Raw genomic sequence first — 55,720 nt, 5'->3', positions numbered from 1 at the left:
ATACGCGCGGTCCGCAGGAGCGGCACCTGTGCCAGCTCGACTACATCCTCTTGTCGCCATCGCTGGCACGGAGCAATGTGCAGGCGAGGCCCGACATCGTGCGCCGCGGCCAGCCCTGGCGCACCGTCTTTCCGCCCGGCCAGGAGGTCGAACGTTATCCGCGCGCCGGCTGGGACAGGCCCAAGGCCTCCGACCATTGCCCCGTCGCCGTCACCCTCGATATCGCCTGAGAGTGCTCGCCTTGGCCTTTGACATTCCGCGCAACGTGATCCTTCCGGTCGACGTCGTCGACGTGCGCCTCGTTGCCGAACCGCATCCCTTCGAACGCGACAATGCCGAGGCGATCGCGGCCAACTGGCACGACGAGAAGGCAGCGCGGCCGGCGTTGTTCGACGGCGTCGTGGTGTTGCTGTCGGAGCTTGCCTATCGCGACAACAGGCTCGTCGGGCGCTGTCATGCGGTGCGGTTTTCGACCTTCATGCTGTGGCGCAAGCTCAAGCCCGTCAGCAGCGCCGAACATGCCTTTGCCCATGCCATGCTGATCTCAAGCGACAATGCGCTGGTTGCGATCCGCATGGGCAGCCACACGGCCAATGCCGGAAAGGTCTATTTTGCCGCCGGCTCCTTCGAGCCCGAGGACTTTCGCGACGGTCTCGTCGACCTCGACTACAACATGCTGCGCGAGGTGCGCGAGGAAACCGGTCTGGACCTCGGCCGGGCGGAGCGTGAGGAGCGCTGCCATGCGCTGTCGGTCGAAAGCGGGACCGTCATCGTCCGCTGCTTCCGTGCGGCCGAGACGGCGGCTGAACTCGCCGAGCGCATCCGCGCCTTCGTCGCTACCGACCCGGATCCGGAGATCGAGGGACCTGTCATCATCCGCGGCATGCACGACCTGCCTGAAGGGCTGATGCCGCATATGCATTCGCTGGTGGAGTGGCATTTTTCTCAGCGCTGACCGATCGGTTGCCACGCCTCTCCTGCCTCTTGATTGCGCCCAAGCCCTGCTTCAGTCTCCTGCGCGAGGCAACAAGGGGGGACTGGCGTGACTGCGGTTTCATCACGAGCATTCTTCGGCATCGCCGCGGCAGGGCTACTTGCCCAAGCAATCGCGGCAGCCGCTCTCGACACCACACCCGCCGCCAAGGTGGTGGTGACGCCGCTTGCGTCCGTCACCGAGACCGCGAGCGGGCAGCCGATCGTGCTGCCGCAGAAGAACGTGCAGGTGCTGGTGTCGTCCTTCGAGATACCGCCAGGCGCCAAGCTTCCCGTTCATATGCACCCATCCGCCCGCTATGCCTATGTGCTGGAGGGGCAGTTGCAGGTGACCAATGTCGATACCGGCAAGAGCACGAGCTACAAGAAGGGCGACTTCATCGTCGAGATGATCGGAACCTGGCACCAGGGCGCCAATGTCGGTTCCGAGCCGGTCAAGCTGCTTGTCATCGACCAGGTCGAGAAGGGCACGTCCAACACGGTGCTGAAGCAGTAGCGTTATTCGTGGCGCAGGGCGTCGATCGGGTCGAGGCGGGCGCCGCGCAGCGCCGGGAAAAAGCCGAAGACCATGCCGATCAGCGCCGAGAAGCCGACGGCGAGCAGCACGACCGCCAGGCTCGGTGCGAAGGGTATCGACAGCGCCAGCGATGCGGCGCCGGCCAGCGCCAGGCCAATCGCTATGCCGATCAGGCCGCCGAGCAACGAGAGCACAGTGGCTTCGACCAGGAACTGGATGAGGATGTGTTTCTCATGCGCGCCGATGGCCAGGCGTATGCCGATCTCGCGCGTTCGCTCGGTGACCGACACCAGCATGATGTTCATGATGCCGATGCCGCCGACCAGCAGGCTGACGCCGGCGACGGCGCCGAGCATGCCGGTCATGGTGGTGGTGGCGCTGGCCATGGCGTCCGCAATCTGGGTCATGTCGCGGACGGAGAAGTCGTCCTCGCGGTCGGCGGTGACACGGCGCGTGTCGCGCAGGATGTCCTCGATGCGGGTTTGGACGACCGACGTCGGCGTGGTGTCGTCAGCGGCGATATAGATGGTCTCGATGTCGCGATTGCCGGCGATGCGGCGCTGGAACGCCGAAAGCGGCATCAAAACGACATTGTCCTGGTCCTGGCCAAAACCTGAATAACCCTTGGGCTCGAGCACGCCGACGACGCGGCAGCTCATGCGGCCGACGCGGATGGACGCGCCATCCGGTTCGCCGGCGCCGAAGAACTGCTGGCGCACGGTCTGGCCGATCAGGCAGACATTGACGCCGCCGCGTTGTTCCGACTCGCTGAATGGTCGTCCTGCCGCGACCTTCCAGTTGCGGGCATCGAGAAATGCATTGTCGGTCCCCGTCACCGAAGATGTCAGGCTTTCGGTGGCGAAGACGACGCGGACCTGCTTCTGCGAGGCGGGCGAGACGGCGCGCACGCCTTCGAGATGAGAGACAAGCGCTGCCACCTCCTTTTCGCCGAGCGGGCGGATCGTCTGCTGCGGCGCGGAGCCAGGGGCAGGAGGGCGGCCGGCGCGCACCACCAAAAGGTTGCTGCCGAGCTGGGAGATATCGGCCTTGACCTTTTCGGTGGTGCCGCTGCCGATGGTCAGCATGGCGATGACGGCGGCGACGCCGATGACGATGCCGAGCAACGTCAGGAAGGAGCGCAGCGCGTTGCGGCGGACGGAGCGAAGGGCGAGCCGGACGGTTTCCCAGATCATGCGCGAACGACCTCCGTCTTCAGCGTGTCCGAGGCGACATGCCCGTCGCGGAAGGCGATGTTGCGCCCGGCATAGGCGGCGATGTCGGCCTCGTGGGTGACCATGACGACGGTGAGGCCATGTTCGCGGTTGAGGCGCGTCAAAAGATCCATGATCTCGTGGCTGCGCGCCGTATCGAGATTGCCGGTGGGCTCGTCGGCGACGAGCAGCGTCGGGCGCGTGACGATGGCGCGGGCGATCGCAACGCGCTGCTGCTGGCCGCCGGACAGCTCGGCAGGGGTGTGATGTTCGCGGCCCTGCAGGCCGACTTCCGAAAGCGCCTGCATGGCGAGCTCGCGCCGCTCATGGGTAGGTACTCCGCGATAGATCAGCGGCAGCTCGACATTTTCGGCGGCGGTCGTGCGCGGCAACAGGTTGTAACCCTGGAAGACGAAGCCGATGTAGAGATTTCGCAGCACGGCGCGGCGGTTGCGGTCCAGCCGGCCCGCATCGACGCCCATGAAGCCGTATCGGCCGGCGCTTGGCGTATCCAGGCAACCGACAATGTTCATCGCCGTCGACTTGCCCGAGCCGGAAGGCCCCATGATGGCCACGAATTCGCCCTGGCGGATCGACAGGTCGATGCCGGCCAGCGCGTTGACCTCGGCTTCGCCGTGGCCATAGGTCTTCCAGACCTTGTCGAAGACGATGAACGGAGCGTCAGCCATGGCCGCGCTCAATTGGATCTGGCGGAAGACGACGCGGTGATGACCTGGTCGCCGGCATTGAGGCCGGAGACGATCTCGGTCCTGTCGCCGTCGGTGGCGCCGGTCTTGACCCTGGCGGCGACCGGCGCACCGTTCTTGAGTATGTAGATGGTGCGCGAGCCGTCAGTCGGCGTCGACGCGGGGCGGCTGCGATCTGCGGGGCCGCGCGTCGGCCGCCCCATGAACAGGTTCTGCAGGCTGAAGCCCTGGCTGCGCGCCGCCTGCGTGGGCCGGTAGCGGAAGGCCGTGGCCGGCACGGTCAGCACGCCCTTGGCCTCGCGGGTGATGATCGAGACCGTGGCGGTCATGCCGGGACGCAGCAGCAACTCGTCATTGGCGACCTCAAGCCAGGCATTGTAGGTGACCACGCCGTCGGTGGTGACCGAGGCATAGGCGATGTCGCGGATCGAGGCGTCGAAGCGGCGATCGGGAAAGGCGTCGACGGTGAAACGCGCGTTCTGATCCTGGGCGACCTTGCCGATATCGGCTTCGTCGACGGCGGCTTTCAGCTCCATCTTGGACAGATCGGCGGCGATCACGAACAGCACCGGCGCCTGCATCGAGGAGGCGACGGTCTGGCCGGGATTGACCGAGCGTGTGAGGACCACGCCGTCGATGGGCGCATAGATGGTGCTCTTGGCGAGATCGGCCTGCTGCAGCTTGAGATCGGCCTCTGCTATGGCGAGGTTGGCCTCGGCCATATCAAGCGCGCTCTGGGCGCGGTCGCGCTCGGCAGTGGCGGCCTCGAGCGCCTGGGTGGTGGTCATGCCGCGCTTGGCCAGTTCCTGTGCACGCACAAGTGCCTGGGCGTTCTGCGACAGCGTGGTGCGGGCGTCCTCGACCTTGGCCGCGGCGGCCTTGGCCGAAGCTTCGGCGCGCTCGATCTGGGCGCTCAGCCTCGTCGTGTCGAGGGCTGCAAGCACGTCACCCTTCTTTACCTGCTGATTCTCGACCACGGCGACGGACCGGACCACGCCCGACAGCTCGCTCGAAATGTCGACCTGGACCAGGGGCTGCAGGGTGCCTGTCGCCGATACTTCGACGGTCAGGTCGCCGATCTCGGCGGGCTGGGCGGTGTAGACGACACGTTCGGAGGGCGTGGCAAGAAGCGAGTATGCTGCATAGCTGCCGGCAACCAGCGCCAGGGCAAGCACGAGCCAGAGCCAGCCCTTGCGGCGACGGCGCGCGCGGCCCTTGCTGTCCAGCCCCAGCGCCTTCTCGATGGTCTCTGCGGTGGCGCCTTCTGGGCGATTGACAAGCTGATCCAACCCTGTCCCCAATTATCCCTCGAAATCCCTTCTGGTCCACAGATCGGCCGTAAGACCCCGGAATTCAAATTAATTTTAGTTCACATAGCCGGCGGCAGAAGGAGCAAACATGAGAAGCGGACGCAAGTATTTTATCTACGACGTCTTCACCGAAGACAGGCTTGCCGGCAATCCGCTTGCCGTCGTCGTCGAGGCCAATGGCCTGAACACGGCCTCGATGCAGGCGATCGCGCGTGAGTTCAATTTGTCGGAAACGGCCTTTGTGCTGCCGCCGAAAACGCCCACCCACAAGGCGAAGGTGCGCATCTTCACGCCAGATTACGAGATGCCGTTTGCCGGCCATCCGACGGTGGGCACGGCGATCGCCCTTACCGAGATGGCGCAAGACAGCGATCTGGCCGGCATTTTCGTGCTGGAGGAAAATATCGGCCTCGTGCGCTGTGCGGTGAACAAGATCGGAAACAGCCTGTTTGCCGAATTCGACCTGCCGAAACTTCCCGAGCCGTTGCCACTGGCCGCAAGCAGCGACGCGGTTGCCGCCGCCCTTGGCCTGTCCCCGCACGAGATCGGCTTCGAGAATCACCGCGTTTCGCTGTGGTCGGCCGGCGTGCCTTACATAACCGTGCCGGTGGCCGACACGAAGGTCGCGGCCAGGGTCCGGTTCGACAATGAGGCGTGGTTCACGTTTTCGCCCCGCAAGAGCGATTCCGCCGTCGCCAGCGCCTATGTCTACTGCCGTGAGACGGTGGGCCACGACAATGCCTTCCACGCCCGCATGATCGTTCCAGGCAGTCCATCCTACGAAGACCCGGCCACCGGATCGGCCGCGGCCGCCTTTGCCGGCGCCATCATGCAATTCGACAAACCAACTGACGGCGTGTCGCGATTCTGGATCGAACAGGGGATCGAGATGGGGCGTCCGTCGAAAATCAGGCTCGAATTGGATGTCGCAGGCGGAAATCTGGTTGCGGCGCGCATAGGCGGGCACGCTGTGCGGGTGGCTGAAGGGGCGATCTTCGCCTGACAGGCAGGAATTTTTGCCGACTTGAAGAAAAAGCTCCTGGAGGGGTGGACAGGCAAAAATGCGTTGGCTATATGCCGGCCACGGTCGCTGAAACGACTGTGTGGGTGCGTAGCTCAGTTGGTAGAGCAGCTGACTCTTAATCAGCGGGTCACAGGTTCGATCCCTGTCGCACCCACCACTTCTTCTCCAAACAATCAAATACTTCCGCTGATCTTTCGGTTCCGGTCATCCGGAGCGCGGAATGCGGTTTTCAGGCATTGTGCCTCATGTCGGCGATGCTGAGCCTGCGTAACCAGGCCGTGGCATCGATGATGCCGCCCCAGCCGAGCAGAGGCCTTGCCGGCATTTGAGGGGTGGACAGGCGAAAGTGTGTTGGCTATATGCCGGCCACGGTCGCTGAAACGACGGTGTGGGTGCGTAGCTCAGTTGGTAGAGCAGCTGACTCTTAATCAGCGGGTCACAGGTTCGATCCCTGTCGCACCCACCACTTCTTCCCCAAATAAATCAAATATTTCTGCTGATCTTCTGGTTCTGCATCTGCAGAACGCGAAGTGCGGTTTTCGTGCCTTAGGCACCATGTGAGGCGACGCGGACTTTGCGGAGCCGCGCAACCAGGCAGCGTCATCGATGCCGGCCGGCAGAGCGGGGGCTTTGCGGTTCGATCAGCCGCGCGTATTTTGGCTTGCTGAGAGAGCTCCTACCGGCACTGGCGCCTTCTGGCCGCGTCGATTGCCGCCTGCTGCTGGCGAAGGCGCTCGATCCGCGCGCTCTGGCGTTCCTCGATGAGCCCAACGGCCTTGGCGCCGCCGGGCGCCCAGACGGGCACGTTCCAATGGGCGACCTTGCCCCTGCTGATGGCGGTTGTCGAAATACCCTTTGCGGCATCGCCCATCGCCACATTGAGATCGGCGCAGGACATCGTGTCGTATCGGGACGCATCGTTCCGGGTGGAAGAGCCTGCCTGCGACGCGCAGCCCGCCGCCGAAAGCAGAACAAGGGACAGGATGGTTCCGAGGAAGCCTTGTGCCATCGCCTTCATGGCCCAAGCCTAACAAGGCTGGGCGGCAATTGGAACCGCCCGGCGGATTGGCACCTGCACCGCAACTGCCAGCGTGCCCGATGGTCGCGGATTTGGCGCTGCAGCGACGCTTGACCTGGATCAAGGATGCTGTGCCTTGATCGGTCATCCTATCATTGTCGCATGTGGCATGCTTACAGTTCGGGCCAGCCTGAATTTTTGCGATCAGGATTGAACCATTCGCCTCGTGGCAGGTTTCGGGGGACCGTCAGTGAAATTGGAGAACGATATGGTCGACGCCCCCAGTGCCTTCAGTCTGCCGCAGCGCATCATTCATTGGGGCATGGTCCTGCTCATCGGCTTCAATCTCCTGTTTGCCGACGGCATGAGCAGGTGGGGGCACCTGGTGCGGCGAGGGGAGACGCCGACGGCCGATCAGGTGGCGTCGGCGAACATCCACGCCTATGTCGGCATCGCTATCCTCGGGCTTGCCGCGCTGCGACTGATGTTGCGGCTGGTCCAGGGTGCGCCTGAGGAGCCGCCGGGCGAGCCGCCACTGCTCAAGCTTGCCTCAAAAGTCAGCCATGTCGCGTTCTACGCCCTGTTCTTCGCCATGCCGCTGTCGGGCATCGCCGCCTATTATTTCGGCGCGCAAGCGGTCGGGTCCATTCACTCAGGGCCGCTGAAGATGCTGATGTGGGTGCTGATCGGCATTCACGTTGCCGCGGCATTGCTGCACCAGTTCTACTGGCGGACCGACGTCATGAAGCGGATGACCACGGGGTGACCCGACAGATCGGGCCAGGGCCCGATTGCAGTCGTATGGCTGCCTGATTCATGCCGGATTGCCGATGCATGAAGTCAGTCGAAGGGACTCAACGATTCCACGTATTTAGGATGCGATGGATCGTTTTTGCCTGCCGCGCATTTTTACTCCGGTGGGCAATTCAATCTGTTTCGGAGTGACGGTGATGAAGAAATTGGTTTTGAGTCTTGCTCTTCTGGTGCCGCTTGCCGCCTGTTCCCAGACCGAGCAGGGTGCCGCCATCGGTGGCCTCGGCGGCGCTGCGATCGGCAGTGCTGTTGCTGCACCTGGTAACCGCGCCGAAGGCGCGCTTGTCGGCGGTGCCGTGGGCGCCGTTGCCGGCGCGCTGATCGGCCGTGCCAACGAACCAAACCAGTGCCGCTATCGCGATCGTTATGGCCAGATCTACCTCGCGGCGTGCCCGCGCGGCTATTGATCCCAGAGCAATCCGCTATCTGAACGTGTCCCGAAGATGCCGATGCATCTTCGGGATTTTTTTGCCTCCCAGGTGCGAGATGAAAAGCGGCCGATTTATCTCTCTGTTTTTGAACGATTTTGTAGTTCCGGTGAAGCTCCGGAGCGTGGTCGGCCCTGCCCACTGGGCCGGTTTTCCATAGCGGGTCGAGGGACAATTTGCTCATGGCAGCGCACCGGTGAGCAAGGCGTTTCACAATTTTGCCAAAATTAGCAATCGACAAAGTCTATTAATTTTATAGACTAACGGCATGATGGAGATTGCGATGGCACAGACCCAGTATCTCTCGAACGGCCGTTCCGCCCAGGTGGCGGTCGCCGCCGGCAAGCCGGTCAGCCTTGCACGGCTCGCTTCCTATCTCGTGTTCACGGTGTCGTTCTGCTTCACCGTGGCAATCGTGGTCGGCCTGGTCCACTAGAGCGGCCGTCATTTGCGCCCGCAGGTGGGTGCCAATGTTCTCAACCCAACCGATGAAGGTTTTTCGAGTAACGCGTGAACCGGCGCGGGCGGCGCCTCAACGATTCCAGACAAGATGAAGGAGTTTGCGATGCAGATCGACTTCACCCATTGCCCGGGCGGCGTTGCCGACAGCGAAGAACTTCACCCATCCTTCTTTTCGGACACAGCACTTGCTGTGCAGCGCCTCCGGCAGATCGAGGACGCCGGTTTCAGCCGCGTCCTGGTCGACGACATGGCTGGGTTGCTGGCCAACATGGATCTGGCGCTGCTCGCCTTGCGCGCCACTGGCTCGCTCGGGGTGCTGGTTTCGCACTGGCCGGGTATCGTAGCCCCGGTCGTTGCTGCCCGGCAGTTCGCCGCACTCGAACAATTGGGAGCGGGGAGGCTGTCGTTGCGCGTGCCCTCGCACCGCAACTGGCGTGAGGTACGCGAGGATGACGATCTCGTCGGCAATCTCGGCCGCACCGACGAATATCTCACGCTGCTCAAGCGGCTGTGGGCCAATGCAGCCCCATTCGATCATGAGGGCGCATTCTATCGCGTGGATGCCGGCTTCGTGCCGCTCAAGCCGGTTTCTGGCATTGAACTGCCGCTCCAGCTCGGCGGGCTGTCGGGCATCGCGCTCAAGGTCGCCGGCAGGCATGCAGACCGGTTCGAGCTTCCGGCGGACAGCCTGCGAGAGACCGTCCGCCTGATCGGTCGTGTGAAGGTCGCGGCGGAACCTTTTGGCCGCGCCGGCCGGATTCGTTTCTCGCTGCCTGTCCAGGCCGGCGAGGGAGGCGAAGACTGGCATCTCGGACGATCGCCGGAAGCCTGGATTGGACGGCTGGCCGCCTTCGTCGAGGCGGGAGTGACGGATTTCATCGTCCACGGCCTCGACGACGCCGATGCCATCGGCGCCTTCGGTCGCAAGGTCATCCCGCAACTGCGCAAGACCTTCAAGCGGCACGAGCACCGCCCACCGGCCTATCGCGGCCACCCGGTGCAGCTGCGCCGGGTTGTCTAGGCCGCGGGGGCGGCCGGTCATGATGAAACGTGATCCCGGGCCGCATCAGCGGGCACCGCACCTTCGGCCTTGTCCGCTTCGGTCACCGATGTCAGCCGCTTGAGGCAGCGGCCGGCCCAGCTGTTGAAGTCGTCCATGAAGGTGAACACCACCGGCACCACCACCAGGCTGAGCAGGGTCGAGGTGATCAGCCCGCCGATGACGGCGACCGCCATCGGCGCGCGGAAGCCGGCATCGGCACCGAAACCGATGGCCGCGGGCATCATGCCCGCGACCATGGCGATGGTCGTCATAACGATCGGCCGGGCGCGGGTGGCGCCCGCCTTGATCAGCGCTGCATGACGATCCAGCCCCTCGGCCTGGTTGTCGATGACGTTGTCGACGATCAGGATCGAGTTCTTGCAGACGATTCCCATCAGCATCAGGATGCCGATGGTCGACGACAGGTCGATTGCCGCGCCATAAAGCATCAGCGCGATCGCCGCGCCGCCCAGCGACAGTGGCAGGGCGACCAGGATGGTGACGGGCTGGAGGAAGTTCCGGAACAGCAGGATGAGCACCGCTATCACCATGGCGATGCCGGCCAGCAGCGCCATGGCGAAGCCCCTGAACATCTCGTACATTTCCTGGGAGGCGCCATATTTGACGTTGGTGACCGAGATCGGAAGGTTCTTCAGGGCCGGCAGGTTCTGGACCGCCGCCATGGCATCGCCGAGCGTGACGCCGTTGAGATTGGCCTCGACCGACAGCAGGCGCTTGCCGTTGAGGCGCTCGACATTGCCTTCCTCCGCACCGAAATGGATGTCAGCAACGGCCACGAGCGGAATGGTCTTGCCGCCAGTGGTCGCAATCGGCAATTGGCGCAGCACATCGAGATCGCCGCGCGCCGACCTGTCCAGCCGGACCCGGATCGGCACCAGCCGGTCGCCCAGATTGAACTGGGCCGAGTTGGCATCGGTCTCACCGAGCGTGGCGATACGCGCCACGGTGCCGACCGAACTCACCGACACGCCAAGACGCGCCGCCTCCTCGGTACGAGGCTGGATCAAGAGTTCGGGCGCCATGGGCGCGCGGTTGGTCATGACATTTGCCAGCTGCGGCAGGCCACGCATTTCGGTTTCCAGCCGGCCGGCGGCACGATCGAGCTCTTCAGGGTTGTTGCCGGCGAGATTGATGGAGACCTCCTTGCCGCCCTGGTCCGAACTGAAGACGTACTGGATGTCGGGGATTGCCGCGAATATCGGCAGGGTGGCGAGTTCGAACGACTTGCGGTCGAGTTCGCGCTCGGCGCGCGGCTTCAGCTTGATGAACAGCGACACCTTGTTGACGTCGTCGGTCACCACCAGCACGTTTTCGACGTCGGGGCGCTGCATCAGCCGCTTGACGATGCCGTCGGACACGCGCGCCGTCTCGTCGAGCTTCGAGCCCGGCGGCAGCGTGACCTGTGCCGTCGAGACGTTGCCGTCGGAGGCGGGCAGGAAGCCGGTCGGCAATTGCGTCAGCAGCAGGACCGATCCGGCGAAGAACAGCCCGGCAAGCGCGACCGTGGTCTTGCGGTGACCGAGCGTCCATTCGAGCAGGCTGAGATAGCCGCGCGACATGCGCGACGGTTCGACGGCGTGGCCGCCGCCGGATTTGGGCTGCAGCAGATATGCCGCCATCAAAGGGGTCAGCAGCCGGGCGACAAGCAGCGAAAACATCACCGCAATCGCAACCGTCACGCCGAACTGGCGGAAGTACTGGCCGACGGCGCCGCCGATGAAACTGACGGGCGCAAACACCGCCACGATCGTCAGGGTCGTCGCCACCACGGCAAGGCCGATGGCGTCGGCAGCCTCGATCGAGGCGACGTAGGGCCGCCGGCCCATGTCGATATGGCGCTCGATGTTTTCGATCTCGACGATGGCGTCGTCGACAAGGATGCCGATGACGAGGGTCAACGCCAGCAGGCTGACGCTGTTCAGGGTGAAACCCAGAAGGTCCATCACCGCGAAGGTGGGCAGGATCGAAAGCGGCATGGCGACTGCGGCGATCAGGGTCGCACGCCAGTTGCGCAGGAACAGGAACACGACCAGGACCGTCAGGAGCGCGCCTTCGACAAGGGCGGTCACTGCCGCGTCATAGCTCGCCACCGTGTATTCGACATTGTTGATGACGAGATCGAAGGTCACATCGGGATTGGCCTTGCGGATCTCCTGCAGGCGGGCCTCGACGGCTGCGGCGACGACAGTGTCGCTGTGGCCCTTTGCCCGCGTGATCGAGAAGCCGACCACCGCGTCGCCATTGAAGCGGGCAAAGCCGCGCGCCTCAGCCGGGCCGTCCTCGATGGTGGCGATGTCGCGCAGCTGGACCCAGCGATAGCCGGGCAGGGCGATCGACAGGGCGGCAAGCTGTTCGAGGGAACGCACGCTGCCCAAAGTCCGGATCGACTGCTCGCGGTCGCCGATCTCGCCGCGGCCGCTGGGCACATTGATGTTTGCTTCGCGCAGGGCCGTGTTGATCTGGTCGACAGGGACGCCATAGGCTTGCAGCTTGACGGGATCGAGCGAGACCGAGATTTCGCGGTTGATGCCACCGAAGCGCGCTGCCTTCTGCACGCCCGGCAGGGTCAGGAGCTCGCGATTGACGGTGTCCTCGACGAACCAGGAGAGGTCGAGGTTCGACATTCCAGGCGAACGCGCGACGTAATAGAGGATCGCGCCGCCTTCGACGTCGACGCGCGAGACGATCGGCTCCTGGATCGATTGCGGCAGGTCGCCCCGGACTTGCCCCACCGCCTCGCGCACATCGCTGGCGGCCCGGTCGGAATCGGTGCCGATCCTGAACTCGACGGTTGTGGTCGACACACCGTCCTTGATCGTCGAGCGCATGTTCTGCACGCCGGCAAGGCCCGATACCGCGGCCTCGATGCGGCGGGTGACCTGGTTTTCCATTTCCGCCGGCGCAGCGCTCGGCTGGGTTACCGCGACGGTGACGATCGGAAACGACAGGCTCGGATTGGCATTGACCGGCAGGCGCAGGTAAGACGCCATGCCAAGCAAGGTCAGCACGATGAAAAGGACGACAACAGGTACCGGCTTGCGGATCGCCCAGGCGGAGATGTTCTTGGTCACGGGCGGATGTTTCCGGTGGTGTTGTTGATTTCGACCGGGGCGACGGCGTCGCCCTCGCGCAGGGTCGGGCCTGCCTTGGCGACAACGACATCGCCTTCCTCGAGGCCGCCGACGATCTCAACGCGGCTGCTGTCGGCCAGGCCGGTTTCGACCGGCTGCAACGCCACCTTGCCGTCCTCGACCACGAACACGGCCTTGTCCTTGCCACGACCCGGGTAGAGCAGGGCGGAATGGTCGACGACGATCGCCTGGCGCTTGGCGACGACGATCCTGACATGGCCGAACGCGCCGGCAAAAAGCCTGGCATTGCCGTCGATGGCGATGCGCGCCGCGCCGAGGCGGCTGTCGCGATCGATCTTCGGCATGACCACCCTGACCTTGCCGGTCAGGGCGTCGCTCGTGCCGGCGAGCTCGATGCTGGCGGGCTGGCCCACGGCCAGAAGCGGCAACTGGCGCTCGGGTATGTCGGCTGCCATCTCGATGGCCCCGTCGCGGATGAGACGCAGCAGCGGTTCCGATCCCGTCAATGCGCCGGCGTTTGCCTGGCGCTCCGAGACGATGCCGCCGACCGGCGCCACGATGACGTTGCGGTCGCGCTGGCGGCGCGATTCCGCGAGCTGCGCCTCGGCCTGGCTGACCTCGGCACGCGCCAGTGTCACGCCCTCGCGCTCGACCGCCTCGTTGGAGAGCTTTTCGGCATAGGCCTGGCTGGAGATGATGCCTGCCGATTTCAAAGGTTCGGAGCGCTTCAGCGCCGCCGTCGCCTGTTCGGCCTTGGCCTTTTGTTGCGCCAGCGCTGCCGCCGCCCGCGCCAGGCGCCCTTCGGCCTCGCGCAACTGGTTGTCACGCATTTCCGGATCGAGCCGGACCAGAACCTGGCCGGCGGTCACGCGGTCGCCAACCTCGACTTCGACCTCGGCGATGCGCTGCTCTGCGGCCGGGGCTCCGACGGCGACCTCTTCGCGGGCCACCAGTACGCCGCTGAATATCTGGGTCCATTCGGTCATGGCGCGCGATACGGTCAAGGTCGACACCGTGCGTTTCGCCGCATCGGAACTTGCCGCAATCGAACCGGCGGCTTCGTTGCCGTGCGTCTTGCCGGGGCCGGCCATCAGGGCGAATGCGAGGCCGGCGGCAAGGCAGGCCGTGTAACGGAGGGGGCGGGTCATGCTTGCCTTTCCAAGGTCAGGTTTGTGGAAACTGCAGCGGCGTCCTGTCTTCCCCCCGGCAGGTTGCCGCGCAATCGCTCCATGGCCGTCATGCGGCCGATGGCGAGCCACATCGCAGGTGTCCATTGCAGGAGTCTGGCGGATTCGTTTGCCGGGCACGCTTTGCCGCCGATAGTGGGGCTTGTGCCATCAAGAGGCCCGAGCCGGATGGCTACGACCTCATCACCCGCGTGGGAGCGGACAAGCAGTCAACGGCACGCTGCCGCCGAGCTTCAAGATCGGGAGGAGGTGTCAGGCCCGGCGCGCGTTTTGACAGAGAGGGACAGCCAGACCAGGCAGATCAGGCGTGGTGCATGGCCTCTGCAACGACGTCGTCATTGGCGGCGTCGCGAACCTGAGCCAGGCTGCGGTTGTCCAGCACGCCGGCGATGGCCTGGCGGACCTCGAGCATCATGTGTCTGATCTGGCAGGTGGCCTCGTCGCAATCGTCGCAAGGCTGGTACTGGGTGCGGCTGGCGCAGGGGATGGGTGCCAGCGGCCCGTCGAGCACGCGCACGACATGGCCGATCTTGATCTCGGCGGCAGGCTTGGCGAGGCGGTAGCCGCCGTCCTTGCCTTTGCGGCTCTGCACGAAGCCGGCATTGCGCAGCTCGCCCAGGATCGCGTCGAGGAATTTCTTCGGGATGTTGTTGGCGGTGGCGATGTCGCCGACGAAAGCCAACTGGCCGGCAGGCAGTTGCGACAGATGCACGAGGGCCTTGAGGCCGTATTTGCCTTTTTTAGTCAGCATTGCCTGAACGCGTCATCGACTTCGGCTGCCAGTCGCAGCGAGTTGCACAGGGCCAAGGATGACGATTCGTCCCCATCGCATTCCGGCTTCCACCAGAGATAAATTCCACAGACTTGATATACAAGCCGAAAGGCGTTGAAACTCCGTAAGTTTTGCGGCTTTGGCGGGCAATCTGGCCCGGATTTGGCTTCGGGCACCGCTCAATGAGAAAAAGCCGGCGCTGGACCGGCTTTTCCAGATGTCAGATAGGCAGATCTCAGCGCGAGCCGTAGATCTGCTCCAGCACTCCGCCCTTGGCGAAATGCTCCTTCTGCACTTTGTCCCAGCCGCCGAAAACGTCCTCGACGGTGACTAGGCGAACCTCTGGGAACTGGTCCTTGAACTCGGCAGCGACAACAGCATCATGGACGCGGTTGCCGTGCTGGGCGGCGATGCGCTGGCCTTCCGTGGTGTAGAGGAAGTCGAGATAGGACTTTGCGAGGTCGCGCGAGCCGCGCTCATCTACCACCTTGTCGACGATGGCGACCGGGAATTCGGCCAGCAGGCTGACGGAGGGGATGACGCTCTGGAACTTGTCGGTGCCGTATTCCTTGGCGATGCCGCGGGTCTCGGCCTCGAAGGTGATCAAGACGTCGCCGATTTCACGCTCGACGAAGGTGGTGGTGGCGGCGCGGCCGCCGGTGTCGAACACCGGCACGTTGTCGAACAGCTTGGTCACGAACTCCTTGATCTTGGCTTCGTCGCCCTTGAACGCTTCCTTGGCGTAGGCGGTGGCGGCCAGATAGGTGTAGCGCGCATTGCCCGAGGTCCTGGGGTTCGGGAAGATGACCTTCACGTCGTCGCGGACGAGATCGGACCAGTCCCTGATGTTCTTGGGGTTGCCGGCGCGGACGAGGAAGGACGGCAGCGAATAGAAGGGCGAGGCCTGGTTTGGGAAATCCTTCTGCCAGTCTTTCGACACCAGTCCATTCTGCACCAGGAAGTCGACGTCGATGACCTGGTTGAAGGTGACGACGTCGGCCTGAAGACCCTCAACGATCGAGCGCGCCTGCTTGGAGGTGCCGGCATGCGACTGGTCGATGGTAACGCCAGGATGAGCGGCGACGAAGGCCTTGTTCTCATCGGCGAAGAGTTCACGCGCAACGTCATAGGAGGCGTTGAGGATCTTGTCGGCGGCCTGTGCGTGCAGCGGGCCACTGAGCATGGCGGCAATGGCCGCACCGACGAGCAGAAGGCATTTCATGGGGCAATCTCCTGAGACTTTGCGCAACTTCTAGAGTTGGCGGCAAAGTATCCGGGAGTGCTTGAGGCGGGGAGGCAGAGGCCGGTTGCCTCCGCCAAGCTATGTGGAATGCAATTCCAATTCTTTGGTCTCGGCAGAAATCAAGTTCTGCGAGGATGTAAATCGGGCAGCCTGGGCAGAAGTCGCCGACTATTTGTCGGTTACGCCTGCCTCAGCGAAGCTTGCCATGCGGGTGTGGCATTCCAGCGCCGAGCGTACCAGATTGACGGCGAGGCAGGCCCCGGAACCTTCACCCAGCCGCATGCCCATGTCGAGCAGCGGTGCGAGCTGCAAAGCTTCCAGCAATTGGCGATGGCCGGCCTCTGCGGACACATGAGCCGAGAGCGTGTGGGCGAGTCCATCGGCGTGAAGTTTTGCAAGTGGTGCTGCCGCCGCGGTGACGACAAAGCCATCGAGCAGCACGGGCACGTTGTGGTGGCGCGCGGCGAGCGTGGCGCCGAGGATGGCGGCGAGCTCGCGGCCGCCGAGATTGGCTGCGACGGCCAGCGGGTCGGCAAGGGATGCCGCGTGACGGGCGAGACCCGCATCGATGGCGGCGAACTTGCGGGAGAGGCCCTGGTCATCGACACCGGTGCCGCGGCCGGCCCAGTCGCGGCCGGTGCCGCCGAACAGGCCGGCGGCGATGGCTGCGGCCGGGGTGGTGTTGCCGATGCCCATCTCGCCGAAGCAGACGAGGTCGAGATCGGGTGTCACCGCATCATAGCCGGTCGAGACGGCGCCAAGGAAATCGGCCTCGTTCATCGCCGATGTCTGGGTGAAGTCGCCGGTGGGGCGCTCGAGCTCGAGCGGGATGACGGCGAGCTCGGCTCCGGCGAGACGGGCAAGCTGGTTGATGGCAGCACCGCCGGCGGCGAAATTGGCGACCATCTGCACCGTCACTTCGGAGGGGTAAGCCGACACGCCCTGTGCGGTTACGCCATGATTGCCGGCGAAGACGACGACCTTGACCTTGTCGAGCCTCGGCATCTTGCGGCCCTGCCAACGGCCGAGCCAGCCGGCGATCTCCTCCAGCTTGCCAAGGCTGCCGCGCGGCTTGGTCAGCGTGTCCTGGCGGCGGGCGACGGCGTCTGCGGCGGCATCGTTGCCTGCAGGCAGGTCGAGGCAGGCTGCGCGCAATTCATCGAGCGATTTGAAGGCCATGGCAGTGATTACTCCAAAACTGAATCAGGCGAGGATGGCGGATGCGGCGAAAAGCAAGGCGATCTCGGCCAACTGCTGCAGAGCGCCGATGGTGTCGCCGCTCTGGCCGCCGATCTGGGCGAGGCAGAGTTTTCTGAAGGCGAAGAAAAGGATGGCGAGGCACAAAGCTGCGACGACCGCGCCCTTGAGCCCGAGGAACAACAGGCCGAGCGCACCGATGGCAAGGGCAGCGATCACGGCACTGTCTGCAACCGTACCGACGCCTGCGGCAAGGCCGTCGACGCGCGCCTGCGGCAGGTGGCGCATGAAGGCGGGGATCAGCGCACGCGAGCCGACATGGGCGGCGACGAGGGCCACAAAGACCGGTGCCGGATCTTCGATTTCAACGATCGCGCTCCAGCGCGCCAGGACGGAAAGCATGAGTGCTGCCGCGCCATAGCTGCCGATGCGGCTGTCGCGCATGATCTCGAGCTTGCGTTCGCGCGTGCGCCCGCCGCCGAAACCGTCTGCGGTATCCGACAGGCCGTCCTCGTGCAGGCAGCCGGTGACCAGCATGGCGGCGGCGATTGCGAGTGCCGCGGCCGGTCCTTCGGCGAGGCCAAGGCCATGGCCTGCGGCGAAGACGAGCCAGGCCAGGAGCGCCACGACGAAGCCGACGAGCGGCGCCGTCCAGATGGCGTCGGCGAGCGAGCGATCCCTGACTTCGAAATGCGGCAGCGGCAGGCGCGTGAAAAAGACGAGGCCAAGGCGGATGTCGTCGAAGATCGTCGCCGGTGTCATCATCAGCCTCGCGCGATCGCGTGGAAGAAGGTGCCGGTGACATGGCCGCGCCGCCCGCCGAAGCCGCCGAGCGGATTGCCCTGGCCGTCGGCCAGTTGCCCGAGCGGCGTGTCGTCGCCACGCTCGACTGTCTGGGCGTAGTGAAACTCGTGCCCCCTGACGACGCTGCCTGTGTCCCCGAGCGGACAGGGGGCGGAGAGGGTGGCCTGGCGGTAGCCGAGATTCATCTTGCGCCTGGCGAAGCTGGTGGCGTGACCGAGCAACCCCAGCATTGCGTGGGTGATGCCGTCGGCATCCTCGATGGAGCGGCCGAGCACCATGAAGCCGCCGCACTCGCCATGGACGGGCTTTTTCTCTGCGAAGCGGCGTGTGCCTGACAGGAAGTTGCCGGCGGCGGCGAGGCGGCCGGCATGGAGCTCGGGATAGCCGCCTGGCAGCCAGCAGACGTCGCAGGAGGTGTCGGGCGCCTGGTCGGCCAGCGGGGAGAACGGCACCAGCTCCGCGCCCATGGCGCGCCAATGGGCGGCGAGATGCGGGTAGAGGAAGGTGAAGGCAGCGTCCTGGGCGAGCGCTATGCGCTGGCCGGGCGGCGGCAGGGCGAAGGATTGGTCGCCTGCGGCGGGCACAAGCGGCGTCGCCAGTGCGATGATCGCGTCGAGATCGAGCGAGCGCTCGACCATGTCGGCGAGCTTTTCGATGTGGGCGAAGAGGTCGGCATGCTCTTCGGCCTGGACGAGGCCGAGATGGCGTTCCGGTATCGACAAGGTCGGGTCGCGCAGGATCGCGCCGACGACGGGCAGGCCGAGCGCTTCGATGGCGTCGCCGGCAAGCTTGCGGTGACGGTCGCTGCCGAGCCTGTTGAGCACCACGCCTGCGATGCGGACGTCGGGATCGTAAGTGGCAAAACCCTTGGCGATGGCGGCGGAGGTTTGCGACTGGCCTGAGACGTCGAGCACGAGCAGCACCGGCAGGCCATAGAGCCGGGCGAGGTCGGCGGCCGCACCCGAGCGGCCCTTCTCAGAGGGGATGCCGTCGAACAGGCCCATGGCGCTTTCGAGGATCACCATTTCGGCGTCCGACGATGCATCTGCGGCGAGCGCGTTGAGCAGCGACGGCGCCATGGCCCAGCTGTCGAGATTGACGCCGGGCAAGCCGGTGGCGGCGGCATGGAAGCCGGGATCGATGTAGTCGGGGCCGGATTTTGCGCCGCGGACCTTGATGCCGCGGCGGGCAAGCGCCCGCAAAAGCCCGATGGTGACGCTGGTCTTGCCCGAACCCGAGCGCGGCGCGCCGATGATGAGCCCGCGCGCCGTCATTTCTGCCCGATCAGCTCGGCGCGCAGCGAGACGATGCCGCCGACGACGATCAGGGAAGGCGAGACGACCTTTTCGCGCTCGGCGGTGGCAACCAAGGTGCCGAGTGTGGCGGTGACCGTGCGCTCCTCAGGCGTCGAGGCGTTCTCGACAAAGGCTGCGGGCGTGTCGACCGAAAGGCCGCCGCGCATAAGCTCGCTCACCGTCTCGGCCATGTGGGTCAGGCCCATATAGATGACGATGGGCTGTCCGGTGCGGGCAAGGGCTGCCCAGTCGGGCCGGTCGTCGCTGACCGCCGCAAAGCCGGTGGCGAGGATGATGGCGCCGTTGACGCCGCGCATGGTGGCGGGAATGCCAGCGGAAGAGAGGCCGCCAAAGGCTGAAGTAATGCCCGACAGCACGCGCCAGGGGATGTTTTCGCGAGTCAGCACCAGCGCTTCCTCGGCGCCGCGGCCGAACACGAAGGGATGGCCGCCCTTGAGCCGCACGACCTTGCGGCCTTCGCGCGCCAGCTTGACCAGCAGCGCGTTGATGTCGCCCTGCGGGATCGACAACCTGCCGCCGCGCTTGCCGACGAAGAATTTTTCCGCCTGCTCGGCAACCGCGACGATTTCGGGCGCCACGAGCGCGTCATGCACCAGTGCATCGGCCTGGGCGAGGGCCGACAGAACGTCGAGCGTGAGCAGGCCGGGATCGCCGGGACCTGCGCCGGCAAGCCAGACATGGCCGGGTTCGAGCACCTGCTGCTTGTAGTTCAAGCGCGCGATAGCGTTTTCAAGTGTCATGCGTGTCGCTTTCGCCGATGACGCGCCGATCCGGCAAGCCTATAGATCGCGTCATGAATGAAGAAGATCGTCCGCTCAAGCGCGGCTGGACCACCGGCGCCTGCGCCACCGCCGCCACCAAGGCGGCGTGCCTGGCGTTGAAGACGGGTGCGTTTCCCGACCCGGTGGAGATCGTGCTGCCGGGCGGCCAGAACGTGGCCTTTGCGCTGGCCAGGAATGAGCGCGGCGACGGCTGGGCCATGGCCGGTATCGTCAAGGACGCCGGCGACGATCCCGATGTCACGCATGGCGCGCTTGTCATGAGCACGGTGCGACCCGGGCAGCCGGGCAGCGGTGTTGTGTTCAAAGCCGGCAAGGGTGTCGGCACGGTGACGCGGCCGGGCCTGCCGATTTCGCCGGGCGAAGCCTCGATCAACCCGGTGCCGCGCCGGATGATTGCGGGTGTCGTGGCCGAGGTCTTTGGCGAAGGCGCCGATGTGGAGGTTACGATTTCCGTCGCCGGCGGCGAGGAGATGGCGCTCAAGACGCTCAATCCGCGCTTGGGCATTTTGGGCGGCATCTCGATCCTGGGAACGACGGGCATCGTCATTCCCTATTCCTGTTCGGCGTGGATCCACTCCATCCATCGCGGCGTCGACGTGGCGCGCGCCATGGGATTTGACCATGTCGCCGGCTCGACCGGCAACGCTTCCGAGATGGCGGTGCAGAAATTCCACGGTTTGCACGAGGTGCAGCTGATAGACATGGGCGACTTCGTCGGCGGCATGGCGAAATACATCCGCGCCCATCCGGTGTCCAAGGTGACGATTGCCGGCGGCGTTGCCAAGATGACCAAGCTGTCGCAAGGCCTGCTCGACGTGCATTCGAACCGCGGTTCGGCCGATCTCGACGGCCTGGCGGCGGTGGCTGTCGAGACCGGGGCGGATGCCGCGCTCGAAGCGCGCATCAAGGGCGCCAACACGGTCGCCGAAGCCTTCATCGAGGCACGCAAGGCTGGCATTGCTATCGGCGACGCGGTTGCGGCTGCGGCCTGGCGCACGGCGGCCGGCGCGCTCAACAATCCCGATATCGCGCTCGAAATCCTCGTCTTCAACCGTGAGGGCGAGCTGATGGGGCATGCGCCCTTCGCCGCCTCTCATAGCCCGTCGCGGCCCCTGAATCGACGCTGATAATAGGCGTCGTAGAGCGAGCTTTCGCGGAAATCCTCCGCCGCCAGTGACTGGCCAACGAAGATGATGGCCGTGCGCTCGATCGGGTCTTTTGCCAGTTCAGCCGCAATCGTCGACAGCGTGGCCCTGACGATGCGCTCGTCCGACCAGGAAGCGCGGAAGACCACCGCGACGGGGCAATCCGGGCCGTAATGCGGGCTAAGCTCGGCCACGACCTGATCGATGGCGTGGATCGAGAGATGCACGGCGAGCGTCGCACCCGTGCGACCGAAGCCGGCAAGCGTTTCGCCCGGCGGCATCTTGGAGGCGCGGCCGGAGGTGCGGGTCAGCACCAGGCTCTGGGCGACCTCGGGGATGGTGAGTTCGCGCTTCAGCGCTGCTGCCGCTGCCGCAAAGGACGGCACGCCCGGCGTCAGCGTGTAGGGGATGCCGTTCTTTTCCAGCCTCCTGATCTGCTCGGCGACCGCACTCCAGACCGAGAGATCGCCCGAATGAAGGCGCGCGACATCGTGGCCGGCCTTATGGGCGGCGACATACTCGGCCTCGATCTCGTCGAGCGACATGGGCGCGGTGTCGACCAGCCGGGCGTCATCAGGGCAATAGGTCAGAAGCTCCGGCGAGACGATGGAGCCGGCATAGAGGCAGACCGAACAAGTGCCGAGCAGTCGGCTGCCGCGCACGGTGATGAGGTCTGCCGCGCCCGGGCCGGCGCCGATGAAATGAACGGTCAAGCTGTGGCTCCAGAGGTGGCGATGGCACAGGTGGCGGGGCCGACTGATATGCGCGGGCCAAGCAGTGCGGCATCCGCGCCGGCGGCGGCGAGGGCGGCGGCCTCCGATACGGACGGCGTGCCGGCGGCCTCCAGCGAGGCTTGCGACTGGCTGAGCGTGCGGGATGCGGCGGCGGCGAGTGCCGCGTCGTCCATGACGAGCAGCGGCAGGTCGAGCCGGCGTGCGGCAGCAAGAATACCGGGCTCGTCACGTTTCAGGCTGGCGGTGGCCAGCGCCGAAAGTGCTGTGACGACAAGGCCGTGCGCTTCGAGCGCGGTTTCGATTGCCGAGAGAATATCTTCGTGTGCCGCGCCTTTGCGGCAGCCTATGCCTGCGATCATCATGGCTTCACCCAGCTCCACTGCGTGACCGGCATTGCCGGCCGCCAGCCGGTCATCGAGCCAATGGGGGCGGCGCGGGAGATTTGCAGGCGCAGCAGGTCGCCGCCGTGGGAGGCGTGGCGGGCGAGCAGCAGCGCTTCCATTTCGAGGGTGACGGCGTTGGCGACGAGGCGGCCGCCGGGACGAAGTGCTGATATGGCCGCATCGAAGACACCATCCTCCGAGCCGCCGCCGCCGATGAAGATCACGTCGGGGGTGGGCAGATCGGCGAGCGCCTCGGGTGCCGCTCCCCTGACGACCTTCAGGCCCGGCACGCCGCAATTGGTCGCGTTGCGCGCGATGCGGTCGGCGCGGTCGGCATTGTGTTCGATGGCGATGGCGCGCAGCGAGGAGTGACAGAGCAGCCATTCGATGGAGATCGAGCCGGAACCGCCGCCGATGTCCCACAGAAGTTCGCCACGACGCGGGGCGAGGGCGGACAGCGTCACCGCGCGGATCTCGCGCTTGGTGATCTGGCCGTCATGCTCGAACAGGTCGTCGGGCAAGCCCGAGGCCAAGGGCAGGATGCGTGCTTGCGGCGTCGATTCAAGCTCAAGCGCCAGTACGTTGAGCGGATTGATGTTTTCGAGATCGAAGGACGCCGCGACGGTGGTGCGGATCCGCTCATTCTCGCCCCCCAGCGCTTCGAGCACGGTCAGCCGCGACAAGCCGAAGCCGCTGTCGGCGAGCAGCGCTGCGATCTTGGTTGGCGCATCGCCATCCGAGGTGAGCGCGACGATGCGCGCGCCCTGATGCAGATGCGGACGGATCAGGTCGATGGCGTGGCCATGCAGCGATATCGTCTCGACGTCCTGCAACGCCCAACCGAGCCTGGATGCCGCCAGCGAGAAGGCGGAAGGGGCCGGTAGGACATGCATTTCGGCCAAAGCAACGGCACGGGCCAAGGTGACGCCGACGCCATGAAGGAAGGGATCGCCCGACGCCAGCACGCAGACGTTTTCGCCGCGCAGGCCTATCACGTCGCCCATTTCGCTGTCGAAAGGCATCGGCCAGGGGCGTGACTGGCCGTGGATCAGTTCGGCGGCCAATGCCAGATGTCGTTTGCCGCCGAAGACGTGGCTTGCGGCAGAAATCGCGCGCTTGGCGTCGTCACCGAGACCCGATACACCGTCTTCGCCGATGCCGACGACTGTCAGCCATTTTTGCGTCGGTGCGTTGAATTCAGCAGGCATGATGACCCACCGTATCCTGATCCTGGGCGGCACCACCGAGGCGCGGCAGCTGGCGGCGAAGCTGGCTGGGCGCGGCGATCTCGACATCACCCTGTCGCTGGCGGGCCGGACCGAAAACCCGCTCGCGCAGCCGGTGCCGGTACGAACGGGCGGCTTCGGCGGTGCACAGGGGCTGGCCGACTGGCTGGCCGGGCACAAGACCGACCTGCTGATCGATGCGACGCATCCCTATGCGGCGCGTATCTCGGCCAATGCTGCCGAGGCGGCGCGGATGGCCGGTGTGCCGATCTTCGCCCTGCGTCGTCCGGGTTGGGAACTGGGCGACGGCGACCGCTGGACGCTGGTCGAAGACGGTGAACAGGCCGTCGCAGCGCTCGGCGAGACGCCCCGCCGCGTGTTCCTGGCGCTCGGCCGGCAGGAAGTGGCGGCGTTCGAGACCGCGCCGCAGCATGCCTATGTCATTCGCAGCGTCGACCCGATCGAGCCGCCGCTCGGCGTGCCCGATGCGACCTACATCCTGGCGCGCGGGCCGTTCGCCGAAGCCGACGAGCGGGCGCTGCTCAAGACGCACAAGATCGACGTCATCGTTGCCAAGAACAGCGGCGGGCAGGCGACCTACGGCAAGATCGCGGCGGCCAGGCAGCTCGGCGTCGAGGTGATCCTGTTCCGCCGGCCGCCTCTGCCCGAGGTGTTGTCGGCTCCAAGCGTCTCCGCGATGGCCGAGATGGTCGATCATTTCGTGGGCCCTGCGGAAAAGCGCGGAGTGTAGACCAGCGGTGGCTTGCCGACGCGTTCGATCAGGCGCGTTTCGGGCGAGCCGATGACGACGCAGGTCGCCATGTCGGCCTTTTCCGCTGCTGCTTCGCCAAGCGTGACGATCTCGATGCGCTCGTCGGGCCGGCCGGCGGCGCGGCCGAAGATGATGGGGGTCGTGGCGGGCAGGTGGCTGCGCAGCGTTTCGAACGCGCTGCCGAGCTGCCATGGGCGGGCCTTGCTGATCGGGTTGTAGAGCGAAATGACGAAACCTGCCTCGGCGACCGCGATCAGGCGGCGCTCGATCAGCTCCCATGGCTTCAGGTTGTCGGACAGGTTGATGGCGCAGAAATCGTGGCCGAGGGGCGCGCCGACACGAGCGGCAACGGCCAGCATGGCGGTGACGCCGGGCACGACCGACAGCTCGATGTCGCGCCATTCTTTCGGGCCGGCTTCGATCGCTTCGCAGACGGCCGCGGCCATGGCGAAGACGCCGGGATCGCCACCGGAGACGACGGCGACGTTGTGGCCGGCCGCTGCCATCTCAAGTGCGGCATTGGAGCGCGAGATCTCCTCGCGGTTGTCGGAGGCGACGCGGGTCTGGTCGGGGCGCAGGTCGAGGCGGTCGAGATAGGGTTTGTAGCCGAAGAAATGGCTGGCTTCCGCCACGGCCCGGCTGGCTTCCGGCGTGACCTGGTCCGGATTGCCGGGGCCGAGGCCGATGACGACGAGGCGGCCGCTCACAATTCCGCTCCCGGCTTGCCGGCCCAGCCGGGCACCAGGACGATGGCGAAATAGGGCGCCTTGTCGTCCGATTTGTCGACCAACCGCATGTGCTGCGTGTTGGGCATGGTGCCGCGCTCGACATAAAGCGCGCGGCCGAGCTTGCCGGTCGCTTCCAGCGCCTTGCGGATTTTGGGCAGATTGCGGCCGACCTTCATGATGACAGCGGCGTCGGTATCGGCGAGGCGTCGGGTGAGTTCGAACTCGCTCATGGTACCCGGCAGCACCGACAGCACGTCGTCGCCCTGGACGATAGGCACGCTGGTCTGCGACCAGCAGCCTGACATGGCGGTGACGCCGGGGATGACCTCGGTCGGGTAGAGATGCGCCAGCCGCACATGCAGATGCATGTAGGAGCCGTAGAACAGCGGGTCGCCCTCGGACAGGATGGCGACGGTGCGGCCCTGGTCGAGATGGGCGGCCACCGCTTGCGCCGAGTCCTCGTAGAAGCCTGATATGGCAGCACGATAGTCGTCGTGATCCTTGTCGATTTCCGTCGTCACGGGATAGACCAGCGGCAGCTCGATCACGCCGTCGCGGAAATGCGCATCGGTGATGGTGCGGGCGTTGCCATTGGCGCCGCGCTTGGAAAAATGCGCGATCACGTCGGCCTCGGCCAGCGCGCGCACGGCCTTCACCGTCATCAGCTCGGGATCGCCGGGGCCGGTGCCGACGCCGATCAGGCGGCCCTTTGCAGCGGACACGCTCATACGCCGGGCCTCGCCAGCGAGTTGAGGGCAGCTGCCGTCATGGCGCTGCCGCCGAGGCGGCCGCGGACGATGGCATAGGGCACGCCATAGGAATTTTCGGCCAGCGCGTCCTTGGATTCGGCAGCGCCAACGAAGCCGACTGGCATGCCGATGATGGCGGCAGGCTTGGGAGCGCCGTCGCGAAGCTTTTCGAGCAGGTAGAAGAGAGCGGTCGGCGCGTTGCCGATGGCGACGACGGAGCCGGCAAGCCTGTCGATCCAGAGATCGATCGCTGCGGCCGAGCGGGTATTGCCGATCGCCTTGGAGATCTCTGATGTACGCGCATCGCGCAAGGTACAAATGACCTCGTTGTCGGCGGGCAGGCGGGCGCGGGTGACGCCGCGCGCCACCATCTCGGCGTCGCAGAAGATCGGTGCACCGGCCTGCAGTGCTGTGCGCGCGGCCGAGACGAAGTTCTCCGAGAAGACGAAATGCTGGGCCGCTTCGACCAGGCCGCAGGCATGGATCATGCGCACCGCGACGTCCGACTCGTCTTCGGAGAAGCGTGCGAGATCGGCCTCCGCGCGGATGATGGCGAAGGAGCGTTCGTAGATGGCCGTGCCATCATGGATGTAATCGTAGGCGGCCATGTTCATTCCTGTGCCAGAGCTTGCGCGAGGCGCTTTGCGCCCAGCCTTGCGAGGCAGGCGGCGGCATTTTCGTCCGGCTTGCGCTCCTGGGCGAGCAATTTCGTGAGGCGGCCCATGCCGCGCGCGGCTTCATATCCTGCGGTGTAGGCCGCCGGAAGGCCCTTCGCCGTTCCGCCGACGACAAATACAGCACCCTTTTCGTCACCGACGATGGTGAGCGTCGCCGGTCCTGGATGGGCGCAGCCCTTGGCACAGCCGGAGACGTGCAAGGACAGCGTCGGATCGAGGTCTTCGCCGAGGTCGGCAGCGATATCGGCGGCAACGTCACGCGCTGATATCATGCCCGACGCGCAGGCCGGTGCGCCCGGGCAGGCGGCGATGCGGATGCGGGGGTCGTTGGGCGAGGTGACGAGGCCAAGCGAGCTGGCCGTTGCGGCGAGGGTGTCGGCGGAGGGGCGATCGAGGTCCATGACGAGCAGGGTTCGGCCGGGCGCTGGGCGGATGCCGGTGGCGCCGGCGGCCGTTGCCGCTCGGCAGAAGGTGATCAGCGTCGAGGCGTCGATGCTGCCGAAGGGCAGGGCGATGCCGACAGCGATTCGGGAATCGGAGAGCGGGAGGATTCCGATGGGAGATGAATCGGTTGCGTGGGGTAGTTCAGAGGTTGAATCAGTTTTGAGCGTGGTAGTCCTGGCGACGGCGAGTTTCTTCGCGCCCCCCTCTGTCCTGCCGGACATATCCCCCTCAAGGGGGGAGATTGGCAGCTTTGGTGCTTTCGCAGGTTCTGAGAGTTCCGCTACCCGACCTTCCTGCAACGCCCGTGATGGGGTGGGGTGCCGGTGACGGCTGATCTCCGCCCTCGAGGGGGATATGTCCGACAGGACAGAGGGGGGCGCGAAGGAATGAGAGGTCTCAAATCCTGCGATGGAAGCACGGATGACGCTCGGGTCGAGGTCACGGGCGCGTCCTTCGCGTCCGAGTACTGCGATCGCGTGGAGAATATCGAGCGTGGCTGTAAATGCATCGTCTGCATCGAATTCTCCGACGAACGTAGCAGCCTTCTCATCGCCCGCCACCGACAGGCGCCAACGCCCGGCACCCACCGCGACCAGCCTGACATCGCCCATGATCGCGCCAAGCCCGATCTCGCCGTGCCCATCGACCACGACCGATACCTTCGGCCCGAGTCGCGGCGCCAGCCCCGCCTGCTCGATCGCAGTGCGGATCGCGGCCGCTAGTGGCACGGGATCGGCAATCTCCGCCGGATCCATGCCGGCGAGCGGGCTGGTGTCGACGGGCACGCCGGTGCGCACCGCGATGCCGAGCGTGTCGACTTCTTCAGCCAGCAGACACGCACTCTCCGCCGTCAGCCCCCTGATCTGGATGCTGCCGCGCGCCGTGACCTCGACAATGCCGTTGCCATGGCGTGCAGCGGATTCGGCGAGTCCGATCAATATGTTGGGGGCGATTTCTCCAGCGAGCGGGTTGATCCGCACCAGGAGGCCGTCGCCTGTCGGCATCGGTGCTGAAAGTGCTGGACAGGCGCCACGGCGGGAGAAACTGGTCATGCCGCGACCCCGCGCGCCTCGGCCTCGGCGATGAGGCTGGCGAGGTCGTCGTCGATGGAGTTGCGCAGTGGGTGCCACAGGCCGCGCCGGCGGGCAGCGGCGAAACGCTCGGCAATGAACTTCGCTGCCGCCGGGTTCTCGCGCAGCATGAAGTCGCGCACCGCCTCATTGCCGACATAGGCGTCGTGAACGGCCTCGATCAGCGCGCCCGGAATGGCGTTTGTCGTTTCGGCAAAGCCGATCAGCCGGTCGACCGTCTCGGCGAATTCGGAGGCGCCGCGCGGGCCATGGCGCATCTGGCCGGCGATGAAGCGGGCGTTGGTGGCGCGCGCCCTGACGACGCGGCCGACGGCCTCGGTGACCGAACGCGGCCTCGGCTTTTGTGGATCGGAGGTGTCGAGCACGATGACGTCGGCGTTCTTGCCCAATGCTGCGACCGCTGCTGCAAATCCGCCGATGAAGGCGACGTCGGCCGAGCCTTCGAGGATGTCGCGGCCGGGGTCGTCGCCGGTATGTACCAACAGGTCTGCCCCGGCGATGCGGCCGGCAAAGGCGCCGGGCGCGGAAAAGCCTTCGCCTTCGTTGCCGCCATAGGCGTGGGAGGCAGCATCGAGATAGGCGCGGCCGAGCTCTTCGCGCGCCTGCCAATCGCCCGATGACAGAAGGTCCTCGAGGCCGGCGCCATAGGTGCCGGGGGAGGAGCCGAAGATGCGCGGCTCGACCTTGCCCGCGGCGCGGGTGCTGGCAGCGAGCGGGTTGTCGTGGTCGTCCTCGTCGCGGGTGGCGACGGCGCGGGCGGCGGCGTCGATGAGAGCGATCTGGGTCGGGAACATGTCGCGGAACAGACCCGAGATGCGCCAGGTGACGTCGACACGCGGGCGGCCGAGCGTCGCCGGTGGCAGCACCTCGATGCCGGTAACGCGGCCGGTGGCGGCGTCCCATTGCGGCCGGCAGCCCATCAGCGCCAGCCCTTGCGCGATTTCCTCACCGCCGGTGCGCAGCGAGGCGCTGCCCCAGAGGTCGATGACCAGCGCGCGCGGCCACTCGCCATGGCTCTGCAGGTAGCTGCGCATGATCTCGTCGCTGGCTGACTTGCCGAGGTCAAAGGCCGTCGGCGTCGGCATGGTGCGCGGATCTGAAGTGAACAGGTTGCGCCCGGTGGGCAGGACGTCGGTGCGGCCGCGCGCCGGGGCGCCCGAGGGGCCGGCCTTGACGTGGCGGCCGTCGAGGGCGGCGATCAGGTTTTGTCGCTCGGCTTCAGCACTGGCGCGGCGAGCTGCGTCGGGTTCATCGGCTTCAGCACGGCCATAGACATGCAGGCCGTCCTTGATGGCGAAATCCTTGAGGTCGCACAGCCAGGCGTCGATACGGCGCAGCGCTTCATCGGGCGCGTCCGTATTGGCAACGCCCGCTTCGGCGGCAAGGCCGGTCTGCGATGCCGTCTCGACGATGAGTTTTGCCAGCCGGTCGCGGCGGCGGCGGTCGAGACCGTCGGCCTGCGCGTACTCATCGACCAGGCGTTCCAGTTTTTGCTGATGCTCGTCCAGGCCAGCCGACGCGAGTGGCGGCGGCAGGTGACCGAGCGTGACCGCGGCAATGCGGCGTTTGGCCTGGGCCGCTTCGCCGGGGTTGGAGACGATGAAGGGATAGACCACCGGCAGCGAGCCGGTGACGATCTCGGGGAAACAATCCCGGCTCAGCGCCACCGCCTTGCCCGGCAGCCATTCGAGCGTGCCGTGGGCGCCGACATGGATGATGGCGTGGATTGCGAGCGACTTCTGCAGCCAGAGGCCGAAGGCGAGCAGCGCGTGGCGCGGGGGCAACGTAGGGTCGTGATAGTCGGCGCGGCGATCGGCCGATCGGCCGCGATCGGGAGCGAGGGCGACCGTGATGTTGCCGAAGGTGGCGGCGCGGAAGGGGAAGTGGCGCGTGCGAGTGGAAGCAGATGCGGTGCGCTCCACGTTGCCCCCCTCTGTCCTGCCGGACATCTCCCCAACACGGGGGGAGATTGGCAGCTTCGGCGTCGCCGATCGTTCTGCGAGTTCTGCTGGACGGACGTGACCTTCTGCCGGCGCCGGCGATTGGGCTGTACGCTGCTGACTGCTGATCTCCCCCCTCGTGGGGGAGATGTCCGGCAGGACAGAGGAGGGCAATGTCGAGCGTTGTCCTGTCCTGTCGATCGTATCAGCCTCTGCCTTGCCCCAGGCAGCGTCGACTGCGTTTCTTGCCTCCGCAGGCAGATCCTCGGCAAGCGCGAGATAGTCTTCGAGCGCCAAGCCGTGCCCGCCGGCCTCGATCAGATCGAGCAGAGCACGTGGCGATTCGGGAATCGATTCAACCGCATACCCCGCGTCCTTGAGGTCGTGCAGCATGGCGAGCACGCTTGATGGCACGTCGAGGCCGACGGCATAGCCGGTGCGGCCGGGGGCGCTGGGGTAGTCGGGGATGAGGATTGCGAGCTTGCGCTTTTCGGGCCGCGTCTCACGCAGCCTGAGGTGTGATGCGATGCGGCGGGCGACCTGGTCGACGCGGTCGGGTTCAGGCCGGTTGGCGAAGGCGCGGAAGCCGAGGGACGGGTCGACCTCGCTTTCGGCCTTGAAGGAGATGGCGCCGGCGAGGATGCGGCCGTCGAGTTCGGGCATCACCACATGCATGGCGAGATCTGCAGGCGCCAGGCCACGCGGGCTGCCTTCCCAGGCTTCGCGACGGGTGGTGGCGACGATGACCTGGAACACCGGCACGCCGGCCCGGTCGAACAGCGTTTCCGCGCCCGGCTCGGCGCCGGCGGCGAAGGCGGTCGCGGTAATGATTGCGGCGGGGTGGAGTTCGACCAAGGCCTGCTCGACGAAGGCGAGGGAAGCCTTGTCCTTGAGGCTGGAGACGAAGATCGGTGCGGGACGCAGGCCCTCTGCTCTCAATGCTTCGACCAGTGCGTCGATCGGTGCGACGTCGGCGGCGAGCAGCATCGAGCGGTAGAAGAGGATGGGGATGAGAGGGATGGGCGAAGGATCGCTTTCATTGCCAGCCGAAAAGCCCTCGATGTCACTGAGGATGCCTTTCGCCGGATCATAAAACCCGGCCTTGGGTACAGAAACCGGCGCATCGGCTTTGGTTTCCGTGCCCGCCAGCCCGGCCAGCCTTGCGACCAGCGCCTTCATGTTCTCAGGTCCGCCCTCGCGGAAATAACCGAGCAGGGCGTCGAGTTCGGTCCGCGGCAGCGTCGACGCTTCGATCAGCCTGAGATCCTCGTCGTGGCTTTCGCCGGGCAGCAGCGCCAGCGCGATGCCTTTTGCGCGGGCAAGAGCCGCGAGCTGGTCGCAGCCGTAGCGCCACCAGTCGTGGCCGCCGAGGATGCGGACGAGGATGACCCTGGCGTGGCCAGCCACGCTGTCGATCCAGAGGTCCACCGACATCGGATGGCGGAGGTCACGCAGGCTGGCGAGCCGCATCGACGGCAGGTTTTCAGCATCCGCCTTCCAGGCGTTTGCCAGGCCGGCCAGGTCGCTGTCGGTGAAGGACAACGCCACCACATCCGCAGGCTTCTGCCTGAGGTCCACTGGCTCGATCAAATCGTCGAGCGAGGCGGATGTGGTGGTGAGGATGTGCATCCAGGCTGTCCGGTTCAGCCGACCAGGATGCGCTCGATGGCCAGGCGGTCGAGGCCCTTGAGGCCGATCACGACCAGGCGCGAGCGGCGGTCGTCCTCAGCGCTCCAGGCGCGGTCATAGTAGTGGTTGACGCGTGGGCCGACGGCCTGGACGAGCAGGCGCATCGGCTTGCCGCCGACATCGACGAAGCCCTTCACGCGCAGCACGTTCTCTTCTTCGGCGGCGGTGGCGACGCGCTTGGCCAGTTCGTCGGGGTTGGCGATCGAGGGGATCTCGATGACGAAGGTGTCGAAATCGTCGTGCTCGTGGTCGAAGGCGCCGTCGTGATGGGTCTTGCGGTTCTCGATGTCGTCCTCGACGGCGAGGCCGAGGCCGAGCAGCACCGACGGGTCGACCTTGCCATGCGCCGACGGCACGATCTTGACGGCGCGGGCGAGATGCTCGCCGACGATGGCGCTGGCGCGAGCGTGGCCGGCTTCGTCGAGCAGGTCGCTCTTGGACAGGATGATGAGGTCGGCGCAGGCGACCTGGTCCTCGAACACTTCCTCGACCGGGTCGTCATGGTCGAGCGAATCATCGGCAACGCGCTGGGCGGCGAGGGCCTCCATGTCGGAGGCGACCTTGCCTTCGGCGAGAGCCGGGCCGTCGACAACGGCGATGACGCCATCGACGGTGACGCGGCTCTTCACCGATGGCCACTGGAAGGCCTGGACCAGGGGCTTCGGCAGAGCGAGGCCCGAGGTCTCGATCAGGATGTGGTCGACCTTCGGCGTGCGCGACAGAATCTGGTCGAGGGCTGGGACAAAATCGTCGGCGACGGTGCAGCAGATGCAGCCATTGGCCAGTTCGACGATGTTTTCTTCGGGGCAGGCGTCGACGCCGCAGCCTTTCAGAATCTCGCCGTCGATGCCGACATCGCCGAACTCGTTGACGATGATGGCGAGACGCTTGCCCTTGGAGTTCTCAAGGATGTTGCGCAAAAGCGTGGTCTTGCCGGCGCCGAGAAAGCCGGTGACGACGGTGCAGGGAACGCGTTCGACGGAGGCGGTCATGTGTCTTCCTTGATGAGAGCAAGTGGTGGGATGCGCGCGACGAGGCCGCGCTTGAGGCTGTCGGGACGGCCGCGCCATGGGATCAGGCCGTCGGTCGAGGTGGCGAAGAGCCTTGCGCCGGTGACGAGGTCTTCGCCCGACGTTGTTGCGAGATCGCCGAAGACATAGCTCCATGAACCGTCGCGGATCAGCGCCGCGCTGAGGCGGCGCTTGCAGTTGCCTAGGCACTCGACGGTACGGACGGCGATGGCGCCCTCGGCAGCGAGGCGGGCGTGTTCGGCAAGTTTGGCGCCGGCGCGCGGATGGGCGTCCGAGCCGGTTTCATCGCGACAGGAGGAGCAGACGAGAATCGTCACCTCGGAAACGCGCGTGTCGGCGTCACCGCCGGATGCGTCTCCAATTTCGACCGAGGAATTGTCGTCGAGTTTCAAATTCCAGGCTCCTTGCCTGGGACACCCGCCAGGCGATCGGATCAATGTTGCAGACGGCAGGTCTCCTGGCTCGCGAGTCGTCGCCTTCGCACCGCCTTCCCGGGAAAACATCCCAGTGGTTACCGGCCTTGGCTCGTCGCTTACAGTTGCGGGGACAGCCGCGGATTTGACGCCAGAGCGCCGCACCGCATTCCCTCTTAGCCTTCGCCTTTGCGGGTGAAGGACCGTCTGGAGGCGATTTAGGCGGTGGCGAGGGGTGGAGTCAACGCGGCAGAGCGACAGCTGCCGTCGCAGGTGTTCTCTTGCAGGCCTATGGGTGCAGCGATTGACAAGCGCGGGCTGCATTTTCAAATACGTGCATGTATCGAAATCGCGCTCAGGTTGAAGAGGCATATCTCGCTCAGGCGAATATGCAGTTCCTGTTTTTCTGGGGACACCAGCCGTCAAAGGACGGGACAATTACCTCGTCTTGCCTCAGTCAATGGTGGGCAGCCTCGTTTCTCGTCGATGGCGTCGGCTATCCAACTGCCGAACATTGGATGATGGCTGAAAAGGCGCGCCTGTTTGGAGATCATGAAATCGCGTCCAGGAGGTGCTGGAAGTCCAAAACAGGTCAAGCAGTTCGGCAGAGAGGTGCGGGGGTTCGACGCCACTCTCTGGGACCGTGAGAAAGGTCGCATCGTAGCGGCAGGCAACAAGCACAAGTTCGGACAGAACCCGGCATTGCGCGACTTCCTGCTCTCGACCGGAGACGCCATTCTGGTCGAGGCAAGCCCTGTCGATGCCGTATGGGGCATTGGTCTTGCCGCCGACGAGGAGCGTGCAGGCGATCCGCTCCGGTGGCGCGGAGAAAATCTCCTGGGGTTTGCACTCATGGAGGTGCGCGACGGACTGCGCGGCTGAGTTGCCGGCACGTCCAGACGTCACATGGCCATCGCCGCCAATGCCGGTCCGAGGTCGCCGGCAGGCGTCACCTCGATGCGTTCGAGGCCGAGCCAGCCACGCATCTGCTTCAGCTCTTCGTGGAGTTCGGCTGCGGTTTCGGGCGGAGCGCAAGGCTCGCCATAGGCCGCATGGACACGGAGAATGCCGGCCGGGCGGTCGGCCTTGAGGTCGATGCGGGCGACGATGCGTTCGCCGAGCAGGAAGGGCAGCACGTAGTAGCCGTACTGGCGCTTTTCGGCCGGCGTGTAGATCTCGATGCGATAGCGGAAATCGAACAGCTGTTCGGCGCGCGTGCGTTCGAACACCAGCGGATCGAAAGGCGCGAGCAATGCACGTGCCTGCACCTTTCGCGGGATTCGGGCATCTGCATGCAGATAGGCCTGCCGGTCCCAGCCTTCGACGCGCACGGGAATCAGTTCGCCCGCCTCGACCAGTTCCTCGAGACGGCCCTTCATGTCGGCAGGGGACAGGCGGAAATAGTCGCGCAGGCAGATGGCCGTGGCGACTCCATGGGCGCGGGCGGAAATCCGCAGCAGCTCGCGATGCGCATCCGATGCCTGCGGGGCAGGGCGGCTGTAGATGTCTGCGGGCAGGACGCGTTCGGGCAGGTCGTAGAGGCGCTCGAAGCCGCGGCGCGAATGGGTGGTGATGCGGCCGGCCCAGAACAGCCATTCGAAGGCGTGCTTTTCACGGCTCCAGCCCCACCAGCCGCCGGAGCCTTTTGCGCCTTCTATGTCGGAGGCGGCGATGGGGCCGCGATCGACCACCGTTCGGAATATCTCTTCGATATAGGTTTTGTTCTCGCGGCCGAATTTTGCCAGGCCGCCATACATGCCGTCCTCGGCCCGCGCCATGCGCCAGCGCATCAGCGGAAAGGTCTCCAGCGGCAGCAGCGAAGCCTCATGGGCCCAATATTCGAAGAGCATGCGCTTCCTGGGCTGCATTGCGTCGTCGAGCACGGCCATCGGGTAGGGGCCGAGTCGCGAATAGAGCGGCATGTAGTGGGCGCGGACCACTGCGCTGACCGAGTCGATCTGCAGCAGGCCGGTGCGGTCGAGAACGCGCTGGAGATGACGTCGGGTGATCGCGCCAGTGGGGCGCGGATCGGCAAAACCCTGGGCTGCCAGAGCGATGCGACGGGCGGTGGCGAGGGAGAGTTTCTCTTTCATTGCGGCAAGCTATCGCAGTCTCGGAACGGGTGACGCAAGGGCAGTGGAATCAGTTCTTGCTGCAGATGCTAGCAGGGCTGCGGGTTCGGACTTGTCAGGAGAGTAAAGTGGAGTAAAAGACGAAGGAAATCAAACAGGAGCCACATCGGCAGGATTTTGGTCCAGCGGTGGGCTTTGCCCCGTTTTGGACAAGGTTGGGCTTGCTTCGCCGAACCGCCTGCGCTAACCGTCGCCGCATTGCAGCACGACCGTTTCGTCAGGGCAGACGAGAATCCGTCGCGCTTCCGGAAACGGACCCCGTGCTGTAAGTCTGGGTGGATTGGCCACCAACGGAATTCGCAGCATGAACGCTCTCCTGAGTTCGTATCTGCCCATCGTCATCTTCATCGGTGTGGCGCTCGTAGTCGGCATAGCCCTTATCGTGGCGCCCTTCCTTGTCGCCTACCGCAGTCCCGATCCGGAGAAGCTGTCGGCCTACGAGTGCGGCTTCAACTCCTTCGACGATGCGCGCATGAAATTCGACATCCGGTTCTACCTGGTGTCCATCCTCTTCATCATCTTCGATCTCGAAGTGGCGTTCCTGTTCCCGTGGGCTGTGTCCTTCGGCCAGATCGGCATGCTCGGCTTCTGGTCGATGATGATCTTCCTGGCCGTGCTGACCATCGGCTTCATTTATGAGTGGAAAAAGGGAGCGCTGGAATGGGATTGAACGACGCCTCCGGCACCCTGATCGCGCCGAAGCCGAAAGGCATCATCGATCCGAACACCGGCAAGCTCATCGGCTCCGACGACGCCTTCTTCGGCGATCTCAACAACGAGCTGTCCGACAAGGGGTTCCTCGTCACCTCGTCCGAGGCGCTGATCACCTGGGCGCGCACCGGCTCGCTGATGTGGATGACCTTCGGCCTGGCCTGCTGCGCCGTAGAGATGATGCACATCTCGATGCCGCGCTATGACGCCGAGCGTTTCGGCATCGCGCCGCGCGCTTCTCCGCGCCAGTCGGACGTGATGATCGTCGCCGGCACGCTGACCAACAAGATGGCGCCCGCGCTCCGCAAGGTCTATGACCAGATGCCGGAGCCGCGCTACGTCATCTCGATGGGCTCGTGCGCCAATGGCGGCGGCTACTATCACTATTCCTATTCGGTGGTGCGCGGCTGCGATCGCGTCGTGCCTGTCGACATCTATGTGCCCGGCTGTCCTCCGACCGCCGAAGCGCTTCTCTACGGCATCCTTCTTCTCCAGAAGAAGATCCGCCGCACCGGCACCATCGAGCGGTGATCCCAAATGAGTGAAGCCCTCAAGGACCTTGCCGCCTATATCGCGGAAAAGCTCGATGCGGACATCGAGGAAAGCGTGCTCGCCTATGGCGAACTGACGCTGACGGTGAAGGCCGCCGACATTGTCGACGTGATGACCTTCCTGCGCAATGACGTGCAGTGCCAGTTCGTCTCGTTCATCGATGCGGCCGGTGTCGACTATCCGCAGCGCCGCAAGCGCTTCGACGTCGTCTACCACCTGCTGTCGCCGCGCCAGAACCTGCGCATCCGCGTCAAGGTCAGCACGGACGAGGACACGCCTGTGCCGTCGATCACCTCGGTCTATCCGGGTGCCGACTGGTTCGAGCGCGAGGCCTACGACATGTATGGCATCCTGTTTTCGGGCCATCCCGACCTGCGCCGCCTTCTGACCGATTACGGCTTCGAGGGGCACCCGCTGCGCAAGGACTTCCCGCTCACCGGCTTCGTCGAAGTGCGTTACGACGACGAGCAGAAGCGCGTCGTCTACGAGCCGGTCGAGCTCAAGCAGGAATTCCGCAATTTCGACTTTTTGTCTCCCTGGGAAGGCACCGAATACGTGCTGCCGGGCGACGAAAAAGCCAAGACGAATTGAGGCGCCGAAATGGCTGAAACCTCCGTCCGCAATTTCAACATCAATTTCGGCCCGCAGCATCCGGCAGCGCACGGCGTGCTGCGCCTGGTGCTCGAGCTCGACGGCGAAGTCGTCGACCGCGTCGATCCGCATATCGGCCTTCTGCACCGCGGCACCGAAAAGCTGATCGAGCAGAAGACCTACCTGCAGGCCGTGCCTTATTTCGATCGTCTCGACTATGTCGCGCCGATGAACCAGGAGCATGCCTTTGCTCTCGCGGTCGAGCGCCTGCTCGGCATCGAGGTGCCGAAGCGCGGCCAGATCATCCGCGTGCTCTATTCTGAGATCGGCCGCATCCTGTCGCACCTGCTCAACGTCACGACGCAGGCGATGGACGTGGGCGCGCTGACCCCGCCGCTGTGGGGCTTCGAAGAGCGCGAGAAGCTGATGGTGTTTTATGAGCGTGCCTGCGGCGCGCGCATGCACGCAGCCTATTTCCGGCCTGGCGGCGTCCACCAGGACCTGCCGCAGAAGCTGGTCGAGGACATCGGCAAGTGGATCGATCCGTTCCTGCAGACGGTGCAGAACCTCGACGACCTGCTCACCCCCAACCGCATCTTCAAGCAGCGCAACGTCGACATCGGCGTGGTGTCGCTCGACGATGCCTGGGCCTGGGGTTTCTCGGGCGTGATGGTGCGCGGTTCGGGCGCTGCCTGGGACCTGCGCAAGAGCCAGCCCTACGAATGCTACCCGGAGATGGAATTCGACATCCCCGTGGGCAAGAACGGCGACTGCTACGACCGCTATCTCATCCGCATGGAAGAGATGCGCCAGTCGGCCAGGATCATGCGCCAGTGCGTCGATCTTTTGCTCGGCAAGGAGAGCACGGGCCCGGTGTCGAACATCGACGGCAAGGTTGTGCCGCCGAAGCGCCAGGCCATGAAGCGGTCGATGGAATCGCTGATCCATCACTTCAAGCTCTACACCGAAGGCTACCGCGTGCCTGCCGGCGAGGTTTATGCAGCCGTCGAGGCGCCGAAGGGCGAGTTCGGCGTCTTCCTGGTCTCCGACGGCACCAACAAGCCTTACCGCTGCAAGCTGCGCGCACCGGGTTTCGCCCATCTCCAGGCGATGGACTTCCTGTGCCGCGGCCACATGCTTGCGGATATCTCGGCCGTTCTCGGCTCCCTCGACATCGTGTTTGGTGAGGTCGACCGCTAAATGTCAGTCCGCCGTCTCGCAGAAGCCAGCGTCCAGCCCGCGTCCTTCGCCTTCAACAAGGCGTTCACGTCGCAGGCCAAGACCTGGATCAAGAAGTACCCCAAGGGCCGCGAACAGTCGGCCGTCATTCCGCTGCTCATGCTCGCGCAGGAGCAGGACGGTTGGGTGACCAAGGCTGCCATCGAGCACGTCGCCGACATGCTCGGCATGCCCTATATCCGTGCGCTTGAAGTCGCGACCTTCTACACGCAGTTCCAGCTCAAGCCGGTGGGCACGCGCGCCCATATCCAGGTGTGCGGCACCACGCCGTGCATGCTGCGCGGCTCGGAAGAGCTGATGGATGTCTGCCGCTCGAAGATCCATCACGACCAGTTCCACACCAACGAGGCGGGCACGCTGTCGTGGGAAGAGGTCGAGTGCCTGGGCGCCTGCGTGAACGCGCCGATGGTCATGATCTTCAAGGACACCTATGAGGATCTGACGCCTGAGCGTCTGGCCGAAATCATCGACCTGTTCGAGGCAGGCAAGGGCGACAAGGTAACCCCCGGCCCGCAGACGGGTCGTTTCCTGTCGGCGCCGCTGACCGGGTTTACCGCGCTCAAGGACGAGAAGTCGGTCCTCAAGACGACCCGCGACAAGGAAGCCAAGGCTTCTGCAAAGGCCGCCAAGGCTGCCGCAGCTGCCCCGGCAGCGACTGCTCCTGCCGCAGCACCGCAGCCCGCACCTGTTGCCGCCGTCGCCGAGAAGCCCAAGGCAGCACCGGCCAAGAAGGCCGATGCCCCGGCAAAGCCGTCGCTCGAGGACAAGAACCGTCCCGCCGGCATCGCCAGGCCTGCAGCTGTCGACGACCTCAAGCTGATCTCGGGCGTCGGCCCGAAGATCGAGGGCACGTTGCACGAACTCGGCATCTTCACCTTCGCCCAGGTGGCGTCGTGGAAGAAGGCCGAGCGCGAGTGGGTCGACGGTTATCTGAGCTTTCATGGTCGCATCGAGCGTGACGACTGGGTCAAGCAGGCCAAGGCGCTCGCCAAGGGCGGTGTGGCCGAATACATCCGCGTCTTCGGCAAGAAGCCGGTCTGAGGAGCACAAATATGCTTGAGGACAAGGACCGCATTTTCACCAACATCTACGGCCGCTTCGACAAGACGCTGGCCGGCGCGATGTCGCGTGGCGCCTGGGACGGCACGGCCGGCATCATCGAGAAGGGTCGTGACTGGATCATCAACGAGATGAAGGCGTCGGGCCTGCGCGGTCGCGGCGGCGCCGGCTTCCCGACCGGTCTCAAGTGGTCGTTCATGCCCAAGGCCAGCGACGGCCGTCCGTCCTACCTGGTCGTCAATGCCGACGAATCCGAGCCGGGCACCTGCAAGGACCGCGACATCCTGCGCAACGACCCGCACACGCTGGTCGAAGGCTGCCTGCTGGCGGGCTTCGCCATGGGTGCGGTCGCTGCCTACATCTACGTCCGTGGCGAGTTCATCCGCGAGCGCGAAGCGCTGCAGCGGGCGATCGACGAGGCTTATGAAGCCAAGCTGATCGGCAAGAACAACAAGAACGGCTACGACTTCGAGATCTACGTCCATCACGGCGCCGGCGCCTATATCTGCGGCGAAGAGACGGCACTGCTCGAAAGCCTGGAGGGCAAGAAGGGCCAGCCGCGTCTCAAGCCGCCGTTCCCTGCCAATGTCGGTCTCTATGGCTGCCCGACAACGGTCAACAACGTCGAATCGATTGCCGTTGCGCCGACCATCCTGCGTCGCGGCGCGGCTTGGTTCTCCGGCATCGGCCGTCCCAACAATGTCGGCACCAAGCTGTTCATGCTGGTCGGCCACGTCAACACGCCCTGCACGGTCGAAGAGGCCATGGGCATCACCTTCCGCGAACTGGTCGAAAAGCACGGCGGCGGCATCCGCGGTGGCTGGGACAACCTTCTGGCGGTGATCCCCGGCGGTGCCTCGTGCCCGGTGGTGAAGGCCGAGGACATCATCGACTGTCCGATGGACTTTGATGGCCTGCGCGAAAAGAAGTCGTCCTTCGGTACGGCTGCCGTGATCGTCATGGACAAGTCGACCGACATCGTGAAGGCGATCGCGCGTCTGAGCTACTTCTTCAAGCACGAGAGCTGCGGCCAGTGCACGCCGTGCCGCGAGGGCACCGGCTGGATGTGGCGCGTGATGGAGCGACTGGTGCGCGGCGAAGCGCACAAGCGCGAAATCGATATGCTGCTCGACGTCACCAAGCAGGTGGAAGGCCACACGATCTGCGCGCTGGGCGACGCGGCCGCATGGCCGATCCAGGGCCTGATCCGCAACTTCCGTCCGGAAATCGAGCGGCGCATCGACGAGTTCTCGCGCAATTCGCACCGCAGCGAGCCGGTGCTGGTGGCGGCCGAGTAACGGAAAATCAGAAAGTGCGGGCCTAAGGCCCGAAGCGAAACAGGAAACGACGAGGCAGAGGCGAACGGCGAAGGCGACAAGGAGCTTACCAATGTCGACATTTCCCATTCCCGAAGTTGCAGTGCCTGAGATGGAACGTTTGGAGCAGATGAACAGGGACTTCGTGGCGATGCTGCCGAAGGAGTTCGCCGGCACGGCGAACCTTTTGGTGCATCCTGCTGCGGGCGTCGCTGCTGCCTCTGCTCTTGGTGTCGGTTTGGCCAGCCATGCGCTCGGCGTGTGGATGGGGGCCATATCGGGCGCTTCCGAAGCCGCGCAGCGCATGTTCTCGCCGGATTTTGGCGATTTCGCCGGTGCTTCGCATGGTTCGGTGCGCGAGACGGCGGCGAAGAAGGCGGAGGCAACGACTGCCTCGCTGATCGCAGAAGTGAAGACGCTGGCCCTGAAGCTTGAAAAGGCCGGGCCGGCGAAGGCCGAAACGCAAGCGGCGAATGCCGCTGATGTTGCGGTTGTCGAGGTGCCTGTTGCTCTGCAGCCTGAAGACTTCAGGCGGCCGGCGTCTATCGAACGGCCGGAGGCGCCTGACGATCTGAAGGCGATTGCCGGCATCGGGCCCAAGCTCGAGCAGGTGCTCAACGGCCTCGGCGTCTGGACCTATGCCCAGGTTGCGGCCTGGACGGCGGAAGAGGTGGCCTGGACCGACGACTATCTCGGCTTCAAGGGCCGGATCGGCCGGGACGACTGGATAGGGCAGGCGGCAATGCTTGCGGGCGGCAAATAGGCTGCTTGAATTTTGGAATTCGGGGCGCAGCGCTTGCCGCGCCCCCAGCAGGACGAATGCGGATCATCCGCGGGATTTGAGGCGCTATGGCAAAGCTTAAGGTCGACGGGAAAGAGATTTCGGTACCCGACCACTATACGCTGCTGCAGGCGGCGGAAGAGGCGGGCGCGGAAGTGCCGCGCTTCTGCTTCCATGAGCGGCTGTCGATCGCCGGCAACTGCCGCATGTGCCTGGTCGAGGTGAAGGGCGGACCGCCCAAGCCGGCGGCATCCTGCGCCATGGGCGTGCGTGACCTGCGCCCCGGCCCGAATGGCGAGGCGCCGGAAATCTTCACCAACACGCCGATGGTCAAGAAGGCCCGCGAAGGCGTGATGGAGTTCCTGCTCATCAACCATCCGCTCGACTGCCCGATCTGCGATCAGGGCGGCGAGTGCGACCTGCAGGACCAGGCGATGGCCTTCGGCCTCGACGGTTCGCGCTACAAGGAAAACAAGCGCGCGGTCGAGGACAAGTATATCGGCCCGCTGGTCAAGACGATCATGACGCGCTGCATCCACTGCACGCGCTGCGTCCGTTTCACCACCGAGGTCGCCGGCATCTCCGAGCTCGGCCTGATCGGTCGCGGCGAGGACGCCGAGATCACCACCTATCTCGAACAGGCGATGACCTCCGAGCTGCAGGGCAACGTCATCGACCTGTGCCCGGTCGGCGCGCTGACCTCCAAGCCTTATGCTTTCCAGGCACGTCCGTGGGAGCTGACCAAGACCGAATCCATCGACGTGATGGACGCTGTCGGTTCGGCGATCCGCGTCGACAGCCGTGGCCGCGAAGTCATGCGCATCATGCCGCGCATCAACGAGGCGGTGAACGAGGAGTGGATCTCCGACAAGACCCGCTTCATCTGGGACGGCCTGCGCACCCAGCGCCTCGACCGCCCTTATGTGCGCCACAATGGCCGCCTTGCTCCGGCAACCTGGGCTGAAGCCTTCGCCGCCATCAAGGACGCCGTTTCGAAGACGTCGGCCGACCGCATCGGCGCCATCGCCGGCGATCTCGCCACCGTCGAAGAGATGTATGCGCTGAAGCAGCTGATCGCTTCGCTCGGCTCGAAGAACATCGACTGCCGCCAGGACGGTGCCGCGCTCGATCCGTCGCTCGGCCGCGCCAGCTACATCTTCAACCCGACCATCGAAGGCATCGAACAGGCCGACGCCATCCTGATCATCGGCTCCAACCCGCGCTTCGAGGCTTCGGTGCTCAATGCCCGCATCCGCAAGCGCTGGCGCGGCGGCGATGTGCCGGTTGCCGTGATCGGCGAGATCGGCGACACGCGCTATGCCTACGAACAGCTGGGCTCGGGCCCGGAGACGCTGAAGGATCTGGCCGACGGCAATGGCAAGTTCTTCTCGACGCTGAAAAAGGCCTCGCATCCGCTGATCATCATCGGCCAGGGCGCGCTCGCTCGCTCCGACGGTGCGGCCGTGCTCGGCCAGGCCGCCAAGCTGGCAGGCGCCGTCAAGGCTAGCCGTCCGGACTGGAACGGCTTTGCCGTTCTGCACACCGCCGCCGCCCGCGTCGGCGGCCTCGACGTCGGCTTCGTGCCGGGCGAGGGCGGCAAGAATGTTGCCGGCATGCTGGGCGAGACGGACGTGCTGTTCCTGCTCGGCGCCGACGAGATCGACATGTCCAAGGCAGGCGATGCCTTCGTGGTTTATGTCGGCACGCATGGCGATGCCGGCGCGCACCGCGCCAACGTCATCCTGCCGGCTGCCGCCTACACGGAGAAGTCGGGCACCTATGTGAACACCGAAGGTCGTGTCCAGATGACCGGCCGCGCCGGTTTCGCGCCGGGCGAGGCCAAGGAAGACTGGGCGATCCTGCGTGCGCTGTCCGACGTGCTCGGCCACAAGCTGCCGTTCGATTCGCTGCAGCAGCTGCGCGCCAAGCTCTATCAGGAGCTCCCGCATCTGGCCCGCATCGACGAGATCGATGCCGGCGACAATGACGAGATTGCCAGGGTCGCCAAGCTCGGTGGCCGGCTGAACAAGGGCGCCTTCACCTCAGCGGTGAAGGACTTCTATCTCACCAACCCGATCGCGCGCGCGTCGGCGGTGATGGCCGAATGTTCGGCATTGGCCAAAAACGGCTTCAAGCAGGCGGCGGAGTAAGGGCTGTCATGGATACCTTCTTCTCCTTCTACGTCCTGCCGGCGTTGATCATTCTCCTGAAGTCGGTCGTTCTGATCGTCGTTCTGCTGATCTTCGTCGCCTATATTCTCTACGCCGATCGCAAGATCTGGGCGGCGGTGCAGCTGCGCCGCGGTCCGAACGTGGTCGGTCCCTGGGGCCTGCTGCAGGCCTTTGCCGACCTTCTGAAGTTCGTCTTCAAGGAACCGGTGATCCCGTCAGGCGCCAACAAGGGCGTGTTCCTGCTGGCGCCGGTGGTTTCGGCTGTTCTGGCAATTGCCGCCTGGGCAGTGATCCCGGTCAGCGAAGGCTGGGCCATCGCCAACATCAATGTCGGCATTCTCTATGTCTTCGCCATCTCCTCGCTCGAGGTCTATGGCGTGATCATGGGTGGCTGGGCCTCGAACTCGAAATATCCGTTCCTCGGCGCGCTGCGCTCGGCGGCCCAGATGGTGTCTTACGAAGTCTCGATCGGCTTCGTCATCGTCTGCGTGCTGCTGACCGTCGGCTCGCTGAACCTGACCGACATCGTGCTGTCGCAGGGTGACGGCATCGGCACGCGCCTCGGCCTGCCGAACACCTTCCTCGACTGGAACTGGCTCGTGCTGTTCCCGATGTTCGTGATCTTCTTCATCTCGGCGCTGGCCGAAACGAACCGCCCGCCCTTCGACCTTGTCGAGGCCGAGTCGGAACTCGTCGCCGGTCACATGATCGAATATTCGTCGACGCCGTTCCTGCTGTTCTTCCTCGGCGAGTACGTGGCCATCGTCTTGATGTGCGCGCTGACGACGATCCTGTTCCTCGGCGGCTGGCTGCCACCCTTCGATTTCGCGCCCTTCACCTGGGTTCCCGGCGTGATCTGGTTCGTGCTCAAGGTCTGCATGGTGTTCTTCATGTTCGCCATGGTGAAGGCCTTCGTGCCGCGCTACCGCTACGACCAGCTGATGCGCCTGGGCTGGAAGGTGTTCCTGCCGATCTCGCTGGCGATGGTCGTGATCACCGCCGCCGTCCTCAAGCTTACCGGAGCCGCCTGATGTCAGCGCTCGCCCAAGCCGCCAAGTCGCTGCTCCTGAAGGAGTTCGTCGGCGCGTTCTTCCTGTCGATGCGCCAGTTCTTCGCGCCGAAGCCGACGCTGAACTACCCGCATGAGAAGGGTCCGGTCAGCCCGCGCTTCCGCGGCGAGCACGCCCTGCGCCGTTATCCCAACGGCGAAGAACGCTGCATCGCCTGCAAGCTGTGCGAGGCGATCTGCCCGGCGCAGGCCATCACCATCGAGGCCGGCCCGCGCCGCAACGACGGCACCCGCCGCACGGTGCGCTACGACATCGACATGGTGAAGTGCATCTATTGCGGCTTCTGCCAGGAGGCTTGCCCGGTCGACGCCATCGTCGAGGGGCCGAACTTCGAATTCGCGACGGAGACGCGCGAGGAGCTGTATTACGACAAGGACAAGCTGCTTGCGAACGGCGACCGGTGGGAGCGCGAGATCGCGCGCAACATCGCTATGGATTCGCCGTACCGCTAAGGCTTGAACAATGGACGGGCTCCGAAGGCTCGTCTAAGGAACGCGCGGCCAGCTCCGGAGGCGGAGCACGGACGTGAACAAGGGCAGGGCGCATGGCGCTGAGCCCGAAAGGAAACCCGGGGGAACCCATGCTCAACGGACTTGAAGCGGTATTTTTCTACCTCTTCGCCTTCATCGCGGTGGCGTCGGCCTTCATGGTCATCTCCGCCCGCAACCCGGTTCACTCGGTGCTCTACCTGATCCTGACGTTCTTCAACGCGGCGGGGCTGTTCCTTTTGACGGGTGCAGAGTTCCTGGCGATGATCCTGCTCGTCGTTTATGTCGGCGCGGTGGCGGTGCTGTTCCTGTTCGTCGTCATGATGCTCGACGTCGACTTTGCCGAACTCAAGTCGGGCGCGCTGCAATATGCGCCGATCGGCGCGCTGGTCGGTCTGATCCTGGCTGCCGAGCTGATCGTCGTCACCGGCGGTTACGCGCTTGCGCCGAAGCTCGCGACTTCGGTCGCCCAGCCGACGCCCGACATCGCCACGCGCCACAACACGGCAGCGCTCGGCGACATCCTGTACACGGACTACATCTACTTCTTCCAGATCGCCGGCCTGGTGCTGCTGGTCGCGATGATCGGCGCGATCGTGCTGACGCTGCGCCACAAGCCGAACGTCAAGCGCCAGAGCATCCCGGCTCAGGTCGCCCGCACGCCGGCCACCGCGATCGAGGTCAAGAAGGTCGAGACGGGCAAGGGAATCTGACCATGGTTGTCGGTATCGCGCATTATCTGACGCTTTCGGCGGTCCTGTTCACGCTCGGCGTGTTCGGCATCTTCCTGAACCGCAAGAACGTCATCGTCATCCTGATGTCGGTCGAGCTCATCCTGCTCGCGGTCAATATCAACTTCGTGGCGTTCTCGGCCCATCTCGGCGACCTCGTCGGGCAGGTGTTTGCCCTCTTCGTGCTTACGGTTGCTGCTGCCGAGGCGGCGATCGGTCTTGCCATTCTGGTCGTATTCTTCCGCAACCGCGGCTCCATCGCGGTCGAAGACGTGAACATGATGAAGGGCTGACGGGACAAAAATGTATCAGGCAATCGTCTTCCTTCCGCTTCTCGGCTTCCTGATCGCCGGCCTGTTCGGCCGCTCGATCGGAGCGAAGGCATCCGAGTACATCACATCGGGCTTCCTGGTGGTGTCGGCCGTCCTGTCCTGGGTGGCCTTCATCACGGTCGGCCTCGGCGACGTCGAGCCGTTCACGGTTCCGGTTCTGCGCTTCCTCGACGTGGGTGCGCTGCAGGCCGACTGGGCGCTGCGCATCGACACGCTGACCGTCGTCATGCTGGTGGTGGTCAATACCGTCTCGGCGCTGGTCCACATCTACTCGATCGGCTACATGCATCACGACCCGCATCGGCCTCGCTTCTTTGCCTATCTGTCGCTGTTCACCTTCGCCATGCTGATGCTGGTGACGTCGGACAATCTCGTCCAGATGTTCTTCGGCTGGGAAGGCGTGGGCCTGGCGTCCTATCTGCTGATCGGTTTCTGGTACAAGAAGCCGTCGGCCAATGCCGCCGCCATCAAGGCCTTCGTGGTCAACCGCGTCGGCGACTTCGGTTTCCTGCTCGGCATCTTCGGCATCTTCGTGCTGTTCGGCTCGGTCAATTTCAGCACCATCTTCGCCAATGCCGCATCCTACCTTCCGGCTGAAGGCGCCGAACAGGGCGCGGCCGTGCTCAACTTCCTCGGCTACTCGCTCGACAAGCACGGCGCACTGACGGTTGTCTGCCTCCTGCTGTTCATGGGCGCCATGGGCAAGTCGGCGCAGGTGCCGCTGCACACCTGGCTGCCGGACGCCATGGAAGGCCCGACGCCCGTGTCGGCCCTGATCCACGCCGCGACCATGGTCACCGCCGGCGTGTTCATGCTGGCCCGCCTGTCGCCCGTGTTCGAGCTGTCGCATTCGGCGCTGACTGTCGTCACCTTCATCGGTGCACTGACCGCCTTCTTCGCGGCAACCGTCGGCCTGGTGCAGAACGACATCAAGCGCGTCATCGCTTATTCGACCTGCTCGCAGCTCGGCTACATGTTCGTGGCTCTCGGCATGGGCTTCTATTCTGCCGCCATCTTCCACCTGTTCACGCACGCCTTCTTCAAGGCGCTGCTGTTCCTGGGATCCGGCTCGGTGATCCATGCCGTCTCCGACGAGCAGGACATGCGCAAGATGGGCGGCCTGCGCAAGCTGATCCCGACCACCTACTGGATGATGGTCATCGGCACGCTGGCGCTGACCGGCGTCGGCATCCCCGCGACGATCATCGGCACGGCGGGCTTCTTCTCCAAGGATGCCATCATCGAAGGCGCGTTTGTCGGCCACAATGCGGTCGCCGGCTTTGCCTTCGCCGCTCTGGTCGTCGCTGCCTGCTTCACCAGCTTCTACTCCTGGCGCCTGATTTTCATGACCTTCCACGGTCAGCCGCGCGCCACTGCCGACGTCATGCACCATGTGCATGAATCGCCGCCCGTCATGCTGGTGCCGCTGTTCATCCTGGCTGTCGGTGCGCTGCTCGCAGGCGTCGTCTTCCACGACTACTTCATCGGCGAGGCCTATGCCGAGTTCTGGAAGGGCGCGATCTTCACGCTCGACACCAACCACATCCTGCACGACTTCCACGGCGTGCCGATGTGGGTGAAGCTCGCACCGTTCGCGGCGATGATCGGCGGGTTCGCCATGGCCTACCTGTTCTACATCCGCTCGCCCGAGATGCCGAAGACGCTGGCCCAGCGTCATCGCGGGCTCTACGCCTTCCTGTTGAACAAGTGGTACTTCGACGAGCTGTACGACTTCCTCTTCGTGCGTCCCGCCAAGTGGCTCGGCCGCTTCCTGTGGAAGAAGGGTGACGGTTGGCTGATCGACGGCTTCGGTGCCGATGGCGTGTCGGCCCGCGTGGTCGACATCACCAACCGCGTCGTCAAGCTGCAGACCGGTTACCTCTACCATTACGCGTTCGCCATGCTGATCGGCGTGGCCGCGCTCGTGACCTGGATGATGCTCGGGAGCTCCTTCTAATGTCCGGTGTTCCCATTCTTTCGCTGGTCACCTTTCTGCCGCTGGTCGGTGCGTTCTTCATCCTTCTGATCAGGGATGACGGCGAGGCTGCACGCCGCAACATTCGCAACGTCGCGCTCTGGACGACGGTGTTCACCTTTGCGGTGTCGCTGCTGATCTGGATCAACTTCGACGCCACGGAAGCCGGCTTCCAGTTCGTCGAGAAGTTTGCCTGGCTCGACTCCGGCATTTCCTATCATATGGGCGTCGACGGCATTTCGATGCTGTTCGTCATCCTGACGACGTTCCTGATGCCGCTCTGCATCCTGGCCAGCTGGGAGTCTGTGGAGAAGCGCGTCAAGGAATACATGATCGCGTTCCTGATCCTGGAAACGCTGATGATCGGCGTGTTCTGCGCGCTTGATATCGTGCTGTTCTACGTCTTCTTCGAAGCCGGCCTGATCCCGATGTTCATCATCATCGGCGTCTGGGGCGGCAAGCGCCGCGTCTATGCCAGCTTCAAGTTCTTCCTCTACACGCTGCTCGGCTCGGTGCTGATGCTGCTCGCCATAATGGCGATGTTCTGGCAGGCTGGCACGACCGACATCCCGACGCTGTTGACGCACGAGTTCCCGGCCAACATGCAGACATGGCTATGGCTGGCCTTCTTCGCCTCGTTTGCGGTGAAGATGCCGATGTGGCCTGTGCATACCTGGTTGCCCGACGCGCACGTCGAGGCGCCGACGGCAGGCTCGGTCATCCTGGCAGGCATCCTCTTGAAGATGGGCGGTTACGGCTTCCTGCGCTTCTCGCTGCCGATGTTCCCGCTGGCGTCCGAGTTCTTCGCACCGCTGGTCTTTGCGCTGTCGGTCGTCGCCATCGTCTACACCTCCCTGGTGGCGCTGATGCAGGAGGACATGAAGAAGCTGATCGCCTATTCGTCGGTCGCCCATATGGGTTACGTGACCATGGGCATCTTTGCCATGAACGAGACCGGCGTGCAGGGCGCGATCTTCCAGATGCTCAGCCACGGCCTGGTTTCGGGCGCGCTGTTCCTCTGCGTCGGCGTGGTCTACGACCGCATGCATACCCGCGAGATCGCGGCTTATGGCGGCCTGGTCAACAACATGCCGAAATATGCCGTAGCCTTCCTGATCTTCACCATGGCCAATGTCGGTCTGCCCGGCACCTCCGGCTTCATCGGCGAGTTCCTGACGCTGTTCGGCATCTTCCAGGTCAACACCTGGGTGGCGCTGATCGCGGCGACCGGCGTGATCCTGTCGGCTGCCTACGCGCTTTGGCTCTATCGCCGTGTCGTGTTCGGCGCGCTGACCAAGGAAAGCCTCAAGGGCCTGTTCGACCTGTCAGGTCGTGAGAAGGCCGTGATCTATCCGTTGATCGTGCTGGTGATCTTCTATGGCGTGTACCCGACGCCGGTCTTCAATGTGACGACCGCATCGGTGAAGGCGCTGATCAACAACGTAACCGTATCGATCGACGCCGCGCAGACCGCGGCGGCGAACTGACAGGGGTTTTGCGAACCATGACGCCCGAACTCCTTTCGAGCCTTTCCCTGGTCATGCCGGAGCTGGTCGTGGCCGTCGGCGCGCTTGCGCTGCTGATGGTCGGTGTCTTCTCCGGAGAACGGGCCAACTCGACCGTGACCGGCCTGGCGGTTGCCCTGCTGATCGCCGCCGGCGCCTGGATGTTCGTGTTCGGTCACGACGGCCAGGGCTTCGGCACGGCCTTCGTGTCAGATCCGTTCGCCCGCTTCATGAAGCTTCTGACGCTGCTCGGCTCGGTCGTGACGCTGATCATGTCGGTCGGCTTTGCCAAGGCCGAGAAGTTCGACAAGTTCGAATATCCGGTGCTCGTCATGCTGGCGACGCTCGGCATGCTCTTGATGATCTCGGCCAACGACATGCTGGCGCTTTATCTCGGCCTCGAGCTGCAGTCGCTGGCGCTCTATGTCATCGCCGCGATCAATCGCGAAAACGTGCGCTCGACCGAAGCCGGCCTCAAGTACTTCGTGCTCGGCGCGCTGTCCTCGGGCATGCTGCTCTACGGCATCAGCCTGGTCTACGGCTACACCGGCCACACCTCGTTCGAGGCCATCGCCTCGGCGCTTTCGGGTGGCGAGCGCCAGCTCGGCCTCGTGTTCGGTCTGGTCTTCGTGCTGGCCGGCCTGTGTTTCAAGATTTCGGCCGTGCCGTTCCACATGTGGACGCCCGACGTCTATGAAGGCGCACCGACGCCGGTGACGGCGTTCTTCGCCGCGGCCCCCAAGATGGCGGCCATGGCGCTGATCGTCCGCGTCACCATGGGTGCTTTCGAGCCGATCGGTCTCGACTGGCAGCAGATTATCGTCTTCATCTCGATTGCCTCGATGGTGCTGGGCGCCTTCGCCGCGATCGGGCAGAAGAACATCAAGCGCCTGATGGCCTATTCGTCGATCGGCCACATGGGCTACGCGCTGGTCGGCCTTGCCGCCAACAGCGAAGCCGGCGTGCGCGGCGTGGTCATCTACATGCTGATCTATCTGGTGATGACGCTCGGCACCTTCGCCTTCATCCTGGCCATGCGCCGCAAGGACGGCAATGTCGAACAGATCTCCGATCTCGCCGGCCTGTCCAACACAAACCCGATGATGGCAACCGTCCTCACCATCCTGATGTTCTCGCTGGCCGGCATTCCGCCGCTCGCGGGGTTCTGGGGAAAGTGGTACGTCTTCCTCGCTGCCATCAACGCCAATCTCTACGCGCTCGCCGTGATCGGCGTGCTGGCTTCCGTGGTCGGCGCCTACTACTACCTGCGCATCATCAAGATCATGTGGTTCGATGAGCCGGTCGGCGGCTTCCAGCCGATGGCAGGCGAGCTGCGCCTCGTGCTCGGTCTTTCCGGCGTGTTCGTGCTGTTCTACGTGCTGATCGGCGGCCCCGTGGGTGAGATGGCGTCGGCTGCGGCGAAGACCTTCTTCTGACGGCATGGGATTCCAGCTCGCACCGACAGCCACCGCCGACGGTTTCCGCCTCGAAGCCCATGAGACAGTGGGCTCGACAAATGCCTTGGCGCTGGAGCGGGCACTTGCCGGTGACCCGGGCAAGCTCTGGGTCGTCTCGAAGAAGCAGGAAAGCGGGCGTGGCCGCCGTGGCCGCGCCTGGTCGACGCCGGAAGGAAACCTGGCGGCGACGCTGCTCAAGGTTCTCGACCGCGACCTCCATCATGCCGCTACGCTCGGCTTCGTCGCCGGCCTTGCCCTTGCGGACGCGCTCGATGCCGTTGCACCCAATGCGCGCTTTTCCGTAGGGGTCGACGGCGGCAACGGCAAGGGCGTCAAGCGCTTCGAGCTGAAATGGCCTAACGACGTGCTGGCCGCTGGCGCCAAGATGGCCGGCATCCTGCTCGAATCGACGCTGTTGTCGCCGGGTCGCCTTGCGATCGCCATAGGCATCGGCGTCAATGTCGTGGCCCATCCTGATGACGTGCCTTATCCGGCAACCTCGCTGGCCAATCTTGGCGCCGACGCCGACGCCGAGACGTTGTTTCTGGCGCTGTCGGACGCATGGAGCGAGAACGAGCGCCTGTGGGCCGGCGGCCGCGGCCTGGCGGCCATCCGGGAAAAATGGCTGACACGTGCAGCCGGATTGGGCAGCGAAGTGGCTGTACGGGTCGAGGGAAATGTCGTGCGCGGCACTTTCGAGACCATCGACGAGGATTGCCGCTTCGTCATTCGTGACGCTAATGGTGAAACGGTGAAGATCGCCGCCGGCGACGTGCATTTCGGCGCGGTCGCTTCGGCTGGCTCGGCCTGACGGGCCCGAAAGGAAATCTGGTATGGCGAAAGCGGGAAACGCTGAACTCGTATTCGTGCCGCTCGGCGGTGTCGGCGAGATCGGCATGAACTTCGCTCTCTATGGCTTCGGACCGGCCGACGCGCGCGAGTGGATCGTGATCGATGTCGGCGTGACATTTCCCGATGCCAGCCTGCCGGGTGTGGATCTGGTGCTGCCCGACTCCCGCTTCATCGAGGAGGAGCTCAAGAACCTCCGCGGCATCGTCATCACGCATGCGCACGAAGACCACTATGGCGCGCTGCACGACATCTGGCCGCGCCTGAAGGCACCGGTGTGGATGACGCCGTTTGCCGCCGGCCTGCTGGAGGCCAAGCGTCAGTCGGAGCAGGGCGCGCCGAAAATCCCCGTCACCGTCTATCGCGGCGGCGAGAAATTCACCATCGGGCCGTTCGAGATCGAAGCGATTCCGGTCACCCACTCGATTCCCGAGCCGATGTCGCTGGCGATCACCACGCCCGCCGGCACCGTGATCCATACCGGCGACTGGAAGATCGATCCCGCGCCCGAGATCGGTCCGATGACCGACGAGGCACGCTTCCGCGCCTATGGCGACAAGGGCGTTCTGGCACTCGTCTGCGATTCGACCAATGCAATGCGCGAGGGCGATTCTCCGTCCGAGCAGCAGGTCGGGCAGGGGCTGCGGGAAGTGATCGAGCAGGCCAAGGGCCGCGTTGCGGTCACCACCTTCTCGTCCAATGTCGGACGTATCCGTTCGATCGCCGAGGCTGCGCGCGACGCCGGCCGCCAGGTGCTGGTCATGGGCCGTTCTCTGAAGCGCGTCATCGATGTGTCGACGGAACTCGGCTACATGGACGGGCTGCCTGACTTCGTCTCCGAAGACGACTACGGCTACATTCCGCGTGAAAATCTCGTGGTCATCTGCACCGGCAGCCAGGGCGAGCCGCGCGCCGCACTCGCCAAGCTTGCCCGCGACGAGATGAAAACGGTTGCACTTTCGCCAGGCGACACCGTCGTGTTCTCTTCGCGCACCATTCCCGGCAACGAGAAGGCGATCCTGGAGATCAAGAACCTGCTCATCGACCAGGGCATGAAGATCATCGAAGACGGCGATGCGCTGGTCCACGTCTCCGGCCACCCGCGCCGCAGCGAACTCAAGCGCATGTATGAGTGGGTGCGCCCGCGCATCGGCGTGCCTGTTCATGGCGAGGCGGCGCATCTGGTGGCGCAGGGGTCGCTGATGTCGATGTCGGGCATTCCCGAGGTGGCGCAGATTCGCGACGGCGACATGCTGAGGCTGTGGCCGGGCGCTGCCGAGATCATCGACCAGGTGCCGTTCGGCCGCGTCTTCAAGGATGGCAAGCTCGTCGGCTCCGACGAAGCCATGGGCATCCGCGAGCGCCGCAAGCTGTCCTTTGCCGGCCATGTCGCGGTCAATGTCGTTCTCGACGACAAATACGAGCTTTCGGGCGACCCCGACCTGGTGGCCATCGGCGTTGCCGAGGCTGATGCCAGCGGAGAAGCACTCGATGAATTGATGCTCGATGCGGCAATAGGCGCCGTGGACTCCATACCCCGTGCGCGCCGAAAAGACCTGGACCTGGTTCAGGAGGCGGTGCGTCGCGCGGTGCGTGGTGCTGCCAACGAAGCCTGGGGCAAGAAACCGCTGGTGACCGTGTTCGTCACCAGATGAGCGAATGGGAAGTCGCGAATAGCGAGTAGCGAATAGAGCGATTTTAGGATCGTCTCTTTCGGCGCTCTATTCGCTACCCACTATTCGCTATTCGCTAGGAAGAACAAATGCTCGGACGTCTCAATCACGTCGCCATCGCGGTGCCGGACCTGGCTGCGGCGAGTGCGGTCTATCGCAATACGCTCGGCGCCACGGTGACCGAGCCGCAGGCGCTGCCCGAGCATGGCGTGACCGTCGTCTTCATCGACGTCGGCAACACCAAGATCGAGCTGCTCGAGCCGTTGGGCGAGGGCTCGCCCATCGCGGCCTTCCTCGAGAAGAACGCATCGGGCGGCATGCACCATGTCTGCTACGAGGTCGACGACATCCTGGCTGCGCGCGACCATCTCAAGGCGTCGGGCGCCCGTGTGCTCGGCGACGGCAATCCGAAGATCGGTGCCCATGGCAAGCCGGTGCTGTTCCTGCATCCCAAGGACTTCCAGGGCACGCTCGTGGAGCTCGAACAGGCATGACCTGGATTTCAATCATTGCCATGTATTTCGTCTTCTGGTGGCTGACCTTGTTCGCCATCCTGCCTTTCGGCGTGAAGACGCAGGACGATGACAACAACGTCGTGCCGGGCACAGAGGCGAGTGCGCCGCGTGGCCCGCACATGCTGCGCGCGATGTTCTGGACGACGATCGTCACGGCCGTGCTGATGGGCGCCTTCTATGGCGTAACCCGTGGCCTCGGCTACAGCATCAACGACATTCCGCTGATGCTGCCGAAGATCGACTGATCTGAAAGCCTGAATGGGGCCAGAGCTTCTCATCCGTTGGGTGAGAAGCCGATCAAAACACATTGATCGCGTGTGATTTTGAGTGAGCTTGGGCCAAAAAAAATGCAAGGCACGAAGCCTTGCAATTAAACGCGTCCGATCTGCTTTCCGTCATCCGGCGGCAGCGAGTTATCGCGCCTAGATCGCATCCTCCCAAGACTTTGACCGCGTAGGAGAGCGGATTTGTGCTCCGCCCTCTCGGTTATCAAGGCACATTAGACTAAGCCGAAATGAATTGTCACGCGGAATTTTGCTTCGAGATGAGCAATCCTGTGCTGCATTGCACAAAACATGGGCAGTCGTTGCTAGTCTAACAATCAGGGCATTCTGACGCTGCCGCCAAACAAGCGCGCGGGTTTCCAATTGGCCATGAAATGGCTATGAAGCGCGTTCAAGCAAGCCTCATCAATTTGCCGATTCCGGCATCATCGTTTTCATGGAACATTCGATGCGTCTGTCGCGCTATTTTCTGCCCATCCTGAAAGAAAATCCCCGCGAGGCGGAAATCGTTTCGCATCGGCTCATGCTGCGGGCCGGAATGATCAGGCAGCAGGGGCAGGGCAGCTTCTCGTGGCTGCCGCTGGGCAAGCGCGTGCTGGACAAGATCTGCCGCATCGTACGTGAAGAGCAGGACCGGGCAGGCGCGCTGGAAATCCTGATGCCGACCATTCAGTCGGCCGATCTGTGGCGCGAAAGCGGTCGCTATGACGACTACGGCAAGGAGATGCTGCGCATCAAGGACCGCAACGAGCGCGACATGCTGTTCGGCCCGACCAACGAAGAGATGGTGACGGAAATCTTCCGCTCCTACGTCAAGTCCTACAAGGATCTGCCACTCAACCTCTACCATATCCAGTGGAAGTTCCGCGACGAGATGCGTCCGCGCTTCGGCGTCATGCGCAGCCGCGAATTCCTGATGAAGGACGCCTATTCGTTCGACCTCGACTACGAGGGCGCGAAGGCTGCCTACAACCGCATGTTCGTGTCGTATCTGCGCACCTTCACGCGCATGGGCCTGCAGGCGATCCCGATGCGCGCCGACACCGGTCCCATCGGCGGCGATCTCAGCCACGAATTCATCATCCTGGCTGAAACCGGCGAAAGCCAGGTGTTCTGCCATCGCGACTTCCTCGAACTGCCGGTGCCGGGCGCCGATACCGATTTCGGTAATGACGGCGAGATCGGCGGCATCGTCCAGCAGTGGACGACGCCATACGCTGCGACCGAAGAGATGCACGACGAGGCGGCCTGGGCCGCCGTGCCGGAAGCAGACAAGGTGTCGGCGCGCGGCATCGAGGTCGGCCACATCTTCCACTTCGGCGAAAAGT

The 55,720-nt window shown here is 64.6% G+C and carries 54 protein-coding genes, 2 tRNA genes and 1 riboswitch (2 of these 57 only partly in view); of the genes, 33 read left to right on the top strand and 23 right to left on the bottom strand.

Translation table 11 applies throughout. The features are described from left to right. From B015_RS0114830 to B015_RS0114820, 3 genes are all read left to right on the top strand, one after another. On the top strand, positions 1-230 hold the final stretch of the coding sequence (locus B015_RS0114830) for an endonuclease/exonuclease/phosphatase family protein (protein WP_026227296.1). It extends 883 nt beyond the left edge of the window; only the last 230 of its 1,113 coding nucleotides appear in the window; its start codon lies off the left edge, out of view; the stop codon is at positions 228-230. Positions 231-241: 11 nt separating this feature from the next. Then, entirely contained in the window at positions 242-955 is a 714-nt protein-coding gene (locus B015_RS0114825) for a hypothetical protein (protein ID WP_018428495.1), read from the top strand. 150 nt (positions 956-1,105) lie between these two features. Beyond that, the gene (locus B015_RS0114820; RefSeq protein ID WP_245262327.1) at positions 1,106-1,489 is read left to right on the top strand and encodes a cupin domain-containing protein; all 384 of its coding nucleotides are present in this window, start codon (positions 1,106-1,108) and stop codon (positions 1,487-1,489) included. Between the two features lie 2 nt (positions 1,490-1,491). Here B015_RS0114820 and B015_RS0114815 read toward each other — a convergent pair whose 3' ends face one another. From B015_RS0114815 to B015_RS0114805, 3 genes are read right to left on the bottom strand one after another with little or no spacing between them, the layout of a single operon-like run. Further along, entirely contained in the window at positions 1,492-2,703 is a 1,212-nt protein-coding gene (locus tag B015_RS0114815) for an ABC transporter permease (protein WP_018428493.1), read from the bottom strand. After that, positions 2,700-3,410, bottom strand: coding sequence for an ABC transporter ATP-binding protein (locus B015_RS0114810; RefSeq protein WP_018428492.1), 711 nt, complete (start codon positions 3,408-3,410; stop codon positions 2,700-2,702). The genes B015_RS0114815 and B015_RS0114810 overlap by 4 nt, the downstream gene beginning before the upstream one ends. Before the next feature lie 8 nt (positions 3,411-3,418). Continuing rightward, a complete protein-coding gene (locus tag B015_RS0114805; RefSeq protein WP_018428491.1) occupies positions 3,419-4,717 on the bottom strand; it encodes an efflux RND transporter periplasmic adaptor subunit in 1,299 nt (432 codons plus the stop codon). A 109-nt stretch (positions 4,718-4,826) separates the two neighbouring features. Here B015_RS0114805 and B015_RS0114800 point away from each other — a divergent pair, with 109 nt between their 5' ends. From B015_RS0114800 to B015_RS0114785, 3 genes are all read left to right on the top strand, one after another. Continuing rightward, the gene (locus B015_RS0114800; protein WP_018428490.1) at positions 4,827-5,741 is read left to right on the top strand and encodes a PhzF family phenazine biosynthesis protein; all 915 of its coding nucleotides are present in this window, start codon (positions 4,827-4,829) and stop codon (positions 5,739-5,741) included. A 102-nt stretch (positions 5,742-5,843) separates the two neighbouring features. Next, positions 5,844-5,919: transfer RNA gene (locus tag B015_RS0114795), tRNA-Lys, on the top strand. A gap of 233 nt (positions 5,920-6,152) precedes the next feature. After that, a tRNA-Lys gene (locus tag B015_RS0114785) sits at positions 6,153-6,228 on the top strand. A 210-nt stretch (positions 6,229-6,438) separates the two neighbouring features. On the opposite strand, the gene B015_RS0114780 is transcribed toward B015_RS0114785, so the two are convergent. Further along, on the bottom strand, positions 6,439-6,780 hold the full coding sequence (locus B015_RS0114780) for a hypothetical protein (protein WP_018428488.1): 342 nt from the start codon (positions 6,778-6,780) through the stop codon (positions 6,439-6,441). A 268-nt stretch (positions 6,781-7,048) separates the two neighbouring features. On the opposite strand from B015_RS0114780, the gene B015_RS0114775 reads away from it, so the two are divergent. From B015_RS0114775 to B015_RS30910, 4 genes are all read left to right on the top strand, one after another. After that, positions 7,049-7,546, top strand: coding sequence for a cytochrome b/b6 domain-containing protein (locus B015_RS0114775; RefSeq protein ID WP_018428487.1), 498 nt, complete (start codon positions 7,049-7,051; stop codon positions 7,544-7,546). 184 nt (positions 7,547-7,730) lie between these two features. Next, a complete protein-coding gene (locus B015_RS0114770) occupies positions 7,731-8,000 on the top strand; it encodes a glycine zipper domain-containing protein (protein ID WP_018428486.1) in 270 nt (89 codons plus the stop codon). A gap of 304 nt (positions 8,001-8,304) precedes the next feature. After that, positions 8,305-8,457, top strand: coding sequence for a hypothetical protein (locus B015_RS33270; RefSeq protein WP_157632743.1), 153 nt, complete (start codon positions 8,305-8,307; stop codon positions 8,455-8,457). Between the two features lie 129 nt (positions 8,458-8,586). Continuing rightward, positions 8,587-9,504 (top strand): LLM class flavin-dependent oxidoreductase, encoded by a 918-nt coding sequence (locus tag B015_RS30910; RefSeq protein WP_157632742.1) that lies wholly within the window; start codon positions 8,587-8,589, stop codon positions 9,502-9,504. A gap of 17 nt (positions 9,505-9,521) precedes the next feature. Here the strand turns inward: B015_RS30910 and B015_RS0114755 are convergent, their stop codons facing one another. From B015_RS0114755 to cobA, 8 genes are all read right to left on the bottom strand, one after another. Then, positions 9,522-12,617: an efflux RND transporter permease subunit gene (locus B015_RS0114755; protein WP_018428483.1), complete on the bottom strand. Its 3,096-nt coding sequence runs from the start codon at positions 12,615-12,617 to the stop codon at positions 9,522-9,524. Beyond that, positions 12,614-13,786 (bottom strand): efflux RND transporter periplasmic adaptor subunit, encoded by a 1,173-nt coding sequence (locus B015_RS30905; RefSeq protein ID WP_018428482.1) that lies wholly within the window; start codon positions 13,784-13,786, stop codon positions 12,614-12,616. The genes B015_RS0114755 and B015_RS30905 overlap by 4 nt, the downstream gene beginning before the upstream one ends. 340 nt (positions 13,787-14,126) lie before the next feature. Further along, positions 14,127-14,576, bottom strand: a complete 450-nt coding sequence (locus B015_RS0114745; protein WP_018428481.1) for an Rrf2 family transcriptional regulator — start codon at positions 14,574-14,576, stop codon at positions 14,127-14,129. 256 nt (positions 14,577-14,832) lie between these two features. Next, positions 14,833-15,819, bottom strand: coding sequence for a sulfate ABC transporter substrate-binding protein (locus tag B015_RS0114740; protein ID WP_018428480.1), 987 nt, complete (start codon positions 15,817-15,819; stop codon positions 14,833-14,835). 189 nt (positions 15,820-16,008) lie between these two features. Next, positions 16,009-17,019, bottom strand: a complete 1,011-nt coding sequence (gene cobT / locus B015_RS0114735; RefSeq protein WP_018428479.1) for a nicotinate-nucleotide--dimethylbenzimidazole phosphoribosyltransferase — start codon at positions 17,017-17,019, stop codon at positions 16,009-16,011. A 24-nt stretch (positions 17,020-17,043) separates the two neighbouring features. Beyond that, positions 17,044-17,802, bottom strand: coding sequence for an adenosylcobinamide-GDP ribazoletransferase (gene cobS, locus B015_RS0114730; RefSeq protein WP_018428478.1), 759 nt, complete (start codon positions 17,800-17,802; stop codon positions 17,044-17,046). Then, positions 17,802-19,115, bottom strand: coding sequence for a cobyrinate a,c-diamide synthase (locus tag B015_RS0114725; protein ID WP_018428477.1), 1,314 nt, complete (start codon positions 19,113-19,115; stop codon positions 17,802-17,804). The genes cobS and B015_RS0114725 overlap by 1 nt, the downstream gene beginning before the upstream one ends. Next, positions 19,112-19,897, bottom strand: a complete 786-nt coding sequence (gene cobA, locus B015_RS0114720; protein ID WP_018428476.1) for a uroporphyrinogen-III C-methyltransferase — start codon at positions 19,895-19,897, stop codon at positions 19,112-19,114. The genes B015_RS0114725 and cobA overlap by 4 nt, the downstream gene beginning before the upstream one ends. Before the next feature lie 53 nt (positions 19,898-19,950). Between cobA and B015_RS0114715 the strand changes: the two genes are divergently transcribed. Next, positions 19,951-21,066 (top strand): cobalt-precorrin-5B (C(1))-methyltransferase, encoded by a 1,116-nt coding sequence (locus B015_RS0114715; RefSeq protein WP_026227294.1) that lies wholly within the window; start codon positions 19,951-19,953, stop codon positions 21,064-21,066. Here the strand turns inward: B015_RS0114715 and cobM are convergent. From cobM to cbiE, 3 genes are read right to left on the bottom strand one after another with little or no spacing between them, the layout of a single operon-like run. After that, entirely contained in the window at positions 21,033-21,797 is a 765-nt protein-coding gene (gene cobM / locus B015_RS0114710) for a precorrin-4 C(11)-methyltransferase (protein ID WP_018428474.1), read from the bottom strand. The two genes, B015_RS0114715 and cobM, sit on opposite strands and share 34 nt — an antisense overlap. Beyond that, positions 21,794-22,180: a cobalamin biosynthesis protein gene (locus B015_RS0114705; protein ID WP_018428473.1), complete on the bottom strand. Its 387-nt coding sequence runs from the start codon at positions 22,178-22,180 to the stop codon at positions 21,794-21,796. Before B015_RS0114705 ends, cobM begins: the two co-directional genes overlap by 4 nt. Continuing rightward, complete coding sequence (gene cbiE, locus B015_RS0114700; protein ID WP_018428472.1) at positions 22,177-23,409, bottom strand: precorrin-6y C5,15-methyltransferase (decarboxylating) subunit CbiE; 1,233 nt, start codon at positions 23,407-23,409, stop codon at positions 22,177-22,179. Before cbiE ends, B015_RS0114705 begins: the two co-directional genes overlap by 4 nt. A gap of 1 nt (position 23,410) precedes the next feature. Between cbiE and B015_RS0114695 the strand changes: the two genes are divergently transcribed. Next, the gene (locus tag B015_RS0114695) at positions 23,411-24,178 is read left to right on the top strand and encodes a cobalt-precorrin-6A reductase (protein WP_026227293.1); all 768 of its coding nucleotides are present in this window, start codon (positions 23,411-23,413) and stop codon (positions 24,176-24,178) included. Here the strand turns inward: B015_RS0114695 and B015_RS0114690 are convergent. From B015_RS0114690 to B015_RS0114660, 7 genes are read right to left on the bottom strand one after another with little or no spacing between them, the layout of a single operon-like run. Next, positions 24,142-24,906 (bottom strand): precorrin-3B C(17)-methyltransferase, encoded by a 765-nt coding sequence (locus B015_RS0114690; protein WP_018428470.1) that lies wholly within the window; start codon positions 24,904-24,906, stop codon positions 24,142-24,144. The two genes, B015_RS0114695 and B015_RS0114690, sit on opposite strands and share 37 nt — an antisense overlap. Further along, positions 24,903-25,655 carry a precorrin-2 C(20)-methyltransferase gene (locus tag B015_RS0114685; RefSeq protein WP_018428469.1) on the bottom strand — a complete coding sequence of 251 codons (753 nt, stop codon included), beginning with the start codon at positions 25,653-25,655 and terminating at the stop codon, positions 24,903-24,905. Before B015_RS0114685 ends, B015_RS0114690 begins: the two co-directional genes overlap by 4 nt. Beyond that, positions 25,652-26,284 (bottom strand): precorrin-8X methylmutase, encoded by a 633-nt coding sequence (locus B015_RS0114680; RefSeq protein WP_026227292.1) that lies wholly within the window; start codon positions 26,282-26,284, stop codon positions 25,652-25,654. Before B015_RS0114680 ends, B015_RS0114685 begins: the two co-directional genes overlap by 4 nt. Positions 26,285-26,286: 2 nt before the next feature. Continuing rightward, positions 26,287-27,801, bottom strand: a complete 1,515-nt coding sequence (gene cobG, locus B015_RS0114675; RefSeq protein WP_018428467.1) for a precorrin-3B synthase — start codon at positions 27,799-27,801, stop codon at positions 26,287-26,289. A 44-nt stretch (positions 27,802-27,845) separates the two neighbouring features. Then, positions 27,846-31,457, bottom strand: coding sequence for a cobaltochelatase subunit CobN (locus tag B015_RS0114670; protein WP_018428466.1), 3,612 nt, complete (start codon positions 31,455-31,457; stop codon positions 27,846-27,848). Between the two features lie 14 nt (positions 31,458-31,471). Further along, complete coding sequence (gene cobW, locus B015_RS0114665) at positions 31,472-32,509, bottom strand: cobalamin biosynthesis protein CobW (protein ID WP_018428465.1); 1,038 nt, start codon at positions 32,507-32,509, stop codon at positions 31,472-31,474. Further along, positions 32,506-32,910: a DUF1636 family protein gene (locus B015_RS0114660; protein ID WP_157632880.1), complete on the bottom strand. Its 405-nt coding sequence runs from the start codon at positions 32,908-32,910 to the stop codon at positions 32,506-32,508. Before B015_RS0114660 ends, cobW begins: the two co-directional genes overlap by 4 nt. 67 nt (positions 32,911-32,977) lie before the next feature. Next, positions 32,978-33,184, bottom strand: a riboswitch (cobalamin riboswitch). Between the two features lie 329 nt (positions 33,185-33,513). Here B015_RS0114660 and B015_RS33585 point away from each other — a divergent pair. Next, entirely contained in the window at positions 33,514-33,843 is a 330-nt protein-coding gene (locus B015_RS33585) for an NADAR family protein (protein WP_245262179.1), read from the top strand. A 20-nt stretch (positions 33,844-33,863) separates the two neighbouring features. On the opposite strand, the gene B015_RS0114650 is transcribed toward B015_RS33585, so the two are convergent. Then, on the bottom strand, positions 33,864-35,054 hold the full coding sequence (locus B015_RS0114650; protein WP_018428462.1) for a winged helix-turn-helix domain-containing protein: 1,191 nt from the start codon (positions 35,052-35,054) through the stop codon (positions 33,864-33,866). 343 nt (positions 35,055-35,397) lie between these two features. On the opposite strand from B015_RS0114650, the gene B015_RS0114645 reads away from it, so the two are divergent. The 20 genes from B015_RS0114645 to proS form a co-directional block, all read left to right on the top strand. Beyond that, complete coding sequence (locus B015_RS0114645; RefSeq protein WP_018428461.1) at positions 35,398-35,763, top strand: NADH-quinone oxidoreductase subunit A; 366 nt, start codon at positions 35,398-35,400, stop codon at positions 35,761-35,763. Beyond that, on the top strand, positions 35,754-36,335 hold the full coding sequence (locus tag B015_RS0114640; RefSeq protein ID WP_018428460.1) for an NADH-quinone oxidoreductase subunit B: 582 nt from the start codon (positions 35,754-35,756) through the stop codon (positions 36,333-36,335). The genes B015_RS0114645 and B015_RS0114640 overlap by 10 nt, the downstream gene beginning before the upstream one ends. Positions 36,336-36,341: 6 nt before the next feature. After that, complete coding sequence (locus B015_RS0114635; RefSeq protein ID WP_018428459.1) at positions 36,342-36,947, top strand: NADH-quinone oxidoreductase subunit C; 606 nt, start codon at positions 36,342-36,344, stop codon at positions 36,945-36,947. Between the two features lie 9 nt (positions 36,948-36,956). Continuing rightward, positions 36,957-38,147 carry an NADH-quinone oxidoreductase subunit D gene (locus B015_RS0114630; protein WP_018428458.1) on the top strand — a complete coding sequence of 397 codons (1,191 nt, stop codon included), beginning with the start codon at positions 36,957-36,959 and terminating at the stop codon, positions 38,145-38,147. Next, complete coding sequence (gene nuoE, locus B015_RS0114625) at positions 38,148-39,227, top strand: NADH-quinone oxidoreductase subunit NuoE (RefSeq protein ID WP_018428457.1); 1,080 nt, start codon at positions 38,148-38,150, stop codon at positions 39,225-39,227. Positions 39,228-39,238: 11 nt separating this feature from the next. Continuing rightward, positions 39,239-40,543, top strand: coding sequence for an NADH-quinone oxidoreductase subunit NuoF (nuoF, locus tag B015_RS0114620; protein ID WP_018428456.1), 1,305 nt, complete (start codon positions 39,239-39,241; stop codon positions 40,541-40,543). 91 nt (positions 40,544-40,634) lie between these two features. Next, complete coding sequence (locus tag B015_RS0114615) at positions 40,635-41,324, top strand: NADH-ubiquinone dehydrogenase (RefSeq protein ID WP_026227290.1); 690 nt, start codon at positions 40,635-40,637, stop codon at positions 41,322-41,324. A gap of 86 nt (positions 41,325-41,410) precedes the next feature. Continuing rightward, a complete protein-coding gene (gene nuoG, locus B015_RS0114610; RefSeq protein ID WP_018428454.1) occupies positions 41,411-43,492 on the top strand; it encodes an NADH-quinone oxidoreductase subunit NuoG in 2,082 nt (693 codons plus the stop codon). Positions 43,493-43,500: 8 nt separating this feature from the next. Beyond that, the gene (nuoH, locus tag B015_RS0114605; protein ID WP_018428453.1) at positions 43,501-44,544 is read left to right on the top strand and encodes an NADH-quinone oxidoreductase subunit NuoH; all 1,044 of its coding nucleotides are present in this window, start codon (positions 43,501-43,503) and stop codon (positions 44,542-44,544) included. Next, positions 44,544-45,035, top strand: coding sequence for an NADH-quinone oxidoreductase subunit NuoI (gene nuoI / locus B015_RS0114600; RefSeq protein WP_018428452.1), 492 nt, complete (start codon positions 44,544-44,546; stop codon positions 45,033-45,035). The genes nuoH and nuoI overlap by 1 nt, the downstream gene beginning before the upstream one ends. A gap of 128 nt (positions 45,036-45,163) precedes the next feature. Further along, entirely contained in the window at positions 45,164-45,784 is a 621-nt protein-coding gene (locus B015_RS0114595; protein ID WP_018428451.1) for an NADH-quinone oxidoreductase subunit J, read from the top strand. Positions 45,785-45,786: 2 nt separating this feature from the next. Then, positions 45,787-46,095 carry an NADH-quinone oxidoreductase subunit NuoK gene (gene nuoK, locus B015_RS0114590; RefSeq protein ID WP_018428450.1) on the top strand — a complete coding sequence of 103 codons (309 nt, stop codon included), beginning with the start codon at positions 45,787-45,789 and terminating at the stop codon, positions 46,093-46,095. Between the two features lie 10 nt (positions 46,096-46,105). Continuing rightward, positions 46,106-48,091, top strand: a complete 1,986-nt coding sequence (gene nuoL, locus B015_RS0114585; RefSeq protein ID WP_018428449.1) for an NADH-quinone oxidoreductase subunit L — start codon at positions 46,106-46,108, stop codon at positions 48,089-48,091. Continuing rightward, on the top strand, positions 48,091-49,596 hold the full coding sequence (locus tag B015_RS0114580) for an NADH-quinone oxidoreductase subunit M (RefSeq protein ID WP_018428448.1): 1,506 nt from the start codon (positions 48,091-48,093) through the stop codon (positions 49,594-49,596). The genes nuoL and B015_RS0114580 overlap by 1 nt, the downstream gene beginning before the upstream one ends. Positions 49,597-49,613: 17 nt before the next feature. Next, positions 49,614-51,050, top strand: a complete 1,437-nt coding sequence (nuoN, locus tag B015_RS0114575; protein ID WP_018428447.1) for an NADH-quinone oxidoreductase subunit NuoN — start codon at positions 49,614-49,616, stop codon at positions 51,048-51,050. A 4-nt stretch (positions 51,051-51,054) separates the two neighbouring features. Further along, positions 51,055-51,882, top strand: a complete 828-nt coding sequence (locus tag B015_RS0114570) for a biotin--[acetyl-CoA-carboxylase] ligase (protein WP_018428446.1) — start codon at positions 51,055-51,057, stop codon at positions 51,880-51,882. A 22-nt stretch (positions 51,883-51,904) separates the two neighbouring features. Further along, positions 51,905-53,575 (top strand): ribonuclease J, encoded by a 1,671-nt coding sequence (locus tag B015_RS0114565; protein WP_018428445.1) that lies wholly within the window; start codon positions 51,905-51,907, stop codon positions 53,573-53,575. 107 nt (positions 53,576-53,682) lie between these two features. After that, the gene (mce, locus tag B015_RS0114560) at positions 53,683-54,087 is read left to right on the top strand and encodes a methylmalonyl-CoA epimerase (protein ID WP_018428444.1); all 405 of its coding nucleotides are present in this window, start codon (positions 53,683-53,685) and stop codon (positions 54,085-54,087) included. Beyond that, positions 54,084-54,353 (top strand): DUF1467 family protein, encoded by a 270-nt coding sequence (locus B015_RS0114555; RefSeq protein WP_018428443.1) that lies wholly within the window; start codon positions 54,084-54,086, stop codon positions 54,351-54,353. Before mce ends, B015_RS0114555 begins: the two co-directional genes overlap by 4 nt. A gap of 487 nt (positions 54,354-54,840) precedes the next feature. Beyond that, positions 54,841-55,720 carry the 5' portion of a proline--tRNA ligase gene (gene proS, locus B015_RS0114550; RefSeq protein ID WP_026227289.1) on the top strand. 449 nt of this gene lie beyond the right edge of the window, so 880 of the gene's 1,329 nt are visible here — the first part of the coding sequence; its start codon is at positions 54,841-54,843; its stop codon lies beyond the right edge, outside the window.

The organism is Hoeflea sp. 108 (genome assembly GCF_000372965.1).
Lineage (GTDB): Bacteria > Pseudomonadota > Alphaproteobacteria > Rhizobiales > Rhizobiaceae > Aminobacter.
The sequence above is the reverse complement of the archived record's forward strand: the minus strand, read 5'-3'. Positions and strand labels throughout refer to the sequence as shown.

Bases quoted from the DNA above. Each gene is read 5' to 3' on its own strand.
- B015_RS0114815 (WP_018428493.1), bottom strand. From the start codon at position 2,703: ATGATCTGGGAAACCGTCCGGCTCGCCCTTCGCTCCGTCCGCCGCAAC.
- B015_RS0114810 (WP_018428492.1), bottom strand. From the start codon at position 3,410: ATGGCTGACGCTCCGTTCATCGTCTTCGACAAGGTCTGGAAGACCTAT.
- B015_RS0114800 (WP_018428490.1), top strand. From the start codon at position 4,827: ATGAGAAGCGGACGCAAGTATTTTATCTACGACGTCTTCACCGAAGAC.
- B015_RS0114780 (WP_018428488.1), bottom strand. From the start codon at position 6,780: ATGAAGGCGATGGCACAAGGCTTCCTCGGAACCATCCTGTCCCTTGTT.
- B015_RS0114775 (WP_018428487.1), top strand. From the start codon at position 7,049: ATGGTCGACGCCCCCAGTGCCTTCAGTCTGCCGCAGCGCATCATTCAT.
- B015_RS0114770 (WP_018428486.1), top strand. From the start codon at position 7,731: ATGAAGAAATTGGTTTTGAGTCTTGCTCTTCTGGTGCCGCTTGCCGCC.
- B015_RS33270 (WP_157632743.1), top strand. From the start codon at position 8,305: ATGGCACAGACCCAGTATCTCTCGAACGGCCGTTCCGCCCAGGTGGCG.
- B015_RS30910 (WP_157632742.1), top strand. From the start codon at position 8,587: ATGCAGATCGACTTCACCCATTGCCCGGGCGGCGTTGCCGACAGCGAA.
- B015_RS30905 (WP_018428482.1), bottom strand. From the start codon at position 13,786: ATGACCCGCCCCCTCCGTTACACGGCCTGCCTTGCCGCCGGCCTCGCA.
- B015_RS0114745 (WP_018428481.1), bottom strand. From the start codon at position 14,576: ATGCTGACTAAAAAAGGCAAATACGGCCTCAAGGCCCTCGTGCATCTG.
- B015_RS0114740 (WP_018428480.1), bottom strand. From the start codon at position 15,819: ATGAAATGCCTTCTGCTCGTCGGTGCGGCCATTGCCGCCATGCTCAGT.
- cobT (WP_018428479.1), bottom strand. From the start codon at position 17,019: ATGGCCTTCAAATCGCTCGATGAATTGCGCGCAGCCTGCCTCGACCTG.
- cobS (WP_018428478.1), bottom strand. From the start codon at position 17,802: ATGATGACACCGGCGACGATCTTCGACGACATCCGCCTTGGCCTCGTC.
- B015_RS0114725 (WP_018428477.1), bottom strand. From the start codon at position 19,115: ATGACGGCGCGCGGGCTCATCATCGGCGCGCCGCGCTCGGGTTCGGGC.
- cobA (WP_018428476.1), bottom strand. From the start codon at position 19,897: ATGACACTTGAAAACGCTATCGCGCGCTTGAACTACAAGCAGCAGGTG.
- B015_RS0114715 (WP_026227294.1), top strand. From the start codon at position 19,951: ATGAATGAAGAAGATCGTCCGCTCAAGCGCGGCTGGACCACCGGCGCC.
- B015_RS0114705 (WP_018428473.1), bottom strand. From the start codon at position 22,180: ATGATGATCGCAGGCATAGGCTGCCGCAAAGGCGCGGCACACGAAGAT.
- cbiE (WP_018428472.1), bottom strand. From the start codon at position 23,409: ATGCCTGCTGAATTCAACGCACCGACGCAAAAATGGCTGACAGTCGTC.
- B015_RS0114695 (WP_026227293.1), top strand. From the start codon at position 23,411: ATGACCCACCGTATCCTGATCCTGGGCGGCACCACCGAGGCGCGGCAG.
- B015_RS0114685 (WP_018428469.1), bottom strand. From the start codon at position 25,655: ATGAGCGTGTCCGCTGCAAAGGGCCGCCTGATCGGCGTCGGCACCGGC.
- B015_RS0114680 (WP_026227292.1), bottom strand. From the start codon at position 26,284: ATGGCCGCCTACGATTACATCCATGATGGCACGGCCATCTACGAACGC.
- cobG (WP_018428467.1), bottom strand. From the start codon at position 27,801: ATGCCGACAGGCGACGGCCTCCTGGTGCGGATCAACCCGCTCGCTGGA.
- B015_RS0114670 (WP_018428466.1), bottom strand. From the start codon at position 31,457: ATGCACATCCTCACCACCACATCCGCCTCGCTCGACGATTTGATCGAG.
- cobW (WP_018428465.1), bottom strand. From the start codon at position 32,509: ATGACCGCCTCCGTCGAACGCGTTCCCTGCACCGTCGTCACCGGCTTT.
- B015_RS33585 (WP_245262179.1), top strand. From the start codon at position 33,514: ATGAAATCGCGTCCAGGAGGTGCTGGAAGTCCAAAACAGGTCAAGCAG.
- B015_RS0114650 (WP_018428462.1), bottom strand. From the start codon at position 35,054: ATGAAAGAGAAACTCTCCCTCGCCACCGCCCGTCGCATCGCTCTGGCA.
- B015_RS0114645 (WP_018428461.1), top strand. From the start codon at position 35,398: ATGAACGCTCTCCTGAGTTCGTATCTGCCCATCGTCATCTTCATCGGT.
- B015_RS0114640 (WP_018428460.1), top strand. From the start codon at position 35,754: ATGGGATTGAACGACGCCTCCGGCACCCTGATCGCGCCGAAGCCGAAA.
- B015_RS0114635 (WP_018428459.1), top strand. From the start codon at position 36,342: ATGAGTGAAGCCCTCAAGGACCTTGCCGCCTATATCGCGGAAAAGCTC.
- B015_RS0114630 (WP_018428458.1), top strand. From the start codon at position 36,957: ATGGCTGAAACCTCCGTCCGCAATTTCAACATCAATTTCGGCCCGCAG.
- nuoE (WP_018428457.1), top strand. From the start codon at position 38,148: ATGTCAGTCCGCCGTCTCGCAGAAGCCAGCGTCCAGCCCGCGTCCTTC.
- nuoF (WP_018428456.1), top strand. From the start codon at position 39,239: ATGCTTGAGGACAAGGACCGCATTTTCACCAACATCTACGGCCGCTTC.
- B015_RS0114615 (WP_026227290.1), top strand. From the start codon at position 40,635: ATGTCGACATTTCCCATTCCCGAAGTTGCAGTGCCTGAGATGGAACGT.
- nuoG (WP_018428454.1), top strand. From the start codon at position 41,411: ATGGCAAAGCTTAAGGTCGACGGGAAAGAGATTTCGGTACCCGACCAC.
- nuoH (WP_018428453.1), top strand. From the start codon at position 43,501: ATGGATACCTTCTTCTCCTTCTACGTCCTGCCGGCGTTGATCATTCTC.
- nuoI (WP_018428452.1), top strand. From the start codon at position 44,544: ATGTCAGCGCTCGCCCAAGCCGCCAAGTCGCTGCTCCTGAAGGAGTTC.
- B015_RS0114595 (WP_018428451.1), top strand. From the start codon at position 45,164: ATGCTCAACGGACTTGAAGCGGTATTTTTCTACCTCTTCGCCTTCATC.
- nuoK (WP_018428450.1), top strand. From the start codon at position 45,787: ATGGTTGTCGGTATCGCGCATTATCTGACGCTTTCGGCGGTCCTGTTC.
- nuoL (WP_018428449.1), top strand. From the start codon at position 46,106: ATGTATCAGGCAATCGTCTTCCTTCCGCTTCTCGGCTTCCTGATCGCC.
- B015_RS0114580 (WP_018428448.1), top strand. From the start codon at position 48,091: ATGTCCGGTGTTCCCATTCTTTCGCTGGTCACCTTTCTGCCGCTGGTC.
- nuoN (WP_018428447.1), top strand. From the start codon at position 49,614: ATGACGCCCGAACTCCTTTCGAGCCTTTCCCTGGTCATGCCGGAGCTG.
- B015_RS0114570 (WP_018428446.1), top strand. From the start codon at position 51,055: ATGGGATTCCAGCTCGCACCGACAGCCACCGCCGACGGTTTCCGCCTC.
- B015_RS0114565 (WP_018428445.1), top strand. From the start codon at position 51,905: ATGGCGAAAGCGGGAAACGCTGAACTCGTATTCGTGCCGCTCGGCGGT.
- mce (WP_018428444.1), top strand. From the start codon at position 53,683: ATGCTCGGACGTCTCAATCACGTCGCCATCGCGGTGCCGGACCTGGCT.
- B015_RS0114555 (WP_018428443.1), top strand. From the start codon at position 54,084: ATGACCTGGATTTCAATCATTGCCATGTATTTCGTCTTCTGGTGGCTG.